Genomic DNA, 56,927 nt, shown 5'->3' with positions numbered 1-56,927 from the left:
ACCGGCTCGACGCGTTCCCGGACCCGGAGGAGCTGGCCCGACTGGCCGAACCGTACGAGGTGGACCTCGACCTCGAGGGCACGCTGGAGGTCCTCGAGCGGCACGGACTCCGCTTCTGACCGCGAGGTCGGCCGGGAGCGTGCGCACCGCATCGTCCGGCGTCCTCCGGTCGCCCCGGGCGGCGCCGGCGCCGTGCCGGGTCCACCCACCGTCGTGGGTCGCCGGGCGTGCGCAGGCACGTCCTGGGGGTCGCAGCATCGTGCAGGATCTCCGGTCATGCCGACTGTCCGCATCACCCAGGACGCCGCTGCCGACGACCTGCTCAGCCGCGACCCGCTCGCCCTGCTGCTCGGGATGCTGTTCGACCAGCACATGTTGCCAGGAGCACAAGCGGCACTCTGAGCGGTGCCGTGTTGGCAGGCACGGCGTTGGCGGGGGATGGGACACCGTCCTCGGCGCCGCCCACCGGGCACGGAGTAGGCGTCGGTGTACTGACTTGTCCAGGCCTGGCCGGCGAGGCCCCGGCCGCCGGCAGCACCATCCGGGTCACCGGGACCGTGCGGTGGCGACGGGCGCACCACCGTCCGAGCGGGTCGAGGGGCGTCCACGCCGCCCCGCCGGCTGCGGCGGGCCACCTGCCGGTCCGTACGGCCTGCACGACGTCGGTGACGGCGTGCGCCGACAGGTCGGCGCCGTGCTCCTCGTCGAGCAGGCCGCCGTGCGAGGCGCCCGCTTCCCGGTGGCTGCTGCTCGTCGACAGCCCGGCCATCTGGCTGTGGGCGTCCGCCCAGTCCGGATCGGTGACGTGTTCAGCGGCGGTGACCACCACCAGCGGCGTGCTGCCGAGGGTGGACAGTGCCTGGGCCTGGGTGAGCAGCGCGGGCAGGGTCGCGGTCTCGTCGACGGTGTTGCGCCAACCGCGGGGGCTGCTGGCGAACGCCGCGTACTGGCCCGCGGCGGGCTCGGGGAGGGCCGACCAGACGGACGTCGGCAGCAGCCGCCCGATGCCCAGGCGCGCCAGGCTGGGCAGCACGGCCACCGCGCCGGGCGGACCGGCGTGGGCCGTTCCGCCCGCGGTCGTCCGGTACGGAGGCGTGGTGTCGAGCAGGACCATCCCGGCGACCTGCTCGGGGTGGCGGGCGGCGTAGGTCATCGTCTGGTCCCCGCCGATGGAGTGCCCGACCAGCACGTACCGGCCGTCCTCGCCGGCGCGGTCCAGCAGGGTGTGCAGGTCGGCGGCGGCCAGCCCGTCCTGCGCCTGCGGTGCGTCCTCGCTCCAGCCCTGGCCGGCACGGTCGTAGGCGCAGACCCGGGCGGTGCCGGCGACGGCCGGCTGGATGCGAGGCCCAGTTCGCCGAGTACTCACCCAGACCGTTCACCAGCACGACGGTCGGGCTTCCGGAGCCGGTGCAGTCCAGGTGCAGCCGGTGACCGCCGACGTCGACGAGCCGACCGGGCATCGGGTGGGCGCGCTGATCGGAGGCCAGGCCGACGGTCTCGACGGCGCCACCCACCGCCGCAGCGGCCATCACCGTCACGACGGGGTAGAGCAACCATCGACCACTGCCCGCCGCCAGGGAGCGGCGCACCTGGACACCCATCCACACGGCGAGGGCGAGCAGCAACGGCGGCCACACCCAGCCGGCGGCGGCCAGCGCCCCGTCCCCGGGGGCGAGGACCAGCAGTCCGGTGCCGGTGACGGCCATCGCGGCCGCCGGGACGAACGCCCAGCGTTGGGGCTGGTCGGTCATCCGTGTCGACAGCACGGCGAGGAGGACCCAGCCGCCGGCGAAACCCAGCAGCGCCGACCCGGTGATGACGTGCTCGCGGGCGCCGGCGAACACCACCAGCGTCAGGACGCCGGCGAGCACCGCCCCCGTTAGCAGCGATCCGGCGATGATCCGACGGGGTGACCCGGTGCGGGACGCGCGGCCGGCCGGGGACACAGCCGCGTCGGCGGTGGTGCGTGCGGCGGCGGACATGTCACGGCCTCCTGGTGGGAGGGGAGCGGGCTGGGACCGATGGCCACCGCCGGCTCGGGCGGTCAGGTCGGGAAGGGGAACCCGGCTGTCAGCGCCGGTGCGACGAGGCCGACGACTCCTCCGTCGACGATGGCGTCGTCTCCGACCCGCCGGTGATGCGGACGACGACGTTGCCGCGCTTGTGCCGGGTGTCGACGTAGCGGTGCGCCGCGGCGATGTCGGCGAGGTCGTAGGTGCGGTCGCGGACCGCCCGGTAGTGACCGGCCTCGGCGAGGTCGACCAGGTCCTCGGCGGTGGCCTGTCCCACGTCCGCGGTGACCAGGTGCCCGGTGCGCCTGCTGCGCAGCGGGGCCAGCAGCAGACCCGGCAGGTCGGTGACCACGAGCAGCAGTGCACCGCCCGACCGGAGCAGGTGGCGGACCCGCTCGTACGGGACGGTGCCGACGCAGTCCACGATCACGTCGTAGGTGGCAGCGTCCGCGGTGAGGTCCTCGGGGGTGTGGTCGATGACCCGCTCCGCACCGAGGGAGACCACCAGCTCCCGGGAGCACCCGGGGGCACGGGGACGGTCGGTGACCCGTGGGCGCGGGCACGCCGAGGGCGGGCCATCCAGGCAGCTCATCCCGGACGGGTGACGGCCGGTGACGAGGGTGCCCCGATGCTTGCCGAGGGCATCGGCGCCCTGGGGCCACGCCGGACGGTCCACCCGACCGGTCCGACGACGAGGCTCGCCGGGGAGCCGGGTCCTCCGAGCAGGCCCGCCGGCGAGAGGAAGACGGTGGTGCGATGGACCGCCCGGTCGACCCACGCCGGCACGGCGAGCCGGAGAGCTACACGTGGCCGCTGCTCGCCATCGTCGCGGTCATCCTGCCGCAGGCGCTGATACCCCCGGGGGATCGGATCGGGCCACCGCTGGTCGTCCCGGCCGTGGAGGGCATCGCGCTGTTGGTGCTGCTCGGCATCGCGGCGAGACCCGGTCCGGTTCCCCGAAGCGCCCGCTCGGTCGTGCTCGCACTGTTCGGGATCCTCGTGCTGGCGAACGCCGTCGCGGCCGTACGGCTGACGACCCTCGTGCTCGGGAACGGCGAGGTCGACGGTGTCCCGCTCACCGTCGGTCGGCTGCTCGTCGCGGCCGTCCTGGTCCTGGTGGTCAACGTGGTCACGTTCGCGCTGCTCTACTGGCAGCTGGACGGGGGTGGGCCGGCCGGTCGCGTCGCGGAGCCGCCACCCTTCCCCGACTTCCAGTTCCCGCAGACGGGTACACAGGGCCTGGCAGCGCCGGGGTGGAGACCACGGTTCGGGGACCACCTGTACCTGGCGTTCACCAACCTGGTCGCCTTCAGCCCGACCGACACGCTGCCGCTGACCCTCCGGGCCAAGGGCCTCATGGCGCTGCAGTCGTTGATCTCCCTGGGCGTCCTCGTGGTCGTCCTCGCCCGGGTGGTCAACATCCTGCCCGCCTGAGCCTGCCGTCCCGTCGGGTTCCCACGTCGGACGGATCACGGGCGCCGCCGGGTCCCCGGGCCACCCGCGGGGGATGAGGTCCGGTCCGGCCGTCGCTCCCATCCTGGACACCCGCACCCCGGGACCGAGGGAGGGAGCGATGGGCGCCGCACCCGACGACGGCGGCGACACGCGGGCCACCGCCACCCAGCCCCCTGCTCCGCGGGACGCCCCGGACCACATCGCCCCGCCCGCCTCCGGGGACGACGGTCGCGCGCTCCGTCGCCGGTCGATGCTGGAGTTCGTGGCCGTCGTCGTCCTGTCGACGACGACCATCCTCACCGCCTGGTCGGCCTTCCAGGCCAGCAAGTGGGGTGGGGCCATGTCGATCGCCTTCAGTCAGGCGTCGTCGTCCCGGATCGAGGCGGCGCGCCTCGACGAAGCGGGGGACGTGCGCATCTCCAACCACATCGGGTTGTGGACGCAGTGGGCCGCGGCCGTGGGGGCCGGTGAGGTGCCGGTGGCCGACTTCCTCGTCGAGCGGTTCCCGGAGCCGCTCGCGACCGCGCACCGGGACTGGCTCGCGGCGGGGGGCGCTGCGGAGGGAGCTCCCGGCTCACCGTTCGAGATGGCGTCGTACGTCCTGCCCGAGAAGGTCGAGGCCGGCGCCGCGGATGCGCGCGCGGACGAGCGGTTCGACACCGCCCTGGCGAACAACCAGCGCAGCGACAACTACACGATCCTCACGGTGCTGTTCGCCGCCGTGCTGTTCTTCACGGCGATGTCCGCCCGGGTGAGGTCGCTCGCCTCCCAGTACGTGCTGCTGGGCTCGGCTGTCGCGCTCGGCGTGGTCGGTGTGGCCCTCCTCGTCTCGTTCCCCAAGCTGGTGTGACGGCGGGACTCGGCGCAGCACCGGGGACCGGCTGCCGCGGGAGCAGGCCCCGACCCCGTCGACCGCGTTCCGCGGCAGGTCCACCCCCGCGGCGAGGGCCGGTGTCCGGGCGCCGGAGGCGACCCGGGGCGCTCGTCCCTGCTCCCCCGCGGTGGGCGATGCAGCCGCACGGGCCGACTCCCAGCCGTCGACGGCCCGACGCCGCATCCGCATGCGAGCGGGCGGAGCGGGGTAGACCCCGGCCGAGTGCGCACGACATGCGGTCAGCCCAGCCGTCGGCGTGACGGACGGCAGGGAGTCACGTGGCTCGACGGTCACCGGATGCGCGGGCGGCGGAGATCGCCGCGGCGCTGGCGCCCTACGGCTGGCGGGACCTCACCGCACGGATGCTGGCCCGGCAGGTCGTCGGCGCCGTGGACCGGCACGCGGTCACGCACTTCCTCGCCGGCTTGTCCGGGACGCGCATCGGGCCGGCCGGACCGGTGGAGCCCGCCGACCGCGGCGACGAGCGGGTCGACGTCCTGGTGCGGTTCCTCGGGGCCCGGCACTGGCGCGGGCTGTCCCTGGACCGGGTGTGCGTCGATCTGGTGCGGGTGCTGGAGGGGTGGCAGGCCGAGCGCGACGCCTCCCCCTGGAGTGCGCGCGGCCCCCTGGGCGAGCGCTGACCCCGGCCGCATCGCCGGGGCCGGCGCTTCCCGGGGAGCGGTTCACTGGCGCGCCATCGCCATGCGCACCTCGCTCTCGCTGTCCTCGATCAGGTCGCCCGATACGTCGATGGTCACGCCGTGCAGGGAGCCGGTGAACCGGAACGGCGACGGGTACTCCGGGGTCACGGGCGAGCCCGGGTTGGCGCCGCAGGTGAGCGCGCCGGGGTTGATGATGAACGGCGTCGTGACCGGGGCGTCCGCGTCGGCCACCAGCTGCCGGTCGACGTAGAGCTGGAGCCGCCCCGGTGCGCCGCGCCCGTGCGGCAGGTCCGGCTCACCCGTGGGCTCGAACTCGAAGCGGAGCTCGTGCGCGCCGGACGGCACCGGCTCGGGGGACGAGACGCGGTGGAAGCTGCGCCCGACGTAGTTGTGGACGTAGTGCAACCGGCCGTCCTGCACGAAGAAGGAGTAGCCGCCGGCCGCGGTGCCCTGGGAGAGCAGGACGCCCTCCGCGCCGCCCTCCGGGATCTCGACGCGGGCCGTGATGCTGTGCGGCCGGTTGAGCACCCGCGGACCGGCGAAGAACGGGACGGACTGGGTGTTCGGGATGTAGGTGTAGCGGCTCCGGGCCGGGGCGGCCTGGGGCTTCTCGGCGATCAGGCGCTGCAGGGCGCTGCCGTCGATCGGCATGACGCCGTACTTCCCCGCCTCGACGTACCAGGTCGCGATGAGGGCGATGAGCCGGTCGCGGTTCGCCGCCGCGACGTCGTCGTTCTCCGCGAAGTCCTCGTCGACGTGGTACAGCTCCCAGCCCCGGCTGTCGAGCTCCGAGAGCCGTTCGGCGGAGATGGGCTCCCCGAACGGGATGCCCGCCTCGGCGAACGAGGGGCCCGGCCAGGGGCAGACGGCGCGCCAGCCGTCGTGGTAGACGGCCCGGTGCCCGAGCATCTCGAAGTACTGGGTGTGGTGGTCGCTCGGGGCAGCGGCGTCGTCGAAGCTCTTGGCGAAGCTGACGCCGTGGAGTGGTGCCTGCGTCACCCCGCGGATCGTGGCCGGCGGCTCGATGCCCAGCACGTCGAGGACGGTCGGCACCATGTCGATGATGTGCGCGTACTGCGTCCGGACCTCGCCCCGGGCCTCGATGCCCGCTGGCCAGGAGACGATGAACGGGTCGGAGGCACCGCCCCGGTAGGTCTCCCGCTTCCACCGCCGGAAGGGCGTGTTGCCGGCCCACGTCCAGCCCCAGGGGTAGTGGTTGAAGGTCCGGGGGCCGCCGATCTCGTCGATGAGCGCGAGGCTGTCCTCGAGGGACTCCTGGGCGTTGTTGAAGAACTGGGCCTCGTTGGTGGTGCCGGTGGGGCCACCCTCGGCGCTGGCGCCGTTGTCGGAGACCACCATGACGATGGTGTTGTCGAGGTCTCCCCGCTCTCGGAGGAAGTCGAGCAGCCGCCCGATCTGGGCGTCGGTGTGGCTGAGGAAGCCCGCGTACACCTCCATGAAGCGGCTGAACAGCCGGCGCGCGCGTGCGGGGAGCGAGTCCCACTCGGGGACGTCCGGGTCGTGCCGGGAGAGCACCGTCCCCGGCGGGACGATCCCCTTCTCCTGCTGGGCGGCGAAGACCTGCTCCCGGTAGGCGTCCCACCCGTCGTCGAAACGGCCGGCGTACCGGTCCGCCCACTCCTTGGCCACGTGGTGGGGAGCGTGCCCGGCTCCGAAGCACAGGTGCAGGTAGAAGGGCTTGCCTGGATCGACCTGCCGGGAGTCGGCGATGAACTGGATCGACCGGTCGACCAGGTCCGCGCTGAGGTGGTAGCCCTCTGCCGGTGTGGCCGGCGGCTCCACCTGGTGGTTGTCGTAGACGAGGTCCGGATACCACTGGCTGGTGTCACCTCCGAGGAAGCCGTAGAAGCGCTCGAACCCGCGGGCCAGCGGCCAGCGGTCGTAGGGCCCCGCCGCGGTCTCGTGGGCGCTCGGCGTCAGGTGCCACTTGCCGACCATGAAGGTGTTGTAGCCGTGTGCCAGCAGCATCTCGGAGAGGAAGCCGTTCTCGAACGGGATGATGCCGTTGTAGCCGGGGTAGCCCGAGGCCAGCTCGGTGATCGCCGCCATGCCGTTGCTGTGGTGGTTGCGCCCGGTCACGATGCAGGATCGGCTGGGCGAGCACAGCGCCGTCGTGTGCATGTTGCTGTACCGCAGCCCGCTCGCCGCGAGCCCATCGAGGTTCGGCGTCGAGATGGGGCTGCCGTAGCAGCCGAGCTGTCCGAAACCGACGTCGTCCAGCACGATCACCAGCACGTTCGGCGTTCCGGGGACGGCCCGCACGGGCTGCGGCCACGCGGGACTGGACTCATCGGTGGTCCGGCCGATGACGCCGGGGAAGGTGGTCCCGGCCGGGTACTCGTGCAGTGCCATGGTGGACTCCGGTCTCCTGGGGCAGTCGGTGCAGCCACACCACCAGCCCGGCCCTCCGCGCGCGCCGCCCAGACAGGATGAGTCGCGGTGTCGGGGCGCCCCGGGGACGTGTGCCGCCGCGTGCCATCCGGGTCCGGCCGCCGTCTGGCAGGCGGCGTCCGCCACCGGTGCCCCTCCCGTCGCGCGTTCCACGGCTCCCCGCACGCCGGGTGCACGGCGCAGCCGCCCGGGGCGGTGGTACCGCGACGCGGCTGCGCCGGACAGGAGGCGGCGCGGGACTGCCGTCGCCGGCGCGGGCGCGCGGTCCCTCATCCGCGCCGGCGTGGCGTGCTCGCGCCGGCTGCCTCCGGGACCGGCGACCGTGGGTCGACGGCGGGCGTGGGTCCCGCCGGGCCCTCCCGCAGTGCCGGGTCGACCGCGAGGGCGGCGGCGTGCCACGCGCCATAGGCGCGGGCGGCCCAGGCGGCGCTCGCGCCGTGCAGCACGACGCTGAGTCCGACGGTGAGCGCGACGACGTCCACGACGAGGTCCGCCGCCGGCGGGCCGTCCTCGAGCAGCAGCAGCGCGAAGACGATCGACGCGAGCCCCCGGGGCCCGAACCAGCCGACGTAGAGCACAGTGGGCAGCCGCAGGCGGCTGCCGGCGAGCGCTGCCGCCACCGGCAGCATCCGCACCACGGTCAGGCTCAGGACCGCGTACAGCGCCGTCCGCCAGTCGGTCGCGGACAGTGCCGGGCCGAGCAGGACGGCGCCGAACAGGAAGAAGCTCAGGGACGCGAGCACGTCGCCCACCTGCCGGGCGAACCCGATCACGCTCGCCGGGCCGTCGGGAGCCGCGACCGGGCGAGGGGCCGAACGGCGCCAGACGACGCCGAAGACCAGACCCGTCACCCAGGCGGTGATGAAGCCGCTGCCGTCCAGCGACACGGTGACGCAGTAGCCGAGGACGGCGAAGCCGAGCGCCGGCACCTGGCGCCAGTCCTCGTCCACCCAGCCCCGCGTCGTGCACCAGGCCAGCAGCCGCGCGCCCAGCCAGCCGACCGCGATGCCGACCGCGGTGCTGACCCCGAGGGCGAGGGCGAACACCTCGACCGCCCGGGCGCCGCCGGTGTCGCCCGTCGCCGCGGCCAGCAGCACGACGAAGAACGGCAACGCGATCCCGTCGTTCAGCCCGCTCTCGACGTTGAGCCCCTGCCGGACCGTCGCCGGGACGCGGGGGTCGGCGATCGCGGGCTGCCCGAGGGCCGCGTCCGTCGGCGCGAGGACCACGGCGAGGAGTGCGAGCTCCGCCCACGAGAGGCCGGGGAGGAGCCGCCATGCGCCGATCGCCCCCAGGGCCATGGTCAGCGGCAGCCCGAGTGCCAGCAGGCGCAGCGGGAGGGAGTCGTCGCGCCGCAGCACCGACCACCGCACGGTGCTCGCGTCGGTGAACAGGACCGCCACCAGCGCCATCTCGAGGAGGAGCGTCACCGCCTCCGAGTCGCGGGCGAGGTCGACGAGGTCCAGGCCGACCGGACCGCAGGCCAGCCCGGCCGCGACCAGGACGATGGGCCCCGACACCGGCGTCGGGGCGAGTCGCCGCGACGTCAGGGCCACGGCGCCGACGGACACCGCGGCGGCGGCCGCCGCCCATGCACTCACGGCCCGGTCGCCACGCCTGCGAGCGCGGTGCCGACGTCGCCGGGCCCACGTCCGCGCGTCGTGCCGCCTGCTCGTCCGGAGCCGTCCACCCGGCCAGGGTCCGGCGGACCGGTCCGCCGGACCTCACCTGCGGTGGATGAGAGGGAGGACGGCGCGAGGGACGTCTGCGTGCACGGCGGTGCCGGGTGCACGGCCGCCCGCGCCGGGGTCCTCCGTCGGGGGAGAGCCGTGCGCACGACCTGCCGGGCCGGACGCCCCGCGCGGCTCGGGAGCCCCTCCGCGGTGGCAGACTCCCTCACCCCAGGAGGGGGAGGACCTCCCGGCGGCCCCCGACGACGCTCGGGACACCGTCCGGGGTGGGGAGTGTGGTCGTGTCCGAGCCGTTCCGCGGTGCCGGGGACCCCGGCGTCCGCGACCCGACGCCCGATCGGGCGCCGTCCTCCCGACCGGTCCCCCCGCCGGCGACGCCGGACCCCGACCGGACCGCGGCGCCCGGTCCGGGCCCCGGCAGGTGGCACACTCCCGTGCCGTCCTCACCCGTGTGCTCCTGCGTCGACCTCGAGCGCGAGGCCGTCGCGGTGCCCTCCCGGGGGTGACCACCGTGACCGGGTCCGTCCGGAACGGCGCCGTCCTGGTGCGGGGCGGGGAGTTCCGGATGGGCAGCGACCGGTTCTATCCCGAGGAGGCGCCGGTCCGGACGGCGGTCGTGCCCGACCTGTGGGTGGACCAGCACCCGGTCACGAACGCCGAGTTCCGGCGGTTCGTCAAGGCGACCGGGCACGTCACCGTGGCCGAACGCGCTCCCGACCCGCGCGACTTCGCCGGCGCCGACCCGGCCGACCTCGTGCCGGGGTCGCTCGTCTTCCGGCCGACCGCCGGGCCGGTGCCGCTGGACGACTGGACCCGCTGGTGGCACTGGACGCCGGGAGCCGACTGGCGCCATCCGGAGGGTCCCGGGTCGACGCTGCACGGCCGCGACCGGCACCCCGTCGTGCACGTCGGCCTCGAGGACGCCGCGGCCTACGCCGCCTGGGCCGGCCGGCGGCTGCCCACCGAGTCCGAGTGGGAGCACGCGGCGCGCGGGGGGCTCGACCAGGCCGTCTACGCCTGGGGCGACGACCCCGAGCCCCGCGGCCGGGTGATGGCCAACCGCTGGTTCGGCCGCTTCCCCTGGGAGAACCTGCAACCGCACGGCTTCGAGCGCACTTCGCCGGTCGGGCGGTTCCCCGCCAACGGCTTCGGGCTCTCCGACGTCGCCGGCAACGTGTGGGAGTGGACGACGACCGGCTGGCCGGACGCCGGGGACCGGCCGCCCGAGGTCCCGCACGGCTGCTGCGGCCCGCATCCACCGGCGCTCACCGAGCACTCCCGCCGGGTGATCAAGGGCGGTTCGCACCTGTGTGCGCCGTCGTACTGCCTGCGCTACCGGCCGGCTGCCCGTCAGGGACAGGAGGTGCGCAGCACGACGGGCCACGTCGGCTTCCGCTGCGTCAGCGACGACGTCCCGGTCCGCGTCGGGAGGGCGTGAGCTCTAGGAGCAGCTCGGACCGGGTCGTCCCGGAGCTGGCGGCATGCCCGTCCTCGCCCGACGCATCGGTCTACGAGGTCGTCCTCGGCTGGGACCCGACCGCCGTACCGGCGGACTGGCGGTCCGCGCGCCACCGGTACTTCACCCTCAACTGGATCCGCGGTGCCTTCACCTGGATCGCCTTCGGCCGTTTCCTGGCCGCCGGATATGCCTACGTGACCTGACCGCACGTCGAGCCAGGGCGGGACCGGTGGTCACGGCCATGGAACGTGCTCCCCACGGAGCAACGGGTGGAGTGCAGGTGCGCAACACCGCGCTGAGCCTCGCGGGGCGGCTGGGTCCCGTGCGACGCAGCCTCGCCATGAGCTTGTCGGAGCTGTCCACGGCCCGTACGCCCGGGAACGAGCACGAGCGGGACTCGCTGCTGTCGCACGTGCGAGGCGGGTGACCACGGGAGTAGACGACCCGGGATGGTGGCCCGTGACGTGCGAGGTCACCTTGCTGCGGCTGCCCGACCCCGACCGGCAGCTGGTGCGCGGCAGCCTCATCGACATCACCGGCCGGCGCGAGGCAGAGGCCGCCCGCGCGGCGGCCATCGCCGAAGAGGCCGCCCGGCGGGCCGCGGAGGCCAGCGTCACCCGGCTGCAGGCCATCGGCGGCCGATCTCCTGGGCGATCAGCGGTGCCTGCGCGTCGGACCTGAGCGCAGTGGACACGAGCACGTCGGTGGAGAGGGCGGCGAGGCCCATGCGGGACCCGATGCAGAAGACCTGGCGCAGGCTGGTCCGGTCGACGTCGATGGACAGCAGCGCGATGCGGTGGAGGAGGTCGTCCGTCAGGTCGTCGCGGAGCTTGGCGGCCCGCTGCCTGCCGCTCATCCGGACCAGGCTGCCGCAGGGCCGGCAGAGGGGTCCGGCCGACTCGTGGTAGCGGCTGGGGCCGACCGGCTCGTTGCAGCGGTGGCACAGGGTCTCGGCGCCTGGCGCGGTCGTCGGGATGGCGGGGGAACTGTGCGCCCGGGTGGGCGGGGTGTGCTCGCTCATGGAAAGCGACCGTCGCCCGGGCGCAGCGTTGCGCAGTAGGCCGGCTGGGGAGGTCCCTTCATCCACCCTCGCGGCAACGCCATCTGCGATGAGCACGGGGTCCACTGCGGCAGACTGCCCGCGTGCCGCAGCTCCGCATCGCCCAGGACGACGCCGCCGACGAGCTGCTCGGGCGGGATCCTCTGGCTCTCCTCCTTGGCATGCTGCTCGACCAGCACATGCGTCGACGAAGCAGTGGGCGGGGCACTGCGGGGCCGGACACGCGTTCCGCCAACGGCGCGAGGCCTGAACCGCCCGGCGCCGTCCGGTAGAGCCCTACGGTGACCGGATGGACGACGGCGTCCGGTCCGCGCTCGCCGCTTCCAGCCTCGCGCGGCTGCCCGGCCCGACGACCCAGCGGCTGCTAACTGGGGCCCGACTGGTGCGGATCCCGGCCGGCGCCGTGACGCATCGGGAAGGTGAGGAGACCGCGCACCTGGAACTGGTCATCGACGGCCTCGTCCGTGCCTTCGTCACCGCCCCGGACGGTCGCACGCTGACCGTGCGGTACTGCCGGTCCGGTGCGCTCATCGGGGCGGTGTCGATGTACGCGTCAGCGTTCCGCATGCCCGCCGGCATGCAGGCGATGGTGGACGTGCGGTTGCTCCGCTTGTCCCCGGAGGTCGTGCGGCGGGCGGCACACGACGATCCCTCGGTTGCCGAGGCCCTCCTGCGCGAGCTCGCGGACAGGGCGCTCACCTACATCCAGGAGATCACCGGCAGCGCGTTCTCCAGCGTGCGCCAGCGGGTCGCCCGCCACCTGCTCGACCTGGCCGCCGGCGAGGCGAGGGTCGGGGGTCCGGCCCGACCGGCGCTCACGGTCCCGGTCAGCCAGAGGCAGCTGGCCGAGTCCGTCGGCACCGTGCGCGAGGTCGTTGTGCGCGTGCTGCGTGATCTGCGGGAGGCGGACATGATCCGCACGCGCCCGGATCACATCGACATCCTCGACCCGATCCGGCTCAGTCGGGAGCAGGGTGGAACCCGGGTTCCTGCGCCCGCCGGCCGTTGAGCCCACACTGCCGGGCATGACCACCACCATCGGTTCGGGCCGGCCTCCCGTCCGGGAGATCGGCGCCTCGGCCCTCAACGGACTCCGTGCCGCGCTGATGGGGGAGGTGATCGCTCCCGGGGAGGGCGGGTACGACGAGCACCGCCGGGTATGGAACGGGTCGATCGACCGGCGCCCGGCGTTGATCGCCCGCTGCGCCGGTGTGGACGACGTCCGCGCCGCGCTCCGCTTCGGTCGGGAACACGGGCTGCCGATCGCCGTCCGCGGTGGCGGGCACAGCTTCCCGGGACTGTCCACCGCCGATGACGCCCTGCTGATCGACCTGCGCCCCATGTGCAGCGTCCGGGTGGACCCGGACGCCCGGGTTGCCGGCGCGCAGGCCGGCGTGCTGCTCGGTGAGATGGACGCGGCCACCCAAGAGCACGGCCTCGCCGTCCCGGCCGGCATCGTCTCGCACACGGGGCTGGCCGGGCTGACCCTCGGCGGCGGCATCGGCTGGATCATGCGGAAGTACGGCCTGACCGTCGACTCGCTGTTGTCGACCGACGTGGTCACCGCCGACGGCGAGTTCGTGCGCGCGAGCGAGGACGAGAACGCCGAACTCTTCTGGGGGTTGCGCGGCGGGGGCGGCAACTTCGGGATCGTCACCGACTTCCGGTTCCGACTCCACCCGCTGGGCCCGCAGGTGATGGCCGGCGCGACGTTCTGGCCGATGAGCGAGGCCGAGCGGGTGCTGCGCTTCTACCGCGACTGGATCGCCGGCTGCCCGGACGACCTCATGACGCTCGTGGTTCAGCGACTTGCTCCGCCACTGCCCGTCGTCCCCACCGATCTGGTCGGTCGGCCGGTGATCGCCGTCGTCGGCTGCTACGCCGGCGACGTCGACATCGGCGCGCGGGTTCTCGAACCGATGCGCACCTTCGGCACGCCGGTGCTGGACGTGTTCGCGCCCAAGCCGTTCGTGACCCACCAGAAGATGTTCGACCCGTCCTTCCGGCACGGCTGCTGGTACTACGTCCGTTCCTGCGACGTAGCCGAACTCGGTGACGACGTCATCGACATCGTCGCGGAGCACGGGCGGCGGATCAGCTCACCGCTGAGCAGCATCGCGCTGTGGCAGATGGGCGGCGCCGTCGCCCGGGTCGACAACGACGGCACGGCCTTCCACGGCCGCGACGCCGGGTTCACCTTCAACATCAACGGCAACACGGCGACTGCGGAGGGGTTCGACGGGCAGCGGCAGTGGGCCCGCGACTACTGGGAGGCACTGGCGCCCTTCCACACCGGCGTCTACGTCAACTTCCTCATGGAGGAGGGGGACGTTCGCGTCCGGCAGGCGTACGGGAGGGCGAAGTACGAACGCCTCCGTGAGCTGAAGCGGACGTGCGACCCGGCGAACGTGTTCCGGCTCAACCAGAACATCCGCCCGGACTGAGCCGGGGCTGCTCTCGGGCACGCCCACGGGCATGCCCGCAGTCCGCCGGGCTCGACCGGGCGCGGAGCCGACGGCTCCTCGCCGGGGCCCGGGCCGTGGACGCGGACGGGTGGAGCCCTCGACTGGCAACGCGACCGTCCTGCGGCACGATCTCCGGTGTGCCGACCCTCCGCATCGCCCAGGACGCCGCCGCCGACGAGCTGCTCGGCCGCGATCCGCTCGCGCTGCTCCTGGGCATGCTGTTCGACCAGCAGTTCCCGATGGAGCGCGCCTTCGCCGGACCCCGGCTGCTCGCCGACCGCCTGGGCGTGGACACCCTCTCGGCGGCCGCGATCGCCGACGCCGACCCCGACGAGCTGGCCCGGGTCTTCCAGGGGCCGCCCGCCGTGCACCGCTACCCCGGCTCGATGGCCGCCCGCGCCCAGGCGGTCTGCCGGGTGCTCGTCGAGCGCCACGACGGCCGGGCCGACCGCCTGTGGTCCGACGTGCCCGACGGCGCGACCCTGCGGGCGAGGATCGGCGAGCTCCCGGGCTTCGGCGCGCAGAAGGCGAGGATCCTCGTCGCGCTGCTGGGCAAGCAGTACGGCGTCACCCCGCCGGGCTGGCGCGAGGCGGCCGGGCCCTATGGCGAGGAGGGCTCCCGGCGCTCGGTCGCCGACGTCACCGGACCTGAGTCGCTGGCCGAGGTCCGGGCCGCCAAGCAGGAGGCGAAGAAGGCCGCGAAGGCCGCCGGGACGACCGGCTGAGCAGCGGCGGGAACCGGCACCCGAACGTCCGCGGAGGCACCTGCACGGCCCCTCGCGCGGTGGCACGATGGAGCGCGGACCGGGGGATCCTCGGGGCCCGGCCGACGGAGGACGGGCTCCCGACCCGCACAGGCGACACCGTGCCGCCTCTGCCCCGATCCGCGAAGGGGATGGGTGCACGTGGCCTCGAGCCAGCAGTCCGCGCGAACCCGCAGGGCCGAGCCGGTGCTGATCACGCAGGCCGAACCGAGCCTGGTGGAGCAGCACGCCGCGCGGAAGAAGCGGTACATCCTGACGATGGCCGTCCGCGCGGTCAGCCTGGTGCTGGCCGCGGCCTTCTACCAGATCCTCTGGCTGGCGATCCTCTTCGCCGTCCTCGGCACCGTGCTGCCCTGGATCGCCGTCGTCATGGCCAACGACCGGCCGCCGAAGAAGAAGCTCGACGCCCACCGCTACGTGCCGCCCCGGCCCGACCGCATCCTCGAGGCCCCGGACCGCGAACGCCGCGTCATCGAGGGCGGCAGGGTCATCGACGGCTGACCCTCACCGCGCGCCCGGCCGCCCCACCACGCCGGCCGCCCGCGAGAGCCCGGCGTCCAGCGCCGCGGCCGGGTCCCCGCCGGGGTCGGCCAGCCACACCGCCAGCAGGCCCGCCGTGAACGCGTCGCCGGCGCCGGTCGTGTCGACGACGTCGGCCGGGTGCGCGGGACGGTGCACCAGCGCGGCGCCCGACGCCCACAGCGCGCCGTCGGCGCCCAGGGTCACCGCCACCGCGGCGTGCCGCCGCGCGAGCGCCCGGGCGGCGTCGGCCACGTCGGCGCAGCCGGTGAGCAGCCGCGCCTCGTCGGCGTTGGGCAGCAGCAGGTCGGCCCCGTCGGTGTCGGCCAGCCAGCGGTCCACCCCGTACGCGGTGAGCGGGCCGGTGGACGCCGGGTCGAGCGAGACCGTGCACCCGGACGCGTGCGCCGCGGCCAGTGCGCCCAGGCCGGCCGCGCGCGGCCGCTCGTCGAGCAGCGTGTAGCCCGACAGGTGCAGGTGGCCACCGGGCCCGGGCGCCGGGACGTCGTCGGCCCGCAGGTCCAGGTTGGCGCCGCGGTCGGCCAGCATGCTGCGCTGCCCGGCGGGGTCGACCAGGCTGACGATCGTGCCGCTGGCCGCGCCCGGCACGGCGCGCACCGCGAGCGCGACCCCGGCCGCGGCCAGCTCGGCCACCAGGGCGGCCCCGGCCGGGTCGTCGCCCACGCAGCCGGCGAGGACCACCGGGAGGCCGAGCGCCGCCAGGTGCGCGGCCACGTTGGCCCCCGCCCCGCCGCCGCGGCTGCGGATGGTCGCCGGCCGGTCGGAGCCGGGTGCGGGCTCCCCGGCGAGCACCACGACGACGTCGGTGGCGAGGTCGCCGACGACGACGACCGGCCGCCCGGTGCTCAGCGCGCCGCCCGGGCGAGCGCGGCGGCGATCCGTCCGGCCAGCTCGGCGTTGCGCAGCACCAGCCGGACGTTGACCGCCAGCGTCGCGCCCTCGCTGGCCCGGTGCAGGTGGTCGAGGACGAACGGCGTCACCGCCTTGCCGCGCACCCCGGCGGCCTCGGCCGCGGCCAGCGCGTCGGCGATGACCCGGTCGTGCAGCCCCGGGTCGAGCTGCTCGTCTGCCGGCAGCGGGTTGGCGACGACGACCGCACCCGGGGTCAGGTCGCGCCGGGCGGCGAGGACGGCGGCGGCCTGCTCGGGGCTGTCGACCGACCAGTCCAGGGCCGAGCCGGAGTCGGCCACGTAGAAGCCGGGGAAGCGGGCCGTGCGGTAGCCGACGACGGTGATCGACAGGCTCTCCATCCGCTCGAGCGTGGCCGGGACGTCGAGGATCGACTTCACGCCGGCGCAGACCACGGCCAGCGAGGTCCGCGACAGCGCGGTGAGGTCGGCGGACTCGTCGAAGGTCTCGGCCGACTGGCGGTGCACGCCGCCGAGGCCGCCGGTGGCGAACACGCCGATCCCGGCCACCGCGGCCAGCAGCGCGGTGCTCGACACGGTGGTCGCGCCCGACGAGCCCAGCGCCGCGGCCACCGGCAGGTCGCGGACGCCGAGCTTGGCCAGGTCCGGGTCGGCGCAGACCCGGTCGACCTGGGCGGCCGTCAGCCCGACGTGCGGGACGCCGTCGAGGACGGCGATCGTCGCGGGCACCGCGCCGCCGGTGCGCACGGCGGACTCCACCTCGTCGGCGGCGGCCCGATTGTCCGGGCGGGGGAGGCCGTGGGCGAGCAGCGTGCTCTCGAGGGCCACGACGGGGGCGCCGGCGTCGAGCGCCTCGGCGACCTCGGGGGACAGGACCAGGTCGGCGGGGGCGGCGGCATGACGGGGTTCGGCGCTCACCCTGCCATCATGGGGGGAGGCGGTCAGCGCCCGGCCGCACCCTCGGCCGGTCGACCGCCGGGACCCGTCGCCCAGCCTGGGAGCAGTTCGTGAGCAGCACCGACATCCTCGAGAAGCCCGACGTCCGCGAGGGCGACACCGGCAACGCCAACGAGGTCTTCCACTACGTCCGCAAGAACAAGATCGCCGAGAGCGCGGTCATGGGCACCCTCGTCGAGGCGCTCTGCGGCGAGGTCTTCCCGGTGACCAAGTCCCCGAAGCCGGGCAGCCCCGTCTGCCCCGCGTGCAAGGAGATCTACGAGCAGCTGCGGAAGTGAAAGGACCCCCTCGCCCCCCGACCGTCGCTCCGCTCGGGTCGGGTCCCTGCGAGGGGCCGTCCCAGCAGGTCAGCGGAGGCCGAGGCGCCTGGCCTCCGCCTCCAGCTCGGCGGCCCGGCGCCGCTGCGCCCGACGGCTGTGCCGGCGCAGCGGCGCCGGCCAGCGCTCCTGGATGGCGGCGTTGAGCTCGGCGCCGAGCAGCACGGCCATGCCGAAGAAGAACAGGAACAGCAGCGCCGCGATCGGGGTGGCCAGCGCTCCGTAGGGCAGGGCGGCGACCAGGATGTCGGACACGTAGAGCCGCAGCAGGGTCGCGGCCACCATGAAGAAGCCGACGGCCAGCAGCGTGCCCGGCAGGTGCCGTCGCCAGGGCAGCCGCCGGGGCAGGACCACGTGGTAGAAGCTGGTCAGCGCGAGCAGCAGGCCCACGACCACCAGCGGCCAGTAGACGGCGTTGACCAGCATGGTGGCGGTGTCCTGCCACTCGGCCGGCAGCAGCCCGACCAGCACCCCGCGGCCGAGCACCAGCAGCGGCAGCATGAGCACCGCCAGCACCAGGCCGACGACGAACAGCCACAGCGCCATGAGCCGGGTGGCGATCGGCCCGCGGACGTCGCGCTGGTCGTAGGCGATCACGATCGTGTTCATGAACGTCGCGGTCGCCGAGGAGCCGGCCCAGAGGGTCAGCAGGAAGCCGAGGCTGACGACGTCGAGCCGCCCCGAGGTCAGGATGTCGGAGAGCGTGGGCCGCACCAGCGTGTCGACGACGTCGGCGGTGAGCACCTCGCTCGAGGCGTCGACCAGGGTGTCCTCGATGGTCTGCACCGCCTCGGCGCCGATCCAGTCGCCGAGGTAGCCCAGCGACCCCAGCAGCGCGATGAGCAGCGGCGGCACCGAGAGGATCTGCCAGAACGCGGCCTCGCCGGACAGGCCCAGGATCCGGTCCTGCCACGCCTTGGCCACCGTGCGGCCGAGCACCTGCAGCGGCACCCGGACCACCGCCGGCCAGTGGTCGAGCCGCCCCGGCGCGGGCGGCTCGGCGCGACCGGTCCCCGGGTCGGCCGGGACCGGGTCGGCCGGGACCGGGGAGCCGGCGGGGGCGGCGACGGGGTCCGGTGCGGGGACGGCGCGGCCGTCCCCGGCCGGCCCGCCGGTGCGGGGCGGCCCGCCGGCCCGCACGGTGCTCACCCGGCCAGTGTGCACGCCCGGGCGGCCCGGCCGCTGCCGCCGGGCAGCGGCCGGGACCGGTGTCCCCCCGTCGGACGAGACCGGAGCCGGGGTCGGCGCGGTCAGGCCGTGGGCTCGGCCGGCGGCGTCGCGGCGTCCGGCGCGGGCGGGACGGGCGCCGGGTCGGCCGGCGGCGGGGCCACGCACCGGATGACCGCCTCGGCCGCGTAGGACGTCTCGAAGGTCTCCCGGCGCACCTCGGCGCCCGACTGCAGGTCGCGGAAGACCCGGGTCACCGTGACGTCGAAGCCCTGCGCGCCGCCCTGCGGGATGCAGTTGCCGTCGTCGACCTTCTCCTGCACGGCCGGGGTGCGGACGTTGCGCCGCGGACCCTCGAGCGCCTCGATCTCGTAGCGCTTGGTCCCGTAGAAGGTGACCGTGATCGACCCGCCGGAGGCACCGGGGGTCCACTGCGTGTCGACGTAGATCCCGGTGTCGGTGTCGTTGCGCCACTGCAGGTCGATCTGGCCCTCGTACACCGTGGCCTCGCGACCGGCGGGGTAGCGGCTGATGTAGAAGCTGTGCGGCTTGTGGAAGACGTCCTCGAGGCCGGCGAAGAAGACCGCGTTGAACATCGTGGTGGCGAACTGGCTGATCCCGCCGCCCACGGCGGTCGACAGCTCGCCGCCGCTGATCACGTTGGCCGGCACGTAGCCCTGCGCGGTGCCGCGCGGGCCGGTGTACCCGTTGAGGCTGAACGTCTCGCCTGGCAGCACCAGGGCGCCGTCGACCTCCGCGGCCACCGTGCGGATGTTGGTGGCGCTGGCGTTGTTCGTCGTCGTGGTCGTGAAGGAGCTGACCTCCTCCCGGATGCCCAGCGCCTCGGCCTCCTGGGTGGTGAGGCCGGCCGGGACGGCGCCGAGCTCGGCGGTGACCGTCCGCGGGGCGGGGTCGGGCAGCACCTCGAGCAGCTGGCCGGCCAGGGCGTCCGGGTCGACGCCGGTGCCGTCGACCGAGGGGACGACGCGCACGGTCTCGCCCGTGATCTCGAAGCGGGCGTCCTGGGCCGGGGTGCCGAACGCCGCGAAGTCCTCGCCCATCGCCGTCTGCAGCGCGGCGGGGTCGACGGCGACGGCGAGCTCACCGCTGTCCTGCGGGGTGAAGGTCAGCGACGCCGCGATGGCCTCGGCCGGGATCTCCACCGAGGTGGCGCCGTCCTGGCTGGTCACGGTGATCGGGGCGGCCAGCGCGGGGGTGACCGTCTCGTCGAGGACCCGCTGCGCCTCCTCGGCGCCGACCCGGACCGGGGTGACGTCGACCGGCAGCTCGATCGGGGTCTGCGGGTCGCCGCCGGAGGCCAGCGCCGTGGTGATCGCGTCGGCGGCGCCCTCGCGGTCGAGCGTGCGCCCGTCGACCGGCTCGACCACCGACGGCGTGGTGCCCTCGAGGACGACGGTGGCGTCGACCGGCGCGCGGTCGACCTGGGTGGCGATGGTGTCGACCTGCGCGGCCAGCGAGGTCTCCTCGGCGGTGACCACCGGGGTGACCTCGCGCTCGTCGACGAGCGACACCAGGCGTGTCCACGGGTTCAGCGGCTGGTCGCCGGCGGCGTCGACGGTCGCGTCGACGTCGAGGGCGATCCCGGCGGTGGCGGGGGAGAGGGTGGTCTCGACGTCGTCGGCGACGACGACGTGGTCGGCCGCGACCCGCGGCGCGAGCTGTTCCTCGAGCTCGGTGGCCGCCGCGGCGCGCGACAGGCCGCCGATCTCCACGCCGGCGACGACGGTGTTGCGGGGGACGTCGTCCCCGGCCACCAGCAGGTCGACGCCGTAGCCGGCGCCGAGCACGGCGAGCAGTCCGGCGGGGACGAGCGCGGCGGGACGGCGCCACCAGGGACGGCGCGGGCGGCTCGGGCCGGCCGGGGGTGCGGGCGGCCCGCCGGCGTCGCCGGCAGTCCCGGTGGGCGTGGTTGACACCGGGGCGGGGGCGGGAGGCGGGCCGGCCGGCACCGCGGCTCCGGACAGCGTGACGGTGTCGGAGAGGTCGGTGTCCGCGGGCTCGGTGCCGGACGGTGCGGTGCCGGACGGTGCGGTGCCGGACGGTGCGGCCGGGACCGGTTCGGCGAGGTCGACCGGCTCGGTGGCGTGCGACGCGTCGGCGTCGGTGCCGGCGTCGGCGGCGGGGCCGCCGGTCAGCGTGACCGTGTCGTCCACCGGGTCGGGCGCGGGGGTCTCGCCGCCGGCGTCGTCCGCGGCCGGGGTGGCCGGTGCGGCGACCGGGCCCGCGTCCTCGGCGGAGGCGAGCGCGGCATCCCCGGCTGCGGGCTCCCCGGCCGTGTCGGCGGGGGCGGCGGCCGCGGGAGGCGCCGGCGGGAGAGGGGTGTCCGGACCGACCGGCCCGCGGTCGCGCGGGACCGGCCGGGTGTCGTCGGAGAAGCCGCCGGTCTCGGTGGTCTCCGGCGCGGTGGCCTCGGGGGCGGGGGCAGGGTGCTGCGGCATCGGGGGTTCCTCGGGTCGCCGTCGACCGGGGGTCCCCGGGAACGACGGAGCCGCCGGGTCCCCGTACGCGCGAGGCGATACGGGGACGCCGGCGGCGGCGTCGGGTGAGGGCTTCATCGCTGGGAGCGACGATAGCGCCTCCGTCAGTTCGTGAGGCGCTGCTCGCCGTCGGTCTCGATGATGTCGACGGCGATGTCGCGGAGCTTGGACTCGTACTCGCGAGCGTGGTGCCCGCAGAAGACGAGGTCGCTACCGCTGGCGAGCACGACACGCACCTTGGCCAGTGCGCCGCACCGGTCGCAGTGGAAGGGCACGACCAGGTCGTCGGCGGCGGGGGTCGTCGTCAGCGTCTGGGTCATCTGGGTCATCACTCGCTCTCTACCGCACGGACCCGCGGCTGCGGATCGGCCTCCTGCACAGCGCCAGGATGGATCCTCCTGTTCCCGTGCCTCCCGTCACGGCGGCCGACTCGCCGGTCGTGGTGAGCCGGTGGCCGCTGGGACTGGTGGGGGGTTCAGCAGGGACGTCACTGGGTGGTGCTGGTCTGTCAGTTCGTGGTGCTGGTGGTGCCGGTGCGCCGGATGGCTTCCGGCTGCCGTGGGTCCGCTGCTGTCTCGACGTCCTCCACGCTACGCCGTCTACCCGGCCGGTGCCGCGGTACACCGCGTCGTCCGCCCGGCAGGGTGAGATCGTGACCATCCCGCAACGCGGCCGGAACACACACCGGCACGACGGCCCCCGACCGCTGGGGTCGGGGGCCGTGGCGGCCTGCTGGAACGGCCTCCTCGCAGGGGACCGGCCCGAGCGGAGCGAGGGCCGGGGGGCGAGGAGGTCCTTCGCCTAGTCCAGGTAGTCGCGCAGCACCTGGGAGCGGCTGGGGTGGCGCAGCTTCGACATCGTCTTGGACTCGATCTGGCGGATCCGCTCGCGGGTCACGCCGTAGACCTGGCCGATCTCGTCGAGCGTGCGCGGCTGACCGTCGGTGAGGCCGAACCGCAGCCGGACGACGCCGGCCTCCCGCTCGGAGAGGGTCTGCAGCACGCTGGTCAGCTGGTCCTGCATCAGGGTGAAGCTGACCGCGTCGACCGCGACGACCGCCTCGGAGTCCTCGATGAAGTCACCGAGCTGGCTGTCGCCCTCGTCGCCGATGGTCTGGTCGAGGCTGATGGGCTCCCGGGCGTACTGCTGGATCTCCAGCACCTTGTCCGGGGTGATGTCCATCTCCTTGGCCAGCTCCTCCGGGGTGGGCTCGCGGCCCAGGTCCTGGAGCAGCTCGCGCTGGATGCGGCCGAGCTTGTTGATGACCTCGACCATGTGCACCGGGATGCGGATGGTGCGGGCCTGGTCGGCCATGGCGCGGGTGATGGCCTGCCGGATCCACCAGGTGGCGTACGTGGAGAACTTGTAGCCCTTGGTGTAGTCGAACTTCTCGACGGCGCGGATGAGGCCGAGGTTGCCCTCCTGGATGAGGTCCAGGAACGCCATGCCGCGGCCGGTGTAGCGCTTGGCGAGGGAGACCACCAGGCGGAGGTTGGCCTCCAGCAGGTGGTTCTTGGCGCGCTCGCCGTCACGGATGATCCAGTTGAGGTCGCGGCGCATCTGCGGGGAGAGCTTCTGGCCCTCCTCCTCGACCTGGCGCATCCGCTCCGCGGCGTAGAGGCCGGCCTCGATGCGCTTGGCGAGGTCGACCTCCTCCTCGGCGTTGAGCAGGGCGACCTTGCCGATCTGCTTGAGGTAGGCGCGGACCGAGTCGGCCGAGGCGGTGAGCTCGGCGTCCTTGCGGGCCTGCCGGAGCGCCTCGGACTCCTCCTCGTCGTCCCACTCGAAGTCGCCGCCCTCGGCGGCGGCCTCCTCGGCGGCCGGGACCTCGGCGGGCTCGGCGCCGTCCGGACCGGCGACCACGGTCTCGTCGAGGGTGAGGCCCTCGGCGCCGGCGTCGATCACCGCGACGGCGGAGTCGTCGGTGGCGACCGCGGTCAGCACCGTGCCCTCACCGGCGCCCGGGGAGGGGCTGATGCTCGGCTTGGCGGCGCTCTTGGTGCTCGTCGCGGCGGGCTTGGCCGAGGTCCTCTTCCGGGCGGCGGGCTTGGTGGTCCCGCCGTCGGTGACCCCCACGGGGGTGCTAGTCCGGGAGGGCCGGGTGCTCGCGGCCACCGTCCGGGAGCGGGTGCTGCTCGCGGCCTCGGTGTCCGGTGCAGGCTTGTCGGCGGGCACTCAGGGTTCCTTCCCGTGCTCGGTGCGTTCCCCGGGAGCAGTGTGGTTCCCGGGTAGCGGCCCTTGCCGTCGGCCGGTGACCGGGGGCCCCGGGGACCGGCGCGGTGTTTGGCCGCGGGGGGGAGGGGGGATGACTCCCGGCTGGGTGGTGACGGGCTGGGGCTCCTCCATTGTAACGGCGTGACGCCGTGTGACCAGCGCCTCGAACGGCGCCCGGTCGCCCGGAAGGGTCGGCTCGCGATCCGCGTCCCGGCTCAGGGCTCCAGCCGCTCGGCGGCGGCCAGGGCGGCCCCCACGATGCCCGCGTCGTTCTGCAGCTGCGCCGGCACCACGGGCGTGCGCGTCGACAGCAGCGGCACCCACTTGTGCGCCTTCTTGCTCACGCCGCCGCCGACGATGATCAGGTCCGGCCAGACGCTGCCCTCGAGGACGTCGAGGTAGCGGTCCACCCGCTTGGCCCACTGCGGGTAGCTGAGCTCCTCCCGGTCCTTCGCGGCGGCAGACGCCTTCTTCTCGCCGTCGTGGCCGTCGACCTGGATGTGGCCGAACTCGGTGTTGGGCACCAGGTGCCCGTCGACGAACAGCGCGCTGCCGATGCCGGTGCCGAACGTGAGCAGCAGGACGACGCCCTGCCGGTCACGGCCGGCGCCGTAGCGCATCTCGGCCAGCCCCGCGGCGTCGGCGTCGTTGAGCGTCTCGACCGTGCCCGGCACCAGCGCGCTCAGCCCGGCGTCGACGTCGGTGCCGATCCAGCCCTTGTCCATGTTGGCCGCGGTGTGCGCCACGCCGCGCTTCATGACGCCGGGGTAGGTGACGCCGATCCGCCCGGTCCAGCCGAAGGACTCCACGATCCCCACGACGACGTCGTAGACGGCCGCCGGCGACGAGGGCTGCGGTGTCTCCACGCGGATGCGCTCCCCGACGAGGGCTCCCTCCTCGAGGTCGACCAGGCACCCCTTGATGCCGCTGCCGCCGATGTCCACGCCGAACCCCTGCACGGCGGCCACAGTAGTGACCGGCGCCGCACGCGGCCGGGGGGCTCGGGCAGGATCGCCCGGGTGAGTGCCCCCGCGTCACCCGTGGCCCTGCTCGACCTGGCCGTCGCCACCGCCCGGGAGGCGGCCGCGCTGGTCACCCGTGAGCGGGGCTCGGCCGCGGCCGCCGTCGACGTCAAGTCCAGCCCCACCGACGTCGTCACCGCCGTCGACACCGCGGCCGAGCGGCTGATCACCGACCGGCTGCTCGGCGCCCGGCCCGGCGACGGCCTGCTCGGGGAGGAGGGCGCCGACCGCGCGGGCACCAGCGGCGTGCGCTGGGTGGTCGACCCGATCGACGGGACGGTCAACTTCCTCTACGGCCTGCGCGGGTACGCGGTGTCGATCGCCGCCCAGGCCGACGGCGTCACCGTGGCCGGGGCGGTCCTCGACGTCCCCACCGGGGACCTGTTCACCGCCACGGCCGGCGGCGGGGCCTTCCTCTCCACGCGCGAGGCGCCCGCGCCGGTGCGACTGTCCGGCAACCGCCCGCGGGAGCTCGGGCAGACGCTCGTGGCCACCGGGTTCGGCTACCGGGTGGAGCAGCGCCGGGCGCAGGGCGCGGTCCTCGCGCAGCTGCTGCCCGAGGTGCGCGACATCCGCCGGTACGGCTGCGCGTCGCTGGACCTCTGCGCCGCGGCGGCCGGGCGGGTGGACGCGTACTACGAGCTGGACCTCAAGCCGTGGGACCACGCCGCCGGCGCGCTGGTCGCCGCCGAGGCGGGCCTGGTGGTCACCGGGCTGCCCGGGCGGCCGTTCGCCGAGCCGATGGCGGTCGCCGTCCCGGAGACCGTGGCCGAGCCGCTGCTGGCGCTGCTCGACCGGCTGCACGACTCCTGATCGGGACCTCGGAGCGCCTCTATGCCTCCGAGCAGGCGGCCTCGGCGCTGGCGATCGGGCTGAGGGTCGCGGCGACCTGCTCCGGCGGGGCCAGCCCGGCGAAGTCCGGGCCGATCACCAGGTCGACCTGGGCGGTGGCCCGGGTGTCGAGGAACGTGCCGGCCCCGGGCAGGAACAGCACCAGGTAGCGGGCCGCCTCGTCGCCGCGGGGACCGTGCCGCACCTCGCCGCTCCCGGTCACCTCGCGCTCGGAGGGGTCGTTGGCGACCTCCTCGACGACGAACCCGCGCCCCTGCAGCTCGGCGGCGACCTCCTGGGCGAGCCCGGCGCGGTCGGTGGCGTTGAAGACGCGCACCGACAGCGTGCTCGGGTCCAGCGACGGCGGCGCCGCCTCGGCGGTGGCGCAGGCGGCCTCGTCGGCCTCCGCGCGGTTGCCCTCGTCGGAGAGCACCTTCCACCACACGCCCAGGGCGGCGAGGGCCAGGACGAGCAGGAAGACCAGCGGCGGCACCGGGCGGCGGTCGCGGCGCCGCACCGGAGGGCTGTCGGTGGTGGTGCTCACGCTCGTCCTCCTCGGCGCCCGCCCGGACCGGACCGGCGGGTCGCGCGGAGTCTAGGCGGGGCCGCCGACCTCAGAGGACACCGTCCTCCAGCGCGGCGCGTCCCAGCTCGACGCACGGGTCGATGCGGTCGGCGTACCCGGAGGTGTCCTTGCCCGCCATGGCGCCGGCCGCCGAGCGGGCGACGATGCCGGCGACGATCGCCGCGAACTTGAAGTAGGCGAACCCGACGTACCAGGTGAGATCGCCGAGGTCGAGCCCGCTGCGGTCGGCGTAGCGGTCGGCGACCTCGCGGCGGGTGGGGAACCCGGGCAGCGTCGTCACCGGGCTGAGCACCGGCCGGGTCTCGCCGGCCTCGGGCCAGTAGACGAACAGCATCCCGATGTCGGTGAGCGGGTCGCCCAGTGTCGACATCTCCCAGTCGAGGACCGCACGGATGCCGCCGGGGCGCTGCGGGTCGAGCAGGCAGTTGTCCAGCCGGTAGTCGCCGTGGACGATGCCGTGGCGCTGGGTGGCCGGGACGGTCTCGGCCAGCCGGGCGGCGAGGGCGTCCATCTGCGGGCGGTCGCGGTCACGGGTGGCGTCCCACTGCCTGCTCCAGCGGCGCACCTGCCGGGCGAGGAAGCCCTCCGGCCGGCCGAAGTCGCCCAGCCCGACCGCCTGGTGGTCGACCGAGTGCAGGTCGGCGAGCACGTCGACCAGCCCGTCGCCGATGGCCCGGCGCTGCTCCGGCCGGTCGGCGTAGCCCTCCGGCAGCTCGTTGACCACGTGCAGGCCCACCACCCGCTCCATGACGTAGAACGGCGCGCCCAGGACCCCGGGGTCGGTGCACAGGTGCAGCGTCCGCGGCACCGGGACGTCGGTCGGCCCGAGCGCGCTGATCACCCGGTGCTCGCGCGCCATGTCGTGCGCCGTGGCCAGCACCGCGCCGGTGGGCGGGCGGCGCAGGATCACCGCGTCGTCGGCCGTGCCGCCGGCCGGCGTGACCACGTACGTGAGGTTGGACATGCCGGCGGCGATCAGCTCGATGGTCACCTCGCGCCAGCGCTCGTCGCCCAGGGCGGAGGCCAGGTACGGACCGACGACGGCGGGGTCAGCTCCCACGGCACTCGACACGGGCCGCAGGGTAACCTCCGGCACTCCGCCTCCCGACCCGCCCGCCGGGGCTCCGACCCCGGCCGGGCGCCGCCCGGCGTGTCCACGGCCTCCGGGCGGGCACAAACCGGGGCCGCACGGCGTTGGGGGGCTGCCGGTCCCGCACCGGGACGACCGTCGGGTCGCTCCGGAGCAGGTCCGGACCGTGACCAGCGGCCGTCCCCGTCGGCCGCACAGGACGGTGGCGCACCCCGCCGCCGTCGGACGAAGCGGGCGCGTTCCGCCCGCGAGAACCCCGGAGGAGGGGCACACCCCATGGCCACCGACTACGACGCCCCGCGACGCAACGAGGCCGACGAGCTCGGCGAGGACTCGCTCGAGGAGCTCAAGGCGCGGCGTGCCGAGGCCCAGTCCAGCTCGGTCGACGTCGACGAGACGGACTTCAACGAGAGCCTCGAGCTGCCCGGTGCGGACCTGTCCAACGAGGAGCTGACCGTCCGCGTCCTGCCCAAGCAGGAGGACGAGTTCACCTGCTCGCGGTGCTTCCTCGTGCAGCACCGCAGCCGCCTGGCCGCCACCCGCGGCGGCGAGAACTACTGCCGCGACTGCGCGGCCTGACGAAGGACCCCCTTGCCCCCCACCCCTCGCGAGCTCGGGGCGGGACCCTGCAAGGGGGCCGTTCCAGCACGTCACGTGGCTCGGGGTGGGACCCTGCAGGGGAGGCGCGGCGGGACGCACGGGGAGGGAGCAGCCGATGACCGGGTACAGCGGGCGCACCGGCGCACCCAGGGACGTCCCGCCGCCACGGCCGGTCCAGCGGCCGGCCGACCCCGGCCCCCCGGAGGACGGCCCGGCCTGGCTGGACGCCGACACCGGCCTGGGCCGCGCTGCCCGCGCACTGGCCGACGCCGTCTCCGGCCTGCTCGGCGGGACCGACGACGACACCGCTGCCCCTGACGGCTCCCGGCGGTCGGCCGCCGGCCTGCTGCTCGACGTCGTCGGCGCCCTCTCCGCCGCGGCCACCCGCCGCGGGGACCCGCCCGGCAGCACGGCTCCGGCCGGGGACGACGGCGACCGCGGCCTCGGCCCGGTCCTGGGCGAGCTGCTCGCCACCGCCGCGCCCCGGTTGCCCATCCGCGACGCCGCCCGGTTGCGCGCGGCCCACCCCGGGCGCACCGACGAGGAGATCGCCGACGCGCTGACCACCCGGGCGGCCCGGCTGACCACCGCCGTGGGGGCGGCCACCGGCGGCCTGTTCGCGGCGCAGTGGCTCGCTCCCGCCTCGCTGGTCGCCCTGCCGCTGGAGCTGGGCGCCGAGACGCTGCTGACCGCCGGCGTCGAGGTGGTGCTGATCAGCGAGCTGCACGAGCTCCACGGGCGGCCCGCCGTCGGCACCGACCGCGAGCGGGCCGCCGCCTACCTCGCGAGCTGGACCTCGCAGCGCGCCGTCGAGGGCGGCGAGCGCCAGGGCATGGGCGTGGTGCTCGGCACGGCGGGGCTGCGGACGCTCAGCCGCCAGCTCACCCGCCGGCTGGCGCGCAACCTCGGGGCGGCCGCACCCCTCCTGATCGGCGCCGCGATCGGGGGCCGCGGCAACCTCAAGGCCACGGAGAACCTGGCCCGGCGCGTCCGGGCCGACCTGCGGCGGCACCGGGCCTGAGCCCGCGATTACTGTCGCGGTCGTGGTCGAGCCCCCCGCCGTGCCCCCCGCCGTCGACGTCCCGGTGCGGCTGACCGCGCCCGGCGCGACGCCGCCGCACTACGCCCTGCCCGGCGACGCGGGGGCCGACCTCACCCTCACCGACGACGTCGAGCTCGCCCCGCTCCAGCGGGCGCTGGTGGGCACCGGCGTGGCCGTGGCGATCCCCGAGGGCTACGCCGGTTTCGTGCACCCGCGCTCGGGCCTGGCCGCGCGGCACGGGCTGAGCCTGGTCAACGCGCCGGGCACCATCGACGCCGGCTACCGCGGTGAGATCAAGGTCAACCTGGTCAACCTCGACCCGGACACGACGGTGACCCTGCGGCGCGGCGAGCGGGTGGCCCAGCTGGTGGTGCAGCCGGTGGTGCGGGCCCGCTTCCTGCCGGTCGACGAGCTGCCGGCCAGCATCCGCGGCGAGGGCGGCCACGGGTCCACCGGCCGCGCCGCCCGGCCGGTGGCAGAGGAGGCCTGAGATGCCCTTCGGACGACGGCGCAACCGGATCGACCGCAGCCTGCGCGAGCGCGGCGTGCCGCCCGAGCCCCAGCACCGTGAGCGGGAGGTCGAGGAGACCACCGGCCCCTACGACCTCGCCGACGCCCCCGACGACGGCCGGCCCCGGGTCGACCTCGGTGCGCTGCGGCTGCCCGCCGTCCCGGGCACCGAGCTGCGGGTCGACCTCAACCAGCAGCAGAAGGTCGTCGGCGCGACGCTGCGCCACGGCGACTCGCTGCTGCAGGTCTCGGCCTTCGCCGCACCCCGGGCCGCCGGCATCTGGGACGACGTCCGCGCCGACCTCGCCACGAGCGCGTCGGGCCAGGGCGGGCGGCTCACCGAGGTCGAGGGCCCGTTCGGCCCCGAGCTGGCCGGCACCGTCCTCGTCACGCCGCCCCCGCAGCCGGGCGGTCCACCGCCCAAGCCGCAGCGGCGGGCGGCCCGCTTCCTGGGCGTCGACGGCCCGCGCTGGTTCCTGCGCGGGATGATCAGCGGCCCGGCCGTCGAGGACCCCGACGCGGCCGCGCTCCTCGAGGACGCCTTCCGCCAGATCGTCGTCGTCCGCGGCACCGATCCGATGCCGGTGCGCGAGCAGCTGCCGCTCACCCTGCCGCCGCAGGCCGCCGCGCAGCTCGCCCGCCAGCAGCAGGCGGCCCAGCAGCAGGCAGCCCAGCGGCCCGGAGCGCCGCGGCCGGCAGCGCCCCGGCCGGCGCCGCAGGGCGGCCCGCCGCAGCCGCCGGCTCCCGGCCCGGCCGCGTGAGCCCGCGGACGATCCCCTACGGGCCGCACCCGGACCAGTTCCTCGAGCTGACGCTGCCGGCTGCCGCGGACGACCCGGCGCCCGTCGCCGTCGTCCTGCACGGCGGCTTCTGGCGCGCGGCGTACGGCGTCGAGCTGGCCCGCCCGCTGGCCGCCGACCTCGCCGCGGCGGGCTGGGCGGCGGTCGCCGTCGAGTACCGGCGGGTGGGCGCGGGCGGCGGCTGGCCGGCCACGCTGGAGGACGTCGCCGCCGCACTCGACGCGCTGGCCGACCTGGCCCCGAGCGACCGGCTCGACCTCGCCGACGTGACCGTCGTCGGCCACTCGGCCGGCGGGCACCTCGCCGCCTGGGCCGCCGGGCGCGGGCGGCTCCCCGACGGCGCGCCGGGCGCGCGGCCGCGGGTGCGGGTGACCGCGGCGGTGCTGCAGGCGGGCGTGGTCGACCTGGACCGGGCCGCGGAGCGGTCGCTGGGCCGCCGGGCGGCGCAGGAGTTCCTCGGCGGCGAGCCCGGGGAGGTGCCCGGCCGCTACGCCGCCGCCGACCCCGTGCGGCTGCTGCCCACCGGCGCCGACGTCCTGTGCGTGCACGGCACCGACGACGACGTCGTGCCACCCGAGCAGAGCGAGCGCTACGCGGCGGCGGCGACGGCGGCCGGCGACCGGGTGCAGGTGCGCCTGGTGGCAGGCGGTCACCTCGAGCCGATCGACCCGGCCGGGGAGGCGTGGGCGGTGGTCCGCGCGTGGCTCGAGCAGCGCCGCGACGACCCGGGCGACGGCCGGCGTCCGAGCCCCTGATGCCGGATTACGCTGGACACGTGACACAGACGCGTCCCGGCGGCTGGCTCGCGCGCACCCTGCAGCGGCTGACCGCCGACGACTCCACGATCGACGCGCTGGAGCTGCGCGCCGAGACCGACCGCGCCGGCTGCGAGCTGGTCAGCGCCTGCCGCAAGGGAGCCGTGGTCACCGTGACCGGCCGGCTCAAGTCGGTCGTCTACACCCCGCGCGAGACCGTCCCCACCCTGGAGGCCGAGCTGTTCGACGGCTCGGGCTCGGTCACCCTCGTGTGGCTCGGCCGCCGGCGCATCCCGGGCATCGAGCCCGGGCGGTCGCTGACCGCGCGCGGACGCTTCGCCTCCTTCGACGGGCGCAAGGTCATCTACAACCCCTGGTACGAGCTGAGCGCGGGGTGACGGCGCCGGCCCACGACGACGGCCGGCGTGAGCCCGGGGGACCAGCAGCGCAGGAGGAGACCGGGGACGACGGCCCGGCCGTGACCTTCGACCGCCACCTCGTGCTCGAGCAGCTCGGTGGCTGGCGCGGGATGGTCGACGCGTCCCTGCCGACCGTGGCGTTCATCGTCGCCAACGCGATCGGTGGCCTGCGCACCGGTGTGTGGTTCGCGATCGGCGCCGCCGTCCTGGTGCTGGTCTTCCGCCTGGTCCGCCGCGAGAGCGTGCAGCAGGCGTTCAGCGGCCTGTTCGGCGTGGCGATCGCCGTCGCGATCGCGGCCGCGTCCGGGCAGGCCCGCAACTACTTCGTGCCCGGGATCATCCGCAACGCCGTCATCGGCGTCGTCCTGCTGGGGTCGGTGCCGCTGCGCTGGCCCCTGGTCGGCGTCCTCGCCGAGTTCCTCGCCCCGAGCCACCTGGGCTCCATGGCCGCGCACTCCCTGCCCGGGCTGCGGCGGCGGGTCGGCACCGCCCGGGCCCGGCTGCAGCACGGGTCGGCGCCGGCCCCGGAGACCGGGCCGGAGCCCGGGCCCGCGGCCGCGCAGCGCCCGACCGACCCCGCCCCCGAGCGGCACTGGCGCGACGACCCCCGCGTGGTCCGCGCCTACGGCTGGCTGACCGTGCTGTGGGCGCTGACCTTCCTGCTGCGGGTCGCGGTGCAGACGCCGCTGTACCTCGCCAACGAGGAGGACCTGCTCGGCGTCGCCTCGCTCGTGCTCGGCCTGCCGGTGACCGCGGCGGCGCTCGCGGTCACCCTCTGGGTGATCGCCCGCCTGCACCGGCACCGCGTGGAGGACGGGGCCGGACCGCCGCCACCGCACTGAGCGCGCGGGTCACACCATGTGGGGGGAGAGCACCTGCTGCAGCTGCTCCTCGACGTCGGCGTGGGTGATGAACAGCAGCTCGTCGCCGACCTCGAGCGGCTCGTCGGGGCTCGGCGTGATGACCCGGTCGCCGCGCAGCAGGGCGGTGAGCACCGTCTCGCGGGGCAGCGGCACCTCGCCCAGCGGCCGGCCGGCCCACGGGGTGTCCTCGGCGAGGGTGATCTCCACCAGCGTCGCCGCGCCCTTGCGGAAGCTCATCAGCCGGACGACGTCGCCGACGGTCACCGCCTCCTCGACCAGCGCGGCGAGCACCCGCGGCGTGGAGACGGCGACGTCGACGCCCCAGGCCTCGGTGTAGAGCCACTCGTTGCGCGGGTCCTTGACCCGGGCCACGACGCGGTTGACGGCGAACTCGGTCTTGGCCAGCAGCGAGACGACGAGGTTGGCCTTGTCGTCGCCGGTGGCCGCGACGACGACGTCGCAGGTGGCCAGCTGCGCCTCCTCGAGGGAGGACACCTCGCAGGCGTCGGCCTGCACCCACTCCGCGCCGGGCACCGAGCGGGTGCGGACCTTCCGGCCGTCCTTCTCGATGAGCATCACGGTGTGCCCGTTGGACAGCAGCTCCCCGGCGATCGACCGGCCGACCGCGCCGGCCCCGACGATGGCGACCCGCATCAGACCCTGCCTCCCTCGGGGTGCTCGACGGCCTGGTGAACGCGGTCGGAGATCTGGTCGGTGGCGGCGACCACGAGCTGGTCGCCGTCCTGCAGGACGGTGTTGGCCGTCAGCAGCTGCGACTCGCCGAAGCGGACCAGCCAGGCGGCCCGGGCGCCGCAGGCGGCCTCCAGCTCGGCGACCTTGCGGCCCACCCAGCCGTCGGTGACGGTCACCCGCATCAGCAGCACCTTGCCGGTGGGCTCGCGCCAGATCTCGCTGACCTTGACCGACAGCAGCTCGCGCATGAGCCGGTTCACCGTCCAGGGCACCGTGGCCACGCTCGGGATGCCCATGCGCTCGTACACCTCGGCCCGCTTGGAGTCGTAGATCCGGGCGACGACGTGCTGGACGCCGAAGGTCTCCCGGGCGACGCGGGCGCTGATGATGTTGGAGTTGTCCCCGCTGCTCACCGCGGCGAAGGCCCCGGCCGAGTCGATGCCGGCGTCGAGGAGCACCTGCCGGTCGAAGCCCAGGCCGGTCACCTGGCGGCCGCTGAACTCCGGGCCCAGCCGGCGGAACGCCTCGGGGTCCTGGTCGATGACCGCGACGCTGTGACCGATCTCCTCCAGCCGCCGCGCGATCGCCGAGCCGACACGGCCGCAGCCCATGACGACCACGTGCACGTGTCGCTCCTGCCACTCGCTCGCGGGCGCCGTCCGCCCGCTCACCGGGCGCGAAGCTACACCCGCTCCGGCGGCTGCGGAGGACCCGTCGCAGACGCCTGACCCCTCGGGGGCGCAGCCGTCCCGGAGGTGCGGCACCCGGTGCCCCGGCGTCCGTACCATCGCCGCCGTGCCAAGCCTGTCCGACCTCGGACAACTCCCGAAACGGCTCGTCCTGGGACGGCCGGTCCGCAGCGACCGGCTGGGGGAGTCCCTGCTGCCCAAGCGCGTCGCGCTCCCCATCTTCGCCAGCGACCCGCTCTCCTCCGTGGCCTACGCCACCCAGGAGCTGCTGGTGATCCTGGCGCTGGCCGGCACGGCGTACCTGTACCTGACCCCCTGGCTGGCGGCGGGGGTGGTCGTGCTGCTGGTGACGGTGGTGGCGTCCTACCGGCAGGTGGTGCGCGCCTACCCGTCCGGCGGCGGCGACTACGAGGTCGCCATGCGCAACCACGGCCAGTTCGCGGGACTGGTGGTGGCCAGCGCGCTGCTCATCGACTACGTGCTCACCGTGGCGGTGTCGGTGTCGGCCGGCACGGACAACATCATCTCGGCCTTCCCCGCCCTGAACGAGCACCGGGTCGCGATCGCCCTCGGCCTGGTGGCCCTGCTGGCGGCGCTCAACCTGCGCGGGGTGCGGGAGTCCGGCCGCGCCTTCGCCGCGCCCACCTACCTGTTCATCACCGCGATCCTGGTGATGATCGCCACCGGCCTGGTGCGGTACTTCCTGACCGGCTCGGACCTGGCGGCCGAGAGCGCCGGGTACACGATCAGCCCGCAGGCCGACTACGCCGAGCTCGGCGGGCTGGCGCTGGTCCTGCTGGCGCTGCGCGCCTTCGCCTCCGGGTGCACCGCCCTGACCGGCGTGGAGGCGATCGCCAACGGCGTCCCGGCCTTCCGCCCGCCCAAGAGCCGCAACGCCGCCACCACCCTGGCCCTCATGGGCGGCGTGGCGGCGACGATGTTCGCCGGGATCACCGCGCTGGCCCTGCTCACCGACGTCCGGTACGCCGAGTCGGCCTGCGACCTGGTCGGCTTCGCCGACTGCGAGACCGAGCCGCAGCGCACGGTGATCGCGCAGGTGGCGGCGGCCACCTTCGGCGGGTCCCAGTCGGTGGGTTTCTTCGCCGTCCAGGCGTTCACCGCCGCCGTCCTCGTCCTCGCGGCCAACACCGCGTTCAACGGCTTCCCGCTGCTGGGGTCGGTGCTCGCGCAGGACCGCTTCCTGCCGCGGCAGCTGCACACCCGCGGCGACAAGCTCGCCTTCAGCAACGGCATCCTGCTGCTGGCCGGGTTCGCCGGCCTGCTGATCGTCGTCTTCGACGCGTCGGTGACCTCGCTGATCCAGCTCTACATCCTCGGGGTGTTCATCAGCTTCAGCATCGGTCAGTGGGGGATGGTCCGGCACTGGAACCGGGAGCTGCGCTCGAGCACGGACGCCGCCCGGCGGGCCCGGATGCGGCGGTCCCAGGCGATCAACCTCGCCGGCGCCCTGCTCACCAGCGTCGTGCTGGTCGTCATCGTGGTCACCAAGTTCGTCCACGGAGCGTGGCTGGTGCTGGTGTGCATGCCGTTCCTCATCGTCCTGATGCGGGCGATCAACCGGCACTACTCGCACGTCGCCGAGCAGCTGGTGCCCGACGTCGACTCGCGGATGCTGCCGAGCAAGGTCCACGCCGTCGTGCTCGTGTCCAAGGTGCACCGGCCGACGCTGCGCGCGCTGGCCTTCGCCCGCGCCACCCGGCCCGACCAGCTGACCGCGCTGACGGTCAACGTCGACGACGCGGACACCCGCGCCCTGCAGGCCGACTGGGACCGCTACGACATCCCCGTCCCCCTGACCGTGCTCGAGTCGCCGTTCCGGGAGATCACCCGGCCGGTCGTCGACTACGTGAAGGCGATCCGCCGCTCCAGCCCGCGGGAGCTGGTCATCGTGTTCGTGCCGCAGTACGTCGTCGGGCACTGGTGGGAGAACGTGCTGCACAACCAGAGCGCGCTGCGCCTGCGCGCCCGGCTGCAGTTCCAGCCCGGGGTCATGATCACCACGGTGCCGTGGCAGCTGGAGAGCTCCATCGGCCGCGAGGACGACCGGCAGCGGGGCCCGGCGCCGGGCGACGTGCGCCGCGGCCTGTCCGACGACCCGGTCGAGTCGACCCCCTATGGCTGACGGCCGGCGCCGCCATCGGGGAGCCCGGCCGCCGCGCCCCGACCGGGGTGGCGGCTGGACCGGCCGGGAGTTCGAGGTGACCGTCGGCCCGGTGGCCCACGGCGGGCACTGCGTGGCCCGGCACGAGGGCCGGGTGGTGTTCGTGCGGCACGCGCTGCCGGGGGAGCGGGTGGTCGTCCGCGTCACCGAGGACCGCCAGCCCGGCTACTGCCGCGCCGACGCGGTCGAGGTACGCGAGGCCTCGCCCGACCGCGTCGAGCGGCCCTGCCCGTACAGCGGGCCGGGGCGCTGCGGGGGTTGCGACTGGCAGCACGTGTCCTGGGACGGGCAGCGCCGGCTCAAGGCCGACGTCGTCCGCGAGCAGCTCACCCGGCTCGGCCGGCTCGACCCCGCCGACCCCCTCCTCACCGGCCTGGCAGTCGAGGCGCTGCCCGACGGCCCGCTGCGCTGGCGGTCGCGGACGCGGTTCGCCGTCGACCGGTCCGGGACCCCCGGGCTGCGGCGGCACCGCTCCCACGACCTGTTCCCCCTCGACGACTGCCCGATCACCGTGGAGGCCGCCGCCCGCGCCGTGCTCGACCGCCGCTGGCCGGGCGCGGGCGCGGTCGACGTCGCGGTGGACTCCGCGGGGACGGTGACCACGACCCGGCTCGACCGGCGCGGTGCTCCCACCTCGACCCGCGTGCTGCGCGCCGGCGACGACGAGGCCGCCGTCCCCGCCGGGCGGGCCGCGCGGCACGCCGCCGGTCGGGACTGGGAGGTCGAGGGCACCGGCTTCTGGCAGGTGCACGGGTCGGCGGCCGACGCCCTGGTGTCCGCCGTGGCCGGGGCCGCTTCGGTGCGGCCCGGGGAGACGGTGTTCGACCTGTACGCCGGCGCGGGCCTGTTCGGCGGTGCGCTGGCGCCCGCGGTCGGGGAGTCGGGCCGGGTCGTGTGCGTGGAGGCCGACGCCGGGGCGTGCGCCGCCGCGGAGGCCAACCTGGCGGACCTGCCGCAGGCCGAGGTGTGGCAGGGCGAGGTGGACGCCGAGGGGCTGACCGGCCTGCTGGAGGAACTCGGCAGGAGCCCCGACGTCGTCGTGCTCGACCCGCCGCGGGCCGGCGCCGGACCGGCCGTCAGCCGGGTGCTGGCCGGGACGGGGGCGCGCGCGGTGGTCTACGTCGCCTGCGACCCGGCGTCGCTGGGCCGTGACGTCGCCGTGTTCGCCGGCGCCGGGTACCGGCTCGCCGCGCTGCGGGCCTTCGACGCCTTCCCGATGACCGCGCACGTCGAGTGCGTCGCGCTGCTCGTCCCGGCGACCTGACCCGGAGGGCGCCGGATACGGTCTGGGGGTGACCACCTGGGAGTACGCCTCGGTCATCACGGCCAACGACGCCGAGTCGCAGCGTGCGGGGGTGAGCGTCAAGCTCCCCGGCGGGCGGCTGGAACGGCAGCAGGGGGACACCAGCTCGGTGCTCAACCGCCTCGGCGGCGAGGGGTGGGAGCTGGTGAGCTACCACTCCAGCGGAGCCGGCACCTGGGGTTTCGAGCAGTTCTGGCTCAAGCGCCCGCTCACCTAGGTCGCGGGCGGGGCGCTCTGGTCACGACCGGGTGACGGCGCCGCCCGCCGGGTCGAACGCGTGTTCGATCTGCGGCAGACTGCCGGCGTGGGATCGAGCGTGCCGCCGGGCTGGCCGGAGCAGGTGCGTCCGCCGGGCGCGCCCGACTGGGAGCGCACCGCGGTCACCTGGCTCTTCGACCTCGTGCCGCCCGACTACCGGGCGCACGAGGTGCTGCGCCGCTATCCGGTCCTGCTCGCCCGGATGGCCGGTGACCACGTCGGTGCGGGGCTGGAGGCCGCCCGCGCGGGCTGGCGGACCGTCCGCGTCGACCTCGCCGACCACCTGCCCCCGGACGCCCTGGAGGCCGCGGTGGCGGCCTACGAGCGGGAGGGTGCGCGGCTGGCCGCCGCCGCACGCGGCGTGACGGTCGTGGCCGGGGCGCTGCGCGGCGAGGTCTGGGTGCCCCGCCTCTAGCCGCCACCGAGCCGGTCGGCCTCCCGGATCCCGACGGCGAGCGCGCCGAGGAGCTCCGCGCGGCCCCCGAGCGAGCCCGGCACCACGGTGAGCTGCTCGGCGGCGGCGGGGATGGCGGACTGCTCGAGGGCCCGCCGCAGCGGGTCCACCAGCAGGTCGCCGGCGGTGCCGAGCTCCCCGCCGACGACGATGCGGTCGGGGTTGAGCACGTTGACCAGCCCGCCGAGGACGAGGCCGACCGACGTCCCGGCGTCGGCGATCAGCCGCCGGCAGGCCTGGTCGCCGTCCTGGGCGCCGGCCACGAGGGAGCGCAGGTCGGTGTGGTGCGGCGCGGCCGTGCGGATCGCCCGCAGCAGGGCGGTGCCGCCGGCGGTCAGCTCCAGGCAACCGCGGTTGCCGCAGCGGCACAGCGGTCCCGACGGGTCGAGGCTGACGTGGCCCATCTCGCCGGCCGTGCCGGAGACGCCGCGCAGCAGGTCGCCGTCGAGGACCAGCGCGCCGCCGACGCCGGTGGCCATCTTGAGGTAGATCGTGGAGCGCGAGCCCCGGCCGGCGCCCCAGCGCACCTCCGCGACCGCGCCGAGGTTCGCGTCGTTCTCCACGATCACCGGCACGCCGAGCCGCTCCTGCAGTGCGGGCGCCGGCGTCCGGCCCGACCAGGTCGGCAGGATGTTCGAGCGCGCCACGGTGCCGCGGGCGCTGGCCGAGCGGCCGACCACCGGCGTCGGGAGGCCGACGACCGCGCCGACGACGTCGGCGGTGCCGGCGCCGGCCCGGGCCAGCTCGTCCTCCACCTGGCCGCCCACGGTGTCGAGGACGGCGTCGGGGCCGAGGTCGGCGACCGGCAGGGTGGTCACCTCCTCGCCGACGATCCGGTGGGACAGGTCGGCGACGGCGGTGCGGACGTGCGTGCGCCCGATGTCCACCCCCACGACGACACCGGCCCTGCGGGTCAGCTGCACGAGGCGGGCGGGCCGGCCGCCGGTGGGCAGCGCGTCCGAGGGGTCCGCGGGCGCGACCAGCCCCTGGTCGACGAGGTCGGCGACGTACCCGGAGACCGTGGCCCGCGACAGGCCGGTCTGCTCGACCAGCTGCGCGCGCGTCGCCGGGCCGCCGACCCGCAGCGCCTCGACGAGCCGGCGCGAGGGTCCGGTCACCTCGGGCAGCCACGGCCGGGTGTGCATGGCGTGATCGTGAGCACACTCCGGTCTTCTGTCAATCGACGACGGAACTGGGTCCTCCGGCGTGGGGAGAGTGCTGACGCGCGACGGAACGGTCCGCCCCCGGTCGCCGGTCCACCGCTTCACCGGGAGGGGCCGGCCGTCGCGCGACTACAGTGGGTCGGCGGCCCTCGACCAGCCGTGCCACCGCCGCCACAGAGAGGACACCGCCGCGCCGTGTCGCTCCTGCGCTCGCTCCGCGACCCCGCCGACCTCCGGGCGCTGCCCGCAGAGCAGCTGCCCGCGCTGGCCGCGGAGATCCGTGACGCGCTGGTCACCAGCGTCGCCCGGACCGGCGGCCACCTCGGTCCCAACCTCGGCACCGTCGAGCTGACCATCGCCCTGCACCGGGTGTTCGAGTCGCCGCGCGAGCCGATCGTCTTCGACACCGGCCACCAGGCCTACGTGCACAAGATGCTCACCGGCCGCGTCGAGGGCTTCGACCGGCTGCGCCAGCGCGGCGGGCTCTCGGGCTACCCGAGCCGGGCCGAGAGCGAGCACGACTGGGTCGAGAACAGCCACGCCTCCACCGCCCTGTCCTACGCCGACGGCCTGGCCAAGGCCTTCGCCGTCCGCGGCGACACCCGCCCCGTCGTCGCCGTCGTCGGCGACGGCGCCCTCACCGGCGGCATGGCCTGGGAGGCGCTCAACAACATCGCCGCCGCGCAGGACCGGCCGGTCGTCATCGTCGTCAACGACAACGGCCGGTCCTACTCGCCGACCATCGGCGGCGTGGCCGACGCGCTGGCCGGCCTGCGCCTGCGCCCGGGCTACGAGCAGGCGCTGCTGGCCATCCGCCAGGCGCTGCACCGCGCGCCGGTGCTGGGCTCGGCGCTCTACGACGCGCTGCACGGGCTCAAGAAGGGCGTCAAGGACGTGCTCTCGCCGCAGGGCATGTTCGAGGACCTCGGCCTCAAGTACGTCGGCCCCGTCGACGGCCACGACGTCGAGGTCCTGGAGTCGGCGCTGCGCCGGGCGCGGTCCTTCGGCCGGCCGGTGATCGTCCACGCGGTCACCACCAAGGGCTTCGGCTACCCGCCGGCCGAGACCGACCAGATCGACGCCTGGCACGCCACCGGCGTCTTCGATCCCGACAGCGGGGTCGGTCCCGTCGCGGCGCGGGACTGGACGGCGGCCTTCTCCGACGAGCTGGTGCGCATCGGCGCCGAGCGGGCCGACGTCGTCGCCGTCACCGCCGCGATGCTGCACCCCACGGGCCTGGCCGGCTTCGCCGAGCGGTTCCCCGAGCGCACCTTCGACGTCGGCATCGCCGAGCAGCACGCGCTGACCAGCGCCGCCGGCATGGCGATGGCCGGGCTGCACCCGGTGGTCGCGGTCTACTCGACGTTCCTCAACCGGGCCTTCGACCAGCTGCTCATGGACGTCGCGCTGCACGGGCAGCCGGTCACCGTCGTCCTCGACCGGGCCGGGGTCACCGGCACCGACGGCGCCTCGCACAACGGCATGTGGGACTTCTCGATCTGCTCGGTGGTCCCGGGGCTGCGCATGGCGGCGCCGCGTGACGAACCGACCCTGCGCGAGGCGCTGCGGGAGGCGGTCGCGGTGACCGACGGCCCCACGGTCGTGCGCTTCCCGAAGGGCCCGCCGCCGGTGGACATCCCGTCGCTGGAGCGGCGCGGGCCGGTCGACGTGCTGCGGCACGGCGGGGACCGGCCCGACGTCCTGCTGGTCGCCGTCGGCTCGATGGTGCCGACCTGCCTGGCCGCCGCCGAGCGGGCCGCCGACCACGGCATCGGGGTGACCGTCGTCGACCCGCGCTGGGTGCTGCCGGTCGCCGACGAGCTGGTCGAGCTGGCCGGCGAGCACCGGCTGGTGGTCACCGTCGAGGACTGCGGGCGGGCCGGCGGGGTCGGCGCGACCCTGACCCAGGCGCTGCAGGACCGCCAGGTCGACGTGCCGGTGCGGGCGCTGGGCCTGCCGCAGGCGTTCCTCGAGCACGGCAGCCGGGGCCAGGTGCTGGCCGACTGCGGCCTGACCGAGCAGGACGTCGCCCGGCGCATCGCCGAGTGGGCCGCGGTGGTCAGCGAGCGCTCCGACACACCGGCCACAGCGCCCGTGGACGGCGCCCAGCAGTGATCGCCGAGATCCAGGTCGCGCCCTCGCCGGCCGGGACGCCGGAGGACCCGCACGCCTTCGTCGAGGCCGCGGTGCGCGTCATCCAGGCCTCCGGGCTGCGGTACGAGGTCGGCGCCCTCGGGACGACGCTCGAGGGCGACGCCGACGCGGTGTGGGCCACGCTGCGGGCGGCGCACGAGGCGATGCTCGCCGCCGGTGCCACGGCCGGCATCTCGCACGTCAAGATCGCCTCGGTGGACCGCACGATGGACAGCCTCACGCGCAGGTTCCGCTGAGACGACGAACGGCCGACCCGCACGCGAGGCCCCGTCCTCCGGTGTGCACTTCCGCGGACGTGCACAACCGGCGCCCGACCGTCTGCGCCGTCGACCTCGCCGTGTGGTGCCCGACCTCAGCCCGCAGCGTGAGGTCGGGCACCGCGGCGGCCGGTCCGGCGTGACCGGCGGCGCGCGGGGCTGAGCCAGGACGGCCCGGGACGGCGAACGGCCCGGGCCCCGCGCGGGGACCCGGGCCGTCGTCGTCCCGGTGTGCACCTCCGCGGAAGTGCCCAGGGCTCAGGCGGGGAGGCTGGCCACGCCCCTCGGCAGGAACCGCGAGCCGGTCACCCGCTCGGAGACGCCGGCGCGGTCGAGGTACGCCGAGATGCCGCCCAGCCAGAACGGCCAGCCGGCGCCCAGGAGCATGCACAGGTCGACGTCCTGCACGGCCTGCACGACGCCCTCGTCGAGCATCAGCCGGACCTCCTGGGCCAGCGCGTCGACGGCGCGCTCGCGCACCTGCTCCTCCGACAGCGGCGAGTCGCCGGCGTCGATGCCCTCGAGCTCGGGGTCGACGACGCCGGGCTCGGAGTACACCGAGGTCTTGCCCAGCTCGACCATCCGCCGCAGCCCCTCGCCGACGGCGAACCGGTCGGGGAAGGCCTCGTGCATCCGCTCGGCCACGTGCAGGGCGACCGGCGGGCCGACCAGCGTGAGCAGCTCGAACGGCGTCATCGGCAGGCCCAGCGGGTCCAGCGCCCGGTCGGCCACGGCCACGGGCGTGCCCTGCTCGACGGCGGCGGTGACCTCGCCGAGGAAGCGGGTCAGCAGCCGGTTGACCACGAACGCCGGGGCGTCGGCCACCAGCACGCACGACTTCTTCAGCTGCTTGCCGACGGCAAACGCGGTGGCCAGCGTGGCGTCGTCGGTCCGCTCGGCACGCACCACCTCCAGCAGCGGGAGCACCGCCACCGGGTTGAAGAAGTGCAGGCCCACGACCCGCTCGGGGTGCTCGAGCTTGGAGGCCATCTCGGTCACCGACAGCGCGGAGGTGTTGGTGGCGAGCACGCACTCGGCCGACACGACCGCCTCGACCTCGGCGAACACCTGCTGCTTGACCGACATCTCCTCGAAGACGGCCTCGATCACGAGGTCGGCGTCGGCGAAGACCGCCTTGTCCAGGGCACCGGTGACCATGCCCTTGAGCCGGTTGAGCCGGTCCGGCGACAGCCGGCCGCGGGCGGCCAGCTTCTCCAGCTCCCCGTGCACGTAGCCCACGCCCTTGTCGACGCGCGCCTGGTCGACGTCGGTGAGGACGACCGGCACCTCCAGCTGCCGCACGAACAGCAGCGCCAGCTGGGAGGCCATCAGGCCCGCGCCGACGACGCCGACCTTGGTGACCTTCCGGGCCAGGGACCTGTCCGGGGCGCCGGCCGGCCGCTTGGCCCGCTTGTTCACGAGGTCGAACGAGTACAGCGAGGCCCGCAGCTCGTCGCTCATCAGCAGGTCGGTGAGCGCCTCGTCCTCGGCGGCGGTGCCGGCGGTGAACGCCTCGCCCTCGACCCCGTTGCGGGCCAGGTCGAGCAGCTCGACGGCGCGCAGCGCGCCGGGGGAGGCGTTGCGGGTGCGGGCCGCCACGATCCCCCGGGCCCGCTCGACGGCGGCGTCCCACGCGGTGCGGTCGACCTCGGGGCGGGGCACGACGACGTCGCCGTCGAGCACGCCGGCGGCCCACTCCAGCGAGCGCTCGAGGAAGTCGGCCGGCTCGAAGACGGCGTCGGCGATGCCGAGCGCCGCCGCCTTCGGGGCCGGGGTCATCCGGTTCTGCGAGAGGGCGTTCTCGACGACGACGGTCACCGCCGCGTCGATCCCGACGAGGTCCGGCAGCAGCTGCGTGCCGCCCCAGCCGGGCACCAGGCCGAGGAAGACCTCGGGGAAGGCGACCAGCGCCGTCGAGGCGATCGTGCGGTGGTGGCAGTGCAGCGCCAGCTCCAGGCCGCCGCCGAGGGCCACGCCGTTGACGAACGCGAACGTCGGGACCGCCGAGTCCTTGAGCCGGCGGAACACCCGGTGCCCGGTCCGGGCCATCTCCCGCGCCTGGTCGGCGGAGGTGACCGCCGGGACGCCGGAGAGGTCGGCGCCGACGGCGAAGACGAACGGCTTGCCGGTGACGGCGATGGCCGCCGGCGCCGGGGTGTGCGCCTCGATCTCGTCGAGCGCGGCGTCGAGCGAGGCCAGCCCGCCGGGGCCGAAGGTGGAGGGGCGGGTGTGGTCGTGCCCGTTGTCCAGGGTGACCAGGGCGATCTCACCGGCCAGGCCGGGCACCCGCAGGTACCGCACCCGCGCGGTGGTCACGACCTCGGTGTCGAAGACGGCAGTCGTCACTTGGTGGTGCCCTCCCAGTTCGGGTTCTCCCAGATCACCGTGGCGCCCATGCCCAGGCCCACGCACATGGCGGTCAGGCCGTAGCGGACGTCGGGCCGCTCGGCGAACTGGCGGGACAGCTGGGTCATCAGCCGGACGCCGGAGGAGGCCAGCGGGTGGCCGACGGCGATGGCGCCGCCCCAGGGGTTGACCCGCGGGTCGTCGTCGGCGATGCCGAAGTGGTCGAGGAAGGCAAGGACCTGGACGGCGAAGGCCTCGTTGAGCTCGAACAGGCCGATGTCGTCGATGGTCAGGCCGGTGCGGGCCAGCGCGCGCTCGGTCGAGGGGACCGGGCCGACACCCATGACCTCGGGCGCGACGCCGACGAAGCCGTAGCCGACCAGCCGCATGCCGGCGTCGAGGCCGAGCTCGTGCGCGACCTCCTCGGCGGCGAGGATGCAGCCGGTGGCGCCGTCGTTGAGCCCCGCGGCGTTGCCGGCGGTGACGTGCCCGTGCGGGCGGAACGGGGTCTTGAGCGTCGCCAGGCCCTCCAGGGTGGTGCCCGGCCGCGGCGGCTCGTCGACGGTGGCCAGCCCCCAGCCGTGCTCCTGCGAGCGGGTCGCCACGGTCACCAGCTCCGGGCCGATCTGCCCGTTGGCCACGGCCTTGGCGTAGCGCTGCTGGCTGGCCAGCGCGAAGGCGTCGGCCCGCTCCCGGGTCAGGTGCGGGAAGCGGTCGTGCAGGTTCTCGGCGGTGGAGCCCATGACCAGCGCCGAGCCGTCGACCAGCTTCTCGCTGAAGAACCGCGGGTTGGGGTCGGCGCCCTCGCCCATCGGGTGGCGGCCCATGTGCTCGACCCCGCCGGCGATGGCGACGTCGTAGGCGCCGAAGGCGATGCCGCTGGCGGTGGTGGTCACGGCTGTCATGGCGCCGGCGCACATGCGGTCGATCGCGTAGCCCGGCACGGACTGCGGCAGCCCCGCCAGCAGCGCGGCGGTGCGGCCGATGGTCAGCCCCTGGTCGCCGACCTGGGTGGTGGCCGCGATCGCGACCTCGTCGACGCGCTCGGGCGGCAGGGCGGGGTTGCGGCGCAGCAGCTCGCGGATGACGCGGACGACGAGGTCGTCGGCGCGCGTCTCGGCGTAGACACCCTTCGGGCCGGCCTTGCCGAAGGGGGTGCGCACGCCGTCGACGAAGACGACCTCGCGCAGCGAGCGGGACATGGGACCTCCGCAGCGGGATCGGGAACCGGCCCGAGACGGGCGCGGCACCCTGAAGTTACCCGCCGGTAACCCGTGGACCAAGCCCGACCCGACCCCTCCGGGGCGTCGGTCGGCAGAGGTGCTGCCGCGCTCCTCGCGGGTCACGGTCCGGCAACGTCACGGACGCACTCTTGCGACGGGTGTGATCCAGAGCGCATATTGGCCGCCGCACTTCTGTAGATTCCCGACGGAACGGTGGAGATCCATGGCGCGACGGCACACGATCATGACGGCCCTCGCGGCCTCCCTCGTCTTCAGCCTGGCCGCCTGTGGCGGCGACAGCGGCGGCGGAGAGGAGAGCGGCGGCGGTGGCGGTGGCGGCGAGGCCGCCGGGCGGGTCGGCGTGATCCTCCCCGACACCGAGTCCTCGGTGCGCTGGGAGAACTTCGACCGCCCCTACCTCGAGGCGGCGTTCGAGGAGGCCGGTGTCGAGTACGACATCCAGAACGCCGAGGGTGACGCGCAGCGGCAGGCGACCATCGCCGAGCAGATGATCACCGAGGGGGCGACCGTCCTCGCGATCGTGAACCTCGACTCGGCGTCGGGCGCGCAGATCCAGGAGCAGGCGTCCAACGAGGGCGTCGCCACGATCGACTACGACCGGCTGACCCTGGGCGGCACCGCGGAGTACTACGTCTCCTTCGACAACACCGAGGTCGGCCGGCTGCAGGGCCAGGGCCTGCAGCAGTGCCTGGAGGCCAACGGCGTCACGCAGGGCAACATCGCGTTCCTCAACGGCTCCCCGGACGACAACAACGCGACGCTGTTCTCGTCGGGCGCCCACGAGATCCTCGACCCGCTGACGCAGTACACCCAGGTCGCCGAACAGGCCGTGCCCGACTGGGACAACCAGGAGGCGGCGACGATCTTCGAGCAGATGTACACCCAGGCCGGCGGCAACATCCAGGGCGTGCTGGCCGCCAACGACGGCCTCGCCAACTCGGTGATCCAGATCCTGGAGCGCAACAACGCCGCGGGCCAGTCGAACGTGACCGGTCAGGACGCCACCGTCGAGGGGCTGCAGAACATCCTCGCCGGTGACCAGTGCATGACGGTCTACAAGTCGGTCCGCGAGGAGGCCAACGCGCTCGCCGAGCTGGCCGTCGCGCTCATCAACGGTGAGGAGGGCGAGACCACCGGCACCGTGGAGGACCCCGAGGGTGGCCGCGAGGTCCCGTCGGTCCTGCTCACCCCCGTCGCGATCTTCCGGGACAACGTCGGCGACGTCGTCGAGGACGAGTTCGTGAGCGCCGAGGAGCTCTGCACCGGCGAGTTCGCCGCCGCCTGCCAGGAGCTCGGGATCGAGTAGTGGTCAACGGCCGCCGGGGCGTCGATGATGGGCGCCCCGGCGGCTGCTGTCCCAGCCCCACCAGCACGACCGAGAGGCCCGGCGTGTCCGCACCCACCGACCGTCCCCAGGACGTCACCCCCACCCTGGAGCTCCGCGGCGTCAACAAGAGCTTCGGCGCCATCCAGGTCCTGCACGACGTGCACATGAAGGTCTATCCCGGCCAGGTCACCGCGCTGGTCGGCGACAACGGCGCGGGCAAGAGCACGCTCATCAAGTCCATCGCCGGCATCCACCCGATCGACTCCGGCGAGTTCGTCTTCGAGGGCCGGCCGGTCACCGTCACCGGCCCACGCGACGCCGCCGCGCTCGGGATCGAGGTCGTCTACCAGGACCTCGCCCTGGCCGACAACCTCGACGTCGTCCAGAACATGTTCCTCGGCCGCGAGCGCAGGAACGGCATCGTCCTCGACGAGTCGTCCATGGAGGTGGCCGCGCGGGACACCCTCGCCAAGCTCTCGGTGCGCACGCTGAAGTCCGTGCGCCAGCTGGTCTCCAGCCTCTCCGGCGGCCAGCGGCAGACGGTCGCGATCGCCAAGGCCGTGCTGTGGGAGTCCAAGCTGGTCATCCTCGACGAGCCGACCGCCGCCCTCGGCGTCGCGCAGACCCGGCAGGTGCTCGACCTCGTCCGGCGGCTGGCCGACACCGGTCACGCGGTGGTCTTCATCAGCCACAACATGGTCGACGTCTTCGAGGTCGCCGACCGCGTCGCGGCCCTGTACCTGGGCCGGATGGCGGCCGACATCCCCATCTCCCAGGTCGACCGGCCGCAGGTCATCGAGCTCATCACGGCGGGCCGGTCGGGCAACCTGGGCATCGCACCCGCCGACGCCGCAGCGGTGGAGGTCTGAGCATGTCCAGCACCATCTCCAAGCCGACGAGCGCACAGGAGCCCGGCGGCGCGCCGTCGGGCTTCGAGGCCGATCGCAGCGCCGACACCCTCGGCGGCACGGTACGGGCGTACCTCGACCGCGTCCGAGGCGGTGACCTGGGTGCGCTGCCCGCCGTCCTCGGCATCGTCGTCCTCGGGCTGCTGTTCTTCGTGCTGCGGCCCGAGACGTTCCTGACCCCGCGCAACATGGCCAACCTGGCCGACCAGGCGGCGCCGATCATCATCCTGGCGATGGGCCTGGTCTTCATCCTGCTGCTGGGCGAGATCGACCTGTCCGCCGGTGTGGTCAGCGGCGTCTGCGCCGCGGTCATGGCCAAGCTGCTCGCCGACGCCGGTGCACCGTGGTACGTCGCCGTGGGGGCAGCCCTGCTCACCGGCGTGCTCATCGGCCTGTTCACCGGCAGCCTCGTCGGACTGATCGGCATCCCGTCGTTCGTCGTCACACTGGCGCTCTTCCTCGGCTGGCAGGGCTTCACGCTGCGGCTCATCGGCGAGGGCGGGACGGTGCCGGTGCGCGACCCGGTGATCTCGGCGATCAGCGACCGGAACCTGCCGGTCGTCCTCGGCTGGGTCCTCGCCCTGCTGACCATCGCCGCGTACGCGGCGCTGCAGCTCAACCGGTTCCGCGTCCAGCGGGCCAAGGGGCTCGCGCACGCCCCGCTCGCCGTGGTCCTCGTGCGGATCGGCGTCATCGCCGCCGTCGTCGTCGTGGTCACGGCGGTGCTGAGCGTCGACCGGGCCCCGGCTCCCGGCGTGGTCCTCGCCGGCATCCCCTACGCCATCCCGCTGGTGGTCATCCTGCTGCTGGCGCTGACCTTCGTGCTCGGCCGCACGAGCTTCGGCCGGCACGTCTACGCGGTCGGGGGCAACGCGGAGGCGTCCCGCCGGGCGGGCATCAGCGTCACCCGGATCCGGGTGGCGGTGTTCGTCATCGGCTCGACCCTGGCGGCGATCAGCGGCATCGTCGCGGCCGCCCGGCTCGGCTCGGTGGCGCCGGGCTCCGGCGGCGGCAACACGCTGCTCTACGCCGTCGGCGCCGCGGTCATCGGTGGCACCAGCCTCTTCGGTGGCCGGGGCCGGGTGCGCGACGCGGTCCTCGGTGGCCTGGTGGTGGCGATCATCGCCAACGGCCTGGGCCTGCTGGGTACCGAGGCGTACCTCAACTTCATCATCACCGGCGGGGTGCTCCTGCTGGCCGCCAGCGTCGACGCGCTGGCCCGGCGGCGGGCCGCGGCCACCGGCCACTGACGCCACGAGGGTCCGCCGTCCGGCACCGGACGGCGGACCCTCGCCGGTTCAGGCGCGGGAGAGCGCGTCGGCGAGCAGGTCGCGGGTCAGCTCGACCTGCCACTCGCGGGCCCCGCCGGCCCGCAGCGCCGCGGCGACCGCGTCGGGGTCGCGCGGCTCGGGCGGGGTCCACATCAGCCGCCGGACCAGGTCGGGGGAGAGCAGGTTCTCCACCGGCACCGCGTGCTTGTCGGCCAGCTCGGCCAGCCCCGTCCGGGCGGCCTGCAGGCGGGTGGCCGCGGCCGGGTCGCGGTCGGCCCACCGGTTGACCGGCGGCGGCCCCTCACCCGGGCGGCTCTGCAGCGGCAGCTCCGACTCCGGCAGCGCGCGGCCGCGGGCCAGCGCCCCGAACCACGTCGTCACCAGCCGGCGGTTGGCCCGGCCCCGGAACACCGGCAGCTCGAGCAGGGCCGCCTCGCTCTGCGGGTCGGCCTGGACGGCGGACACCATCGCGGAGTCGGGCAGCACCCGGCCCGGGGCGATGTCGCGCCGGCGGGCCAGGTCGTCGCGGGCCTGCCACAGCGACCGCAGCATCCCCAGCTGGCGGCGGCTGCGCAGCCCGTGCACACCGGAGGTGCGCCGCCACGGGTCCTGCCGCGGGGCGGGCGGCCCGGCGGCGAGGACGGCGGCGAACTCCTGCCGGGCCCAGTCGGTCTTGCCCTGGTCGGCCAGCAGCGCGGCGAGCGCGTCGCGCAGGTCGACGAGCACCTCGACGTCGAGGGCGGCGTAGACCAGCCACTCCTCCGGCAGCGGGCGGGTGCTCCAGTCGGCGGCGGAGTGGCCCTTGACCAGCGAGTACCCGAGCAGGGACTCCACGACCGCGGCCAGACCCACCCGCGGCAGGCCGGCGAGGCGGGCGGCGAGCTCGGTGTCGAAGATGCGCGCCGGGACCATCCCGATCTCCGCGAGGCAGGGCAGGTCCTGGCTGGCCGCGTGCAGCACCCACTCCTCGTCGGCGATGGCGGCCTGGACGGCGGAGAGGTCGTCGAACGGGACGGGGTCGACCAGGCCGGTGCCGGCGCCCGCGCGGCGCAGCTGCACCAGGTAGGCGCGCTGCCCGTAGCGGTAGCCCGACGCCCGCTCGGCGTCGACGGCGACCGGACCGCTGCCCGCGCGCAGCGCCTCGGCGTAGCCGGCGAGGGCCGCGGGGGTGTCGATGACCGGCGGCAGGCCGTCGCGCGGGGCGAGCAGCGGCACGGGGGCGGGCGCGGCGTCGTCGTCCGGGGAGACGTCGGGCAGGGGGTCGGTGCTCAGTTGCCGTCCACCTTCTCGCCCGTGTCGGTCCGTGCGTCCGCCGCCGCTGTCCCGGCTCCCGGCGGCCTCGGCCGGCCGGTGCGGACCCGGGGAGTGCCGGACTCCCCGGTGCCGATCCTAGTTGCCGTCGTCGACGGAGCCGGAGGGACCCAGCAGGGAGACGCCGGGCGGGGGCAGCCCGGCCGCGGTGCCGAGGACCTCCAGCCAGGCGTCGAGGTGCCGGTCCAGGGCGGTGTCCCCGGCGGTCCAGGAGGCGCGGATCTCGACGTCGACGGAGTGCTCGGGGCCGGCGAGGTCGCCGAAGCGGGTGGACGCGGTCCGGGTCACCGTGCCACCGAGCGCGTGCGCCGCGGCGCCGCTGCCGGCCAGCGCCTCGGTCAGCCAGCTCCAGGCGACCTCGGAGAACATCGCGTCGTCGACCATGTGCTCGTCGGTGCTGGCCGACAGGTAGCCGACGCAGCGGGTGGTGCCGTGCCACGACTCGTGCCCGGCGGGGTCGTACAGCACGATGAACCGGCCGACGGCGAGCTCGACCTCCTCCTCGCCCTCGCCCTCGGTCACCCGGATGCCGAGTGCGTGGGCGAAGGGCGCGAGCCGCTGCGGGGCGGGGATGGTCTCGACGACGATCTCGGGGCGGGTCCGCAGCGCGGTGAGCGAGGCGATGCCGGCGGCGAAGTCGGCGGGTGGGGGGTCGGGAGCCGCGCGGGCACCGGCACCCTCCCGGGGACCGGCCACGCTGCGAGGCTCCACGCTCGCAGGGTAGGGCCCCGGGCCCGGTCTGTCTCGGACTCGCCGCTGGTGGGCGGCCCGGGACGGGCCCGCGGCGACCGCCGGGCACCGGGCGGGCGCCCGCCCGCCGTGCCCGGGTCTGGGAGGATCGACCGTCGTGAGCACCGCTGCCGCCCGTCCGTCGTCCCCCGCCGACTCGGACCTCGTCCGCGCCGCGCGCGGCCTCCCGGTCGACCGGACGCCGGTGTGGTTCATGCGGCAGGCCGGCCGCTCGCTGCCGGAGTACCGGGCGCTGCGCGCCGGGACAGCGATGCTCGGGGCCTGCCAGGACCCCGACCTGGTCACCGAGATCACCCTGCAGCCGGTCCGCCGGCACGGCGTGGACGCCGCGATCCTCTTCTCCGACATCGTGCTGCCGCTCGTGGTGGCCGGCGTGGACGTCGAGATCAAGCCCGGCGTCGGCCCGGTGGTCGCCGACCCGGTGCGCACGGTGGCCGACGTCGACGCGCTGCCCGACCTCGAGCCCGACCGGCTGGACTTCCTCGCCACCGCGGTGCGCCGGCTGGTCGCCGAGCTCGGGCCCACGCCGCTCATCGGGTTCGCCGGGGCGCCGTTCACGCTGGCGACCTACCTCATCGAGGGCGGCCCGTCGAAGGAGCACGCCCGCACCAAGGCCTTCATGTACGCCGAGCCCGAGGCGTGGTCCCGGCTGCTCGACCGGCTCGCCGTGTCCGCGGCGACGTTCCTGCGGGTGCAGGTCGACAACGGCGCCTCCGCGGTGCAGCTGTTCGACTCCTGGGCCGGGGTGCTGTCGGCGGCCGACTACGGCACCCGCGTGCTGCCGCACTCCCGCGCGGTGTTCGACGGGCTCGGCGACCGCGACGTGCCGCGCGTCCACTTCGGCGTCGGCACCGGTGAGCTGCTCGCGCTGATCGGCGACGCCGGCGCCGACGTCGTGGGCGTCGACTGGCGGGTGCCGCTCGACGAGGCCGCGCGGCGGGTCGGCCCGCAGCGCTCGCTGCAGGGGAACCTCGACCCGGCCGTGCTGCTGGCCGACCGGGGGACCGTCGACCGCGAGGTGCGCCGGGTGGTCGAGCAGGGCCGCGCCGCCCGCGGGCACGTGTTCAACCTCGGCCACGGCGTGCTGCCCGAGACCGACCCCGGGGTGCTCACCCACGTCGTCGAGCTGGTCCACGAGCTCACCGCGCGATGAGCCGGCTGGTCGTCGTCGGGGCCGGCGTCACCGGGCTGGCCGCCGCGTACGCCTGGTCGCGGGAGCGGCCCGGCGACGAGGTGGTCGTGGTGGAGGCCGGCGGGCGGATCGGCGGCAAGCTCGACCGGGTCGAGCTGGCCGGCACCTGGTACGACACCGGCCCCGAGGCGGTGCTCGCCCGGGTGCCCGAGGCCGTCGAACTGGTGGCGGAGCTCGGGCTCGCCGACCGGCTGGTCGCCCCCTCGACCACGCAGGCCTCGATCGTGCTGCCCGACGGCCGCCACCCGCTGCCGCCGGGCACCGTGCTGGGCGTGCCGACGTCGGCCGACGGGCTGGCCGGGGTGCTCACCCCCGACGGCGTCGCGCGGGTGCGCGCGGAGGCCGACCTGCCGCCGCTGCGGCTGGACGGCGACGTCTCGGTGGGCGCGCTGCTGCGCGCCCGGCTCGGCGACGAGGTGGTCGACCGGCTGGTCGAGCCGCTGCTGGGCGGGGTCTACGCCGGCCGGCCCGACGACCTCTCGCTGGCGGCGACCATGCCGGCACTGGCCGCGCAGCTGCCGCACGCCGACAGCGTGCTCGCCGCCGCGGTGGCCGCCCGGGACGCGGGGGCGCGCAGCCGCGGGGACGCCGACGGGCCGGTGTTCGTCACCGTCGCCGACGGGATCGGGGCGCTGCCGGAGGCGCTGGTGGCGGCGTCCCGGGCGCACGTCCGGCTCCGCACGCCCGCCCACGCGCTGCGCCGGGCGCACGGACGGCTCGAGGTCGCCGTCGGCCCGGTCGCGGCGCCGGAGGTGATCGAGGCCGACGCCGTCGTCGTCACCGCGCCCGCGGGCAAGGCCGCGCGGCTGCTCGCCGGGATCGCGCCGGGCGCCGTCGAGCCGCTGCGCGGCATCCCGTACGCGTCGATGGCCGTGGTGGCGATGGCCTTCCCCGCCCAGCCGGTCGACGCCGGGTCGGGGCTGCTGGTGCCGCCGGTGACCGGGCGGCTGGTCAAGGGCGTCACGGTGTCGTCGTCGAAGTGGCCGCACCTGTCCGGCGACGGCCTGCTGCGGGTGCGCGCGTCGGTGGGCCGCTACGGCGACGAGGTGGAGCTGCAGCGCGACGACGACGACCTCACCGCCGCGGTCGTGGCCGACGTCGCCGACCTGCTCGGGCTCGAGCGCCGGGAGCCGGTGGCGACGCACCTGGCCCGCTGGGGCGGGGGACTGCCGCAGTACCTGGTCGGCCACCCGCAGCGGGTGGTCGCGATCCGCGAGGCGGTGGCCGCGGTGCCCGGCCTGGCGGTGGCCGGGGCGGCCTACGACGGCGTCGGCGTGCCGGCCTGCGTCCGCGGTGCCCGGCGCGCGGTCGAGGCGCTGCGCTAGCTGCCGCGGGCGCGGGTGGCGGTGGCGAGCTGTGTGCGGTTGGTCAGCCCCAGCTTGCCCAGGGAGTTCCGCACGTGGCTCTCCACCGTGCGCTCGGACAGGAACAGCCGCTCGGCGATCTGCCGGTTGGCGAGTCCCTCGGCCACGAGCTCGGCGATCTCGCGCTCACGGGTGGTCAGCGGATCCGCGCGGCGGGCCGCCTGCCGGGCGCGCTCGACCAGCGCGGCGGCCTCGCGCTCCGCGCGGGGCATCCCGAGGCGGCGCGCCTCGCCGGCCGCGACCCGGGCGAGCTCGGCCGCGCGGGCGACCTCGTCCCGGAGGCCGCGGTCGAGCAGGGCGGCGGCCAGACCGATGCGGTCGTTGACCGCCGCGGGCCGGGCACCGGTGTGCGTGTCGGTCGCCAGTGCCTGCTGGAACCAGCCGATCGCCTCGTCGAGGCGGCCGCGCACGACGGCGAGGCGGCCCAGCAGGACGGCGACCGAGCCCTGGCCGTACACCCCCGCGCCGGTGGCCGCGTACGGGCGAGCGACCAGCTGCCGGTGCACCAGCTCCGCGGCGGTCACGTCGGCGAACGCCTCCACCAGCGGGACGACGTTGACGTCGACGCCCGAGGAGCCGACGAAGTCCGGCTCGGCCAGCTGATGCCGGAGGGCCTCGTACCGGGCAGCTGCCTCGTCCCGTCGCTCCTCCAGCAGCGCGAGCAGCGCCCGGGTCACCTGGACGATCGGCGTGGCGTCGGCGCGGTCCAGGGCGGCGCGGGCCTCGGCGCTCCACTCCCTCGTGTCGCCGGTGACCAGTGCGTGCTGCAGCGCGAAGGCATGGGACAACCCCACCGTCGAGACGTCCGCGGCCAGCTGGTCCAGGCCGACCTCCCGGGCTTCGGCGTTGAGCGCGAGTGCCTCGGGGAACCGGCCGCGCAGCGCCGCGACCGACGCCCGCAGCCGGAGGTCGTGCCACCGCACCAGTGGCAGCCTGGTCCGCCGGGCCAGGTCGGAGATCCGCGCGAGCTCGTCGTCCACCGTGGTCGTGTCGCCGGTCTCCATGCCGGCGTCGATCCGCCACCTCGCCCCCCAGAGCGCGGCCAGCGGCTGACCGGAGGCGGCGGAGTGCTCGATCGCGAGGAGCCCCAGGCGCGCCTGCTCGCGCGCGTCGACGGCGGTGGGGCTCGCCTTCATCCGGGCCCGCACGGCGTCGATCACCGCGCCCGGGTCGCCGCAGCGCTCGGCCAGCTCCAGCGCCTCGACCGCCAGGGGTGCGGCCGCGCCCAGCCGGCCGGCCTCGGCGAGGGTCGAGGCGGCCTGCGACAGCAGGAGTGAGCGGAGCCCCGGGTCCCGATCGGCGTCCACCGCATCGAGCGCGCGCTCGCACATGCCGACCAGCGCCGTGCTCCGGCCCGGGACGGCGACGTCGTGCACCGCGAGCGCCGCCGCCGCCATGAGGTCGGACCGGCCACGGCCGGCTGCCGCCTCCGACGCGGCGACCGCGTGCTCGAGTGCCGGACCGAACCGACCGGCGCGGAATTCCGCCGTCGCCAGGTCGACGAGCAGAGCGGCCCGTTCCTCGTCGTCCGCCCCCGCCCGCCGGGCCGACTCCAGGGCGCTCGACAGGAACCGGGACGCGTCCTCGAAGGCCAGCGTGCGGGTGGCGGTGTCCGCGGCGCGCCGCGCCCAGGCCACCGCCCGGTGCGGCGCCTCCGGGCCGGCAGCGCGCAGCCAGTGGCCGGCCACGAGCCCGGCGGCCGGGGCGTCGTCGGCGAGCAGCCGCTCGAGCGCCTCGGCGCACCGCCGGTGCAGCTCCTCACGGGTGCTCGGCGCCAGGTCGCCGTAGATCGCGTCCCGCACCACTGCGTGTGCGAACCGCCGTCGGCCCGGGACGTCGGGGAGGACGGTGAGGACCCCCGCGCGCACGGCGTCGTCCAGTCCGGCGTGCACCTGCTCGATCGGCCGGCCGGTGACCGCGCCCAGCTCTGCGGCGTCCACCTCCTCGCCGAGCACCGCGGCGGTGTCCAGGAGGTCGAGGACGGCCGGCGGCAGGGTGGCCAGCGTCGTCCGGACGACGTGGCGCAGCTCCGACCCCTCGGCCGCGCCGTCGCCGGCCGAGCCGAGCACCCGGACGACCGCCCGCAGGTACAGCGGGTTGCCCCCGCTGCGCCGGTGCGCGACCCGCGCCGCGTCCCGGTCCCCGCCGACGTACGCGCGGACGTCGTCCTCGGTCAGCGGGTCCAGCCGCAGCGACCGCGTCGCCGGTCGCCGCAGCAGCTCCGGCAGGGTGCGGTCCAGCAGGTCCGCACCGGTACCGGCGGGCTCCCGGTACGTGCCGACGACGAGCAGCCGCGAGCCGTGCAGCTCGCCGGCGAGGTGGCGCAGCAGCCGCAGCGACGTCTCGTCGGCCCAGTGCAGGTCCTCCAGGACGACGACCAGCGGGGCGCGTGCGGCGGACTCGACCACCGCATCGGTCGCGGTCGCGACGAAGCGGAAGCGCGCCGCCTCGGGATCGGCGCTGCGCTCGCGGAGGAGGTCGACCTCCGACAGCGCCTCGGCCACCGCGGACTGCACGTCCGGGCGGGTGCGCAGCACCCGCCGCCACGGCCAGAGCGGCGGTGCACCGGGATCGTCGACGCAACGTCCCCAGGCGACGGCCGGGGCGGCCGCGGTGGCCTCCTCGACGGTCCGGGTCTTGCCGATGCCGGCCGGTCCCGACACCAGCACGAGACCCCCGCCGCCGTGCCCGGCTGCGGTGACGCAGGTCCTCAGCTCGCGGAGCTCGGCGTCGCGGCCGACGAACGGGCCGCCGTCGGCTCCCGTCCGTGCGGTCGCCACACGGCGCAGTATCCCGGTCCTCCCGGCGTGCGAGAACGCGTTCCCGCGCGTGGAGGGCCCGACCTCCGTACCTCGGTTGCGTGCTCCCACGGATGTCCGGGACCGCCCGCCGCCGGATCGTCTCTCCCACCGGGGCGCGGACGTCGCCCCACCGAGGAGGGAGAGACCGTGTACGCCACCATCCACGGGTTCCGGATCACGGCCGGCCACGGGCCGGGCGTCCGGGAGGTCGTCGACGGCTGCCTGCCCGCCGGCGCCGCGCCCGCCGGGCTCATCGTGCTCGACGACGTCGAGGACCCGGGCCGCGGCACCGTCGTCGCGCTCTGGGCCGACGAGCCGGCCACCGACCGGGTCTACCGGGTCACCGACGAGCTGCACGGTCGCGCCACCGGGCGTCGCCCGCTGTTCGCCCAGGTCACCTGGCTCGACACCGGGGGCGACCCGGCGCGGGCGGATGCCGCCGAGCACGGCGGCCGGGACCGGATCTGGCCGGCGGTGCGGGACATCGACGGCATCGTCGAGGTCCTCGCGCTGCGCAGCACCGACGACCGGATCGTCGTCATCGGGCTGGCCACCGCCACCGAGACCCGCGACCGGGTGCAGCAGGCCGTGGTGCGCACGGAGCTGCTCCCGGACGAGGACCCGGCGCTGCTGCCGGGACACGACCGGGTCGAGATGGCGCGGGTCCTGCTCGCCGAGCTGCCGACGGGGGTGCGGTCGTGACCGCCCCGCTGCGCGCCCGGCCGGCCACCGCCGGCACGTGGACCGTCTCCGACAGCCGCACCCGGATCGCCTTCGCCGTCGGCAACCTCGGCCGGGTCGCGCACGGCACGGTGACGTGCCGCACGGGCTGGGTGGAGCTGGACGTCTCGGGCGACCCGGTCCGGGCGTCCGCCGACCTGGACCTGGACACCCTGGACACCGGCATCGCCAAGCGGGACCGCGACCTGCGCAGGCCGGGCCTGCTCGACATCGACCGGCACCCGGTGATGACCTGGCGTTGCGACCGGTTCGTCCCCACCGGCGACGGGGGGTGGACGGCGGAGGGCGAGCTGTCCGTGCGCGGGACGACGGCGCCGCTCACGGTGACCGGCCGGCCCGAGGCGGCGCTCGACGGCGACCGGCTCCGGGTCCGGGCGCAGGCCGAGCTGGACCGGACGGCGGTCGGCATCCGTGCGCCCGCGTTCCTCATCGGGCGGCGCGTCTCGATCACCGTCGACGCCTGGTTGGTCGCGCCCGGCGGGTGATCCGGCCGGGGGGGGGGGGGGGGGGGGGGGGGGGGGGGGGGGGGGGGGGGGGGGGGGGGGGGGGGGGGGGGGGGGGGGGGGGGGGGGGGGGGGGGGGGGG

The 56,927-nt window shown here is 75.5% G+C and carries 55 protein-coding genes (1 of these 55 running past the window's edge); 33 read left to right on the top strand and 22 right to left on the bottom strand.

Annotated features, from left to right (window positions below; translation table 11 throughout):
- Positions 1–119, top strand: partial view of a cupin domain-containing protein gene (locus ACI79V_RS03575; protein ID WP_456886875.1) — the end only. Its footprint begins 364 nt before the window's first position; the window shows 119 of its 483 coding nt (coding positions 365–483); the start codon falls outside the window, past its left edge; the stop codon is at positions 117–119.
- 203 nt (positions 120–322) lie between these two features.
- Here the strand turns inward: ACI79V_RS03575 and ACI79V_RS03570 are convergent, their stop codons facing one another.
- Entirely contained in the window at positions 323–1,366 is a 1,044-nt protein-coding gene (locus tag ACI79V_RS03570; protein WP_456886873.1) for an alpha/beta fold hydrolase, read from the bottom strand.
- A gap of 61 nt (positions 1,367–1,427) precedes the next feature.
- On the opposite strand from ACI79V_RS03570, the gene ACI79V_RS03565 reads away from it, so the two are divergent.
- Positions 1,428–1,883: a hypothetical protein gene (locus ACI79V_RS03565; RefSeq protein WP_456886872.1), complete on the top strand. Its 456-nt coding sequence runs from the start codon at positions 1,428–1,430 to the stop codon at positions 1,881–1,883.
- Positions 1,884–2,070: 187 nt separating this feature from the next.
- On the opposite strand, the gene ACI79V_RS03560 is transcribed toward ACI79V_RS03565, so the two are convergent.
- Positions 2,071–2,517, bottom strand: coding sequence for a zinc-binding dehydrogenase (locus ACI79V_RS03560; RefSeq protein ID WP_456886870.1), 447 nt, complete (start codon positions 2,515–2,517; stop codon positions 2,071–2,073).
- A 251-nt stretch (positions 2,518–2,768) separates the two neighbouring features.
- Here ACI79V_RS03560 and ACI79V_RS03555 point away from each other — a divergent pair, with 251 nt between their 5' ends.
- The 3 genes from ACI79V_RS03555 to ACI79V_RS03545 all read left to right on the top strand — a co-directional run bounded on the left by ACI79V_RS03555 (position 2,769) and on the right by ACI79V_RS03545 (position 4,982).
- Complete coding sequence (locus ACI79V_RS03555) at positions 2,769–3,446, top strand: hypothetical protein (protein ID WP_456886869.1); 678 nt, start codon at positions 2,769–2,771, stop codon at positions 3,444–3,446.
- Between the two features lie 139 nt (positions 3,447–3,585).
- Positions 3,586–4,317: a hypothetical protein gene (locus ACI79V_RS03550; protein WP_456886867.1), complete on the top strand. Its 732-nt coding sequence runs from the start codon at positions 3,586–3,588 to the stop codon at positions 4,315–4,317.
- Between the two features lie 302 nt (positions 4,318–4,619).
- Positions 4,620–4,982, top strand: a complete 363-nt coding sequence (locus ACI79V_RS03545; RefSeq protein WP_456886865.1) for a hypothetical protein — start codon at positions 4,620–4,622, stop codon at positions 4,980–4,982.
- Positions 4,983–5,024: 42 nt separating this feature from the next.
- On the opposite strand, the gene ACI79V_RS03540 is transcribed toward ACI79V_RS03545, so the two are convergent.
- Positions 5,025–7,376 (bottom strand): sulfatase-like hydrolase/transferase, encoded by a 2,352-nt coding sequence (locus ACI79V_RS03540; RefSeq protein WP_456886863.1) that lies wholly within the window; start codon positions 7,374–7,376, stop codon positions 5,025–5,027.
- A gap of 308 nt (positions 7,377–7,684) precedes the next feature.
- On the bottom strand, positions 7,685–9,016 hold the full coding sequence (locus ACI79V_RS03535) for a cation:proton antiporter (protein WP_456886861.1): 1,332 nt from the start codon (positions 9,014–9,016) through the stop codon (positions 7,685–7,687).
- 601 nt (positions 9,017–9,617) lie between these two features.
- Here ACI79V_RS03535 and ACI79V_RS03530 point away from each other — a divergent pair.
- On the top strand, positions 9,618–10,544 hold the full coding sequence (locus ACI79V_RS03530; RefSeq protein WP_456886859.1) for a formylglycine-generating enzyme family protein: 927 nt from the start codon (positions 9,618–9,620) through the stop codon (positions 10,542–10,544).
- On the top strand, positions 10,541–10,768 hold the full coding sequence (locus tag ACI79V_RS03525; protein WP_456886857.1) for a hypothetical protein: 228 nt from the start codon (positions 10,541–10,543) through the stop codon (positions 10,766–10,768). Before ACI79V_RS03530 ends, ACI79V_RS03525 begins: the two co-directional genes overlap by 4 nt.
- A gap of 410 nt (positions 10,769–11,178) precedes the next feature.
- On the opposite strand, the gene ACI79V_RS03520 is transcribed toward ACI79V_RS03525, so the two are convergent.
- Positions 11,179–11,586 (bottom strand): hypothetical protein, encoded by a 408-nt coding sequence (locus ACI79V_RS03520; protein ID WP_456886855.1) that lies wholly within the window; start codon positions 11,584–11,586, stop codon positions 11,179–11,181.
- 328 nt (positions 11,587–11,914) lie between these two features.
- Here ACI79V_RS03520 and ACI79V_RS03515 point away from each other — a divergent pair, with 328 nt between their 5' ends.
- The 4 genes from ACI79V_RS03515 (at position 11,915) to ACI79V_RS03500 (ending at position 15,355) form a co-directional block, all read left to right on the top strand.
- Positions 11,915–12,634 carry a Crp/Fnr family transcriptional regulator gene (locus tag ACI79V_RS03515; protein WP_456886853.1) on the top strand — a complete coding sequence of 240 codons (720 nt, stop codon included), beginning with the start codon at positions 11,915–11,917 and terminating at the stop codon, positions 12,632–12,634.
- A gap of 16 nt (positions 12,635–12,650) precedes the next feature.
- Positions 12,651–14,069 (top strand): FAD-binding oxidoreductase, encoded by a 1,419-nt coding sequence (locus ACI79V_RS03510; RefSeq protein ID WP_456886852.1) that lies wholly within the window; start codon positions 12,651–12,653, stop codon positions 14,067–14,069.
- 158 nt (positions 14,070–14,227) lie between these two features.
- A complete protein-coding gene (locus tag ACI79V_RS03505) occupies positions 14,228–14,815 on the top strand; it encodes an HhH-GPD-type base excision DNA repair protein (RefSeq protein ID WP_456886850.1) in 588 nt (195 codons plus the stop codon).
- 225 nt (positions 14,816–15,040) lie between these two features.
- On the top strand, positions 15,041–15,355 hold the full coding sequence (locus tag ACI79V_RS03500; RefSeq protein WP_456874669.1) for a DUF3099 domain-containing protein: 315 nt from the start codon (positions 15,041–15,043) through the stop codon (positions 15,353–15,355).
- Between the two features lie 3 nt (positions 15,356–15,358).
- Here ACI79V_RS03500 and ACI79V_RS03495 read toward each other — a convergent pair whose 3' ends face one another.
- Complete coding sequence (locus tag ACI79V_RS03495; RefSeq protein ID WP_456887197.1) at positions 15,359–16,243, bottom strand: carbohydrate kinase family protein; 885 nt, start codon at positions 16,241–16,243, stop codon at positions 15,359–15,361.
- Entirely contained in the window at positions 16,240–17,181 is a 942-nt protein-coding gene (locus ACI79V_RS03490; RefSeq protein ID WP_456886848.1) for a pseudouridine-5'-phosphate glycosidase, read from the bottom strand. Before ACI79V_RS03490 ends, ACI79V_RS03495 begins: the two co-directional genes overlap by 4 nt.
- Before the next feature lie 89 nt (positions 17,182–17,270).
- Here ACI79V_RS03490 and ACI79V_RS03485 point away from each other — a divergent pair, with 89 nt between their 5' ends.
- Positions 17,271–17,498: a DUF3039 domain-containing protein gene (locus tag ACI79V_RS03485; protein ID WP_089404133.1), complete on the top strand. Its 228-nt coding sequence runs from the start codon at positions 17,271–17,273 to the stop codon at positions 17,496–17,498.
- A gap of 69 nt (positions 17,499–17,567) precedes the next feature.
- Here the strand turns inward: ACI79V_RS03485 and ACI79V_RS03480 are convergent, their stop codons facing one another.
- From ACI79V_RS03480 to ppgK, 5 genes are all read right to left on the bottom strand, one after another.
- A complete protein-coding gene (locus tag ACI79V_RS03480; protein WP_456886846.1) occupies positions 17,568–18,686 on the bottom strand; it encodes a YihY/virulence factor BrkB family protein in 1,119 nt (372 codons plus the stop codon).
- A gap of 101 nt (positions 18,687–18,787) precedes the next feature.
- Complete coding sequence (locus ACI79V_RS03475; protein WP_456886844.1) at positions 18,788–21,163, bottom strand: VanW family protein; 2,376 nt, start codon at positions 21,161–21,163, stop codon at positions 18,788–18,790.
- Positions 21,164–21,306: 143 nt separating this feature from the next.
- Positions 21,307–21,531 carry a DUF7455 domain-containing protein gene (locus tag ACI79V_RS03470; RefSeq protein ID WP_456874674.1) on the bottom strand — a complete coding sequence of 75 codons (225 nt, stop codon included), beginning with the start codon at positions 21,529–21,531 and terminating at the stop codon, positions 21,307–21,309.
- 472 nt (positions 21,532–22,003) lie between these two features.
- A complete protein-coding gene (locus tag ACI79V_RS03465; RefSeq protein WP_456886842.1) occupies positions 22,004–23,377 on the bottom strand; it encodes an RNA polymerase sigma factor in 1,374 nt (457 codons plus the stop codon).
- Between the two features lie 254 nt (positions 23,378–23,631).
- A complete protein-coding gene (ppgK, locus tag ACI79V_RS03460) occupies positions 23,632–24,375 on the bottom strand; it encodes a polyphosphate--glucose phosphotransferase (protein ID WP_456886840.1) in 744 nt (247 codons plus the stop codon).
- 60 nt (positions 24,376–24,435) lie between these two features.
- On the opposite strand from ppgK, the gene ACI79V_RS03455 reads away from it, so the two are divergent.
- The gene (locus ACI79V_RS03455) at positions 24,436–25,251 is read left to right on the top strand and encodes an inositol monophosphatase family protein (RefSeq protein ID WP_456886839.1); all 816 of its coding nucleotides are present in this window, start codon (positions 24,436–24,438) and stop codon (positions 25,249–25,251) included.
- Positions 25,252–25,270: 19 nt separating this feature from the next.
- On the opposite strand, the gene ACI79V_RS03450 is transcribed toward ACI79V_RS03455, so the two are convergent.
- Positions 25,271–25,813, bottom strand: coding sequence for a LytR C-terminal domain-containing protein (locus ACI79V_RS03450; protein WP_456886838.1), 543 nt, complete (start codon positions 25,811–25,813; stop codon positions 25,271–25,273).
- A gap of 70 nt (positions 25,814–25,883) precedes the next feature.
- On the bottom strand, positions 25,884–26,927 hold the full coding sequence (locus tag ACI79V_RS03445; RefSeq protein WP_456886836.1) for a phosphotransferase family protein: 1,044 nt from the start codon (positions 26,925–26,927) through the stop codon (positions 25,884–25,886).
- Between the two features lie 294 nt (positions 26,928–27,221).
- Between ACI79V_RS03445 and ACI79V_RS03440 the strand changes: the two genes are divergently transcribed.
- From ACI79V_RS03440 to ACI79V_RS03410, 7 genes are all read left to right on the top strand, one after another.
- Complete coding sequence (locus ACI79V_RS03440) at positions 27,222–27,524, top strand: DUF4193 domain-containing protein (RefSeq protein ID WP_075015036.1); 303 nt, start codon at positions 27,222–27,224, stop codon at positions 27,522–27,524.
- Positions 27,525–27,660: 136 nt separating this feature from the next.
- Positions 27,661–28,566 carry a hypothetical protein gene (locus tag ACI79V_RS03435; protein ID WP_456886834.1) on the top strand — a complete coding sequence of 302 codons (906 nt, stop codon included), beginning with the start codon at positions 27,661–27,663 and terminating at the stop codon, positions 28,564–28,566.
- Between the two features lie 22 nt (positions 28,567–28,588).
- Entirely contained in the window at positions 28,589–29,077 is a 489-nt protein-coding gene (dut, locus tag ACI79V_RS03430; RefSeq protein ID WP_456886832.1) for a dUTP diphosphatase, read from the top strand.
- A gap of 1 nt (position 29,078) precedes the next feature.
- Positions 29,079–29,858 (top strand): DUF3710 domain-containing protein, encoded by a 780-nt coding sequence (locus ACI79V_RS03425; protein ID WP_456886830.1) that lies wholly within the window; start codon positions 29,079–29,081, stop codon positions 29,856–29,858.
- Complete coding sequence (locus ACI79V_RS03420; protein WP_456886829.1) at positions 29,855–30,652, top strand: alpha/beta hydrolase family protein; 798 nt, start codon at positions 29,855–29,857, stop codon at positions 30,650–30,652. Before ACI79V_RS03425 ends, ACI79V_RS03420 begins: the two co-directional genes overlap by 4 nt.
- Positions 30,653–30,672: 20 nt before the next feature.
- The gene (locus tag ACI79V_RS03415) at positions 30,673–31,050 is read left to right on the top strand and encodes an OB-fold nucleic acid binding domain-containing protein (RefSeq protein ID WP_456874684.1); all 378 of its coding nucleotides are present in this window, start codon (positions 30,673–30,675) and stop codon (positions 31,048–31,050) included.
- A gap of 80 nt (positions 31,051–31,130) precedes the next feature.
- Positions 31,131–31,913, top strand: a complete 783-nt coding sequence (locus tag ACI79V_RS03410) for a DUF3159 domain-containing protein (RefSeq protein WP_456886827.1) — start codon at positions 31,131–31,133, stop codon at positions 31,911–31,913.
- 9 nt (positions 31,914–31,922) lie between these two features.
- Here the strand turns inward: ACI79V_RS03410 and ACI79V_RS03405 are convergent, their stop codons facing one another.
- Entirely contained in the window at positions 31,923–32,588 is a 666-nt protein-coding gene (locus ACI79V_RS03405) for a potassium channel family protein (RefSeq protein WP_456874687.1), read from the bottom strand.
- Positions 32,588–33,298: a potassium channel family protein gene (locus tag ACI79V_RS03400; protein ID WP_456886825.1), complete on the bottom strand. Its 711-nt coding sequence runs from the start codon at positions 33,296–33,298 to the stop codon at positions 32,588–32,590. The genes ACI79V_RS03405 and ACI79V_RS03400 overlap by 1 nt, the downstream gene beginning before the upstream one ends.
- Positions 33,299–33,422: 124 nt before the next feature.
- Between ACI79V_RS03400 and ACI79V_RS03395 the strand changes: the two genes are divergently transcribed.
- The 4 genes from ACI79V_RS03395 to ACI79V_RS03380 all read left to right on the top strand — a co-directional run bounded on the left by ACI79V_RS03395 (position 33,423) and on the right by ACI79V_RS03380 (position 37,474).
- Positions 33,423–35,459: an APC family permease gene (locus ACI79V_RS03395; protein WP_456886823.1), complete on the top strand. Its 2,037-nt coding sequence runs from the start codon at positions 33,423–33,425 to the stop codon at positions 35,457–35,459.
- Complete coding sequence (locus ACI79V_RS03390) at positions 35,452–36,762, top strand: class I SAM-dependent RNA methyltransferase (protein ID WP_456886821.1); 1,311 nt, start codon at positions 35,452–35,454, stop codon at positions 36,760–36,762. Before ACI79V_RS03395 ends, ACI79V_RS03390 begins: the two co-directional genes overlap by 8 nt.
- A gap of 28 nt (positions 36,763–36,790) precedes the next feature.
- Positions 36,791–37,018 carry a DUF4177 domain-containing protein gene (locus ACI79V_RS03385; protein ID WP_456886819.1) on the top strand — a complete coding sequence of 76 codons (228 nt, stop codon included), beginning with the start codon at positions 36,791–36,793 and terminating at the stop codon, positions 37,016–37,018.
- Between the two features lie 87 nt (positions 37,019–37,105).
- Complete coding sequence (locus ACI79V_RS03380) at positions 37,106–37,474, top strand: hypothetical protein (RefSeq protein ID WP_456886817.1); 369 nt, start codon at positions 37,106–37,108, stop codon at positions 37,472–37,474.
- On the opposite strand, the gene ACI79V_RS03375 is transcribed toward ACI79V_RS03380, so the two are convergent.
- On the bottom strand, positions 37,471–38,658 hold the full coding sequence (locus tag ACI79V_RS03375; protein WP_456874693.1) for an ROK family protein: 1,188 nt from the start codon (positions 38,656–38,658) through the stop codon (positions 37,471–37,473). The genes ACI79V_RS03380 and ACI79V_RS03375 overlap by 4 nt on opposite strands.
- Positions 38,659–38,871: 213 nt before the next feature.
- On the opposite strand from ACI79V_RS03375, the gene dxs reads away from it, so the two are divergent.
- Positions 38,872–40,791 carry a 1-deoxy-D-xylulose-5-phosphate synthase gene (gene dxs / locus ACI79V_RS03370; protein ID WP_456886815.1) on the top strand — a complete coding sequence of 640 codons (1,920 nt, stop codon included), beginning with the start codon at positions 38,872–38,874 and terminating at the stop codon, positions 40,789–40,791.
- Positions 40,788–41,066 (top strand): thiamine-binding protein, encoded by a 279-nt coding sequence (locus ACI79V_RS03365; RefSeq protein WP_456886813.1) that lies wholly within the window; start codon positions 40,788–40,790, stop codon positions 41,064–41,066. The genes dxs and ACI79V_RS03365 overlap by 4 nt, the downstream gene beginning before the upstream one ends.
- A 279-nt stretch (positions 41,067–41,345) precedes the next feature.
- Here the strand turns inward: ACI79V_RS03365 and ACI79V_RS03360 are convergent, their stop codons facing one another.
- Positions 41,346–43,433, bottom strand: coding sequence for a 3-hydroxyacyl-CoA dehydrogenase NAD-binding domain-containing protein (locus ACI79V_RS03360; RefSeq protein WP_456886811.1), 2,088 nt, complete (start codon positions 43,431–43,433; stop codon positions 41,346–41,348).
- A complete protein-coding gene (locus tag ACI79V_RS03355) occupies positions 43,430–44,635 on the bottom strand; it encodes a thiolase family protein (RefSeq protein ID WP_456886809.1) in 1,206 nt (401 codons plus the stop codon). The genes ACI79V_RS03360 and ACI79V_RS03355 overlap by 4 nt, the downstream gene beginning before the upstream one ends.
- Before the next feature lie 244 nt (positions 44,636–44,879).
- Here ACI79V_RS03355 and ACI79V_RS03350 point away from each other — a divergent pair, with 244 nt between their 5' ends.
- The 3 genes from ACI79V_RS03350 to ACI79V_RS03340 all read left to right on the top strand — a co-directional run bounded on the left by ACI79V_RS03350 (position 44,880) and on the right by ACI79V_RS03340 (position 48,162).
- Entirely contained in the window at positions 44,880–45,983 is a 1,104-nt protein-coding gene (locus tag ACI79V_RS03350) for a sugar ABC transporter substrate-binding protein (RefSeq protein WP_456886807.1), read from the top strand.
- 83 nt (positions 45,984–46,066) lie between these two features.
- Complete coding sequence (locus ACI79V_RS03345) at positions 46,067–46,873, top strand: ATP-binding cassette domain-containing protein (protein WP_456886806.1); 807 nt, start codon at positions 46,067–46,069, stop codon at positions 46,871–46,873.
- A gap of 2 nt (positions 46,874–46,875) precedes the next feature.
- On the top strand, positions 46,876–48,162 hold the full coding sequence (locus ACI79V_RS03340; RefSeq protein ID WP_456886804.1) for a sugar ABC transporter permease: 1,287 nt from the start codon (positions 46,876–46,878) through the stop codon (positions 48,160–48,162).
- Between the two features lie 48 nt (positions 48,163–48,210).
- On the opposite strand, the gene ACI79V_RS03335 is transcribed toward ACI79V_RS03340, so the two are convergent.
- Positions 48,211–49,398 carry an HRDC domain-containing protein gene (locus tag ACI79V_RS03335; RefSeq protein WP_456886802.1) on the bottom strand — a complete coding sequence of 396 codons (1,188 nt, stop codon included), beginning with the start codon at positions 49,396–49,398 and terminating at the stop codon, positions 48,211–48,213.
- 174 nt (positions 49,399–49,572) lie between these two features.
- Entirely contained in the window at positions 49,573–50,205 is a 633-nt protein-coding gene (locus ACI79V_RS03330; RefSeq protein WP_456886800.1) for a DUF3000 domain-containing protein, read from the bottom strand.
- 136 nt (positions 50,206–50,341) lie between these two features.
- On the opposite strand from ACI79V_RS03330, the gene hemE reads away from it, so the two are divergent.
- Both hemE and hemG read left to right on the top strand, forming a co-directional pair.
- The gene (gene hemE, locus ACI79V_RS03325) at positions 50,342–51,397 is read left to right on the top strand and encodes a uroporphyrinogen decarboxylase (protein WP_456886799.1); all 1,056 of its coding nucleotides are present in this window, start codon (positions 50,342–50,344) and stop codon (positions 51,395–51,397) included.
- A complete protein-coding gene (hemG, locus tag ACI79V_RS03320) occupies positions 51,394–52,761 on the top strand; it encodes a protoporphyrinogen oxidase (protein WP_456886797.1) in 1,368 nt (455 codons plus the stop codon). The genes hemE and hemG overlap by 4 nt, the downstream gene beginning before the upstream one ends.
- Here hemG and ACI79V_RS03315 read toward each other — a convergent pair.
- Positions 52,758–55,580 carry a helix-turn-helix transcriptional regulator gene (locus ACI79V_RS03315; RefSeq protein ID WP_456886795.1) on the bottom strand — a complete coding sequence of 941 codons (2,823 nt, stop codon included), beginning with the start codon at positions 55,578–55,580 and terminating at the stop codon, positions 52,758–52,760. The genes hemG and ACI79V_RS03315 overlap by 4 nt on opposite strands.
- A 168-nt stretch (positions 55,581–55,748) precedes the next feature.
- Between ACI79V_RS03315 and ACI79V_RS03310 the strand changes: the two genes are divergently transcribed.
- Positions 55,749–56,303 carry a hypothetical protein gene (locus ACI79V_RS03310; RefSeq protein ID WP_456886793.1) on the top strand — a complete coding sequence of 185 codons (555 nt, stop codon included), beginning with the start codon at positions 55,749–55,751 and terminating at the stop codon, positions 56,301–56,303.
- Complete coding sequence (locus ACI79V_RS03305) at positions 56,300–56,827, top strand: YceI family protein (RefSeq protein ID WP_456886791.1); 528 nt, start codon at positions 56,300–56,302, stop codon at positions 56,825–56,827. The genes ACI79V_RS03310 and ACI79V_RS03305 overlap by 4 nt, the downstream gene beginning before the upstream one ends.
- Positions 56,828–56,927: the final 100 nt, after the last annotated feature.

Source organism: Geodermatophilus sp. SYSU D00700 (assembly GCF_054050255.1).
The sequence above is the reverse complement of the archived record's forward strand: the minus strand, read 5'-3'. Positions and strand labels throughout refer to the sequence as shown.

Excerpts from the sequence above, each read along its gene's own strand:
- ACI79V_RS03555 (WP_456886869.1), top strand. The coding sequence starts at position 2,769 with ATGGACCGCCCGGTCGACCCACGCCGGCACGGCGAGCCGGAGAGCTAC.
- ACI79V_RS03550 (WP_456886867.1), top strand. The coding sequence starts at position 3,586 with ATGGGCGCCGCACCCGACGACGGCGGCGACACGCGGGCCACCGCCACC.
- ACI79V_RS03540 (WP_456886863.1), bottom strand. The coding sequence starts at position 7,376 with ATGGCACTGCACGAGTACCCGGCCGGGACCACCTTCCCCGGCGTCATC.
- ACI79V_RS03520 (WP_456886855.1), bottom strand. The coding sequence starts at position 11,586 with ATGAGCGAGCACACCCCGCCCACCCGGGCGCACAGTTCCCCCGCCATC.
- ACI79V_RS03515 (WP_456886853.1), top strand. The coding sequence starts at position 11,915 with ATGGACGACGGCGTCCGGTCCGCGCTCGCCGCTTCCAGCCTCGCGCGG.
- ACI79V_RS03510 (WP_456886852.1), top strand. The coding sequence starts at position 12,651 with ATGACCACCACCATCGGTTCGGGCCGGCCTCCCGTCCGGGAGATCGGC.
- ACI79V_RS03475 (WP_456886844.1), bottom strand. The coding sequence starts at position 21,163 with ATGCCGCAGCACCCTGCCCCCGCCCCCGAGGCCACCGCGCCGGAGACC.
- ACI79V_RS03470 (WP_456874674.1), bottom strand. The coding sequence starts at position 21,531 with ATGACCCAGATGACCCAGACGCTGACGACGACCCCCGCCGCCGACGAC.
- ACI79V_RS03440 (WP_075015036.1), top strand. The coding sequence starts at position 27,222 with ATGGCCACCGACTACGACGCCCCGCGACGCAACGAGGCCGACGAGCTC.
- ACI79V_RS03435 (WP_456886834.1), top strand. The coding sequence starts at position 27,661 with ATGACCGGGTACAGCGGGCGCACCGGCGCACCCAGGGACGTCCCGCCG.
- ACI79V_RS03425 (WP_456886830.1), top strand. The coding sequence starts at position 29,079 with ATGCCCTTCGGACGACGGCGCAACCGGATCGACCGCAGCCTGCGCGAG.
- ACI79V_RS03405 (WP_456874687.1), bottom strand. The coding sequence starts at position 32,588 with ATGCGGGTCGCCATCGTCGGGGCCGGCGCGGTCGGCCGGTCGATCGCC.
- ACI79V_RS03390 (WP_456886821.1), top strand. The coding sequence starts at position 35,452 with ATGGCTGACGGCCGGCGCCGCCATCGGGGAGCCCGGCCGCCGCGCCCC.
- ACI79V_RS03375 (WP_456874693.1), bottom strand. The coding sequence starts at position 38,658 with ATGCACACCCGGCCGTGGCTGCCCGAGGTGACCGGACCCTCGCGCCGG.
- ACI79V_RS03355 (WP_456886809.1), bottom strand. The coding sequence starts at position 44,635 with ATGTCCCGCTCGCTGCGCGAGGTCGTCTTCGTCGACGGCGTGCGCACC.
- ACI79V_RS03350 (WP_456886807.1), top strand. The coding sequence starts at position 44,880 with ATGGCGCGACGGCACACGATCATGACGGCCCTCGCGGCCTCCCTCGTC.
- ACI79V_RS03340 (WP_456886804.1), top strand. The coding sequence starts at position 46,876 with ATGTCCAGCACCATCTCCAAGCCGACGAGCGCACAGGAGCCCGGCGGC.
- hemG (WP_456886797.1), top strand. The coding sequence starts at position 51,394 with ATGAGCCGGCTGGTCGTCGTCGGGGCCGGCGTCACCGGGCTGGCCGCC.